The organism is Terrabacter carboxydivorans (genome assembly GCF_039532035.1).
In the GTDB taxonomy this organism is placed as follows: domain Bacteria; phylum Actinomycetota; class Actinomycetes; order Actinomycetales; family Dermatophilaceae; genus Terrabacter; species Terrabacter carboxydivorans.
The window spans coordinates 55,192-112,318 of the sequence record NZ_BAAARE010000001.1 but is presented as its reverse complement, the minus strand read 5'-3'; the positions used below and the strand labels follow the sequence as shown (position 1 = coordinate 112,318).

Sequence of the window (57,127 nt, the reverse complement as noted above, 5' to 3'; positions counted from 1 at the left end):
GGGTCACCCAGCAGGCCGCCTCCCAGGTCGTTGCCGAACGCCTCGGAGTAGCCGAACGCGACCCAGATGACGAGCACCACGGCGGTGGCGCCGAACGTCATCATCATCATGTTGAGCACGCTCTTGCTGCGGACCATGCCGCCGTAGAACAGGGCGAGCCCCGGGGCCATCAGCATGACCAGTGCGCACGAGACCAGCATCCAGGCCGTCGTGCCGGTGTCGGTCGTCGTCGACCCGAGCGCATGCACCATGGTGCACGACCGTACGACGCCCGGGCCGAGTCCGGAGGGGCGTCTTAGCCGTTGGAACCGGGAGGGGCCGCCCGCCACGGACGCCGGTCCCCACCTGGAGGAACGCGTCTCAGTCCACCCGGAACACGCGCATCTGCAGGGCGAGCGTGGAGTAGTAGCCGACGATCGTCGTGAGCTCGAAGACGGTTGCGGCGCCGACGAGCTCGGCGTCCTCGCGCCACATGGCGTCGGAGACGTCTCCCCGGGTCATCGCACGCGCCAGGCGAGCGCAGGCCGCCTCGTGGGCGTCGGCGAGGGACGGGACGTGGCCCGCGCGCAGAGCCGTCAGCTCCTCCTCGACCAGCCCGCTCGCGCGTCCCACCGCCTCGTGCGACTGCTGCTCGAAGGTGCTGTCCCAGGCGGCCGCGACGGTGAGGATCGCGATCTCGCGCGAACGGGCCGACAAGGTGCCGCGGTAGCGCAGGGCCGCGCCCAGCTCCTGGAGCGCGTGCCCGATGCCGGGACTCAGCAGGAACGCGTTGAACGGGCCGTTCAGGCCGCCGTCCTCCCCGGTCAGCGGGAAGTGCTGGGGTCCGGAGGCGCGTGGCCCCGCGGTGATGGCGTCGTAGAGATCTCGCGCCTCGGTGCCCAGCAGGGCGGGCGAGACGGGTTCGAGCCGGCTCATGACGCCTCAGGCGCCGTCGCAGCGTGGGTGCCGAACCCCGACGGCCTGCCGCCGGACGTGCCCGACGCGTCGAACGGGTTCCGCACCGAGGTCAAGGCGAGTGGGCTCACGGTTTCGAGCCTAGGGGAGGGGAGGCGCCCCGGCAGGTGGTGGCCGCCGCGGGCTCCGAAGGTCGTATGCCGCGTCGCGCCCTTCAGCCCATGGTGGAGGTCCGGGCGACCAGCTCGGGCGTGAAGGTGACCTGGGTGTGCGTGTGGTCGGGGTTGTTCGCCTCGTCGACGACGAGCTCCGTGGCCGTGCGGCCGAGCTCCTGCCGGGGCTGGCGCACCGAGGTGAGGGGGACCGCTGCGGCAGCAGCGAACTCGATGTCGTCGTAGCCGACGATGGCGAGGTCGTCCGGCACCCTCCGGCCACTTGCGACGGCCTGTTGCAGCAGCCCGAGGGCGAGCAGGTCGTTGGCGCAGAAGGCTCCCGTCGGCCGGCGGCGCGACGGCAGGCCGACGAGGCGCTCGCCGGCCCCGCGCCCCTCCCCGACGGTCAGGGTGGAGGTGGGGAGCAGGTGGAGCGCCTCGGGTGGCAGCCCGGCCTCCGACCAGGCCTGCTGCGCGCCCTTCCAGCGGTCCTGGACCTGTCCGATGCTGAGCGGGCCGCCGATGAAGGCCACCTGGGTGTGGCCGCGGTCGATGAGGTGCTCGACGGCGAGCCGGCCCCCGAGCACGTCGTCGACCGCGACGGAGCACAGGTCGAGACCCTGCTGCGTCCGGTCGACGACGACGAGGGGGGTGCCGCGTCCGGCGACGTCGCGCAGGTGCTCGGCCTCGGGGTCGACCGGGGTGATGAGGATGCCCTGGACACGCTGCTGCTGGAGGAGGTCGAGGTAGGCCCGCTCGCGCTCGGTGCTGTTGTCGCTGTTGCAGATGAAGAGCCAGAGGTCGGTCTCCGCCGCCTCGAGCTCGACGCCCTGGGCCACGTCGGTGAAGAAGGGGTTGCCGGCGTCGAGCACGACGTAGGCCAGGACCCGGCTCTGCCCGGCCCGGAGCTGGCGCGCCGACTCGTTGCGGACGAAGCCCAGCTCGCGCATGGCGTCCTCGACGCGCACCCGCGTCGAGGCGCTGACGCGGTCGGGGCGGTTGAGCACGTTGGACACGGTGCCGAGGGAGACGCCTGCGCGCGCGGCGACGTCCTTGACGCCGACGGCGCGTGACGACAGCGTCATCGGCGCGCTGGAGACGGCTGATTGAAACGAGACACATCGTGAGTCTAGTCATGGGCAAAGGGTTGACAGCCGATGTGACCCTCTTTACATTGAGCGCAGTTGAAACCTTTCAATGTTGCAAGGGACATCATGACCTCCACCTCTGCGGGGACCCAACCACCCCCGACGCTGACGCTCCGCGACGTCGCCAAGTCCTTCGGGCAGGTGGCCGCCCTGCGGTCCGCGACCCTCGTCGCGAGGCCGGGCTCGATCCACGCCCTCGTCGGCGAGAACGGGGCGGGCAAGTCGACCCTCGTCAAGATCGTCGCCGGAGTCCACCGGCGCGACAGCGGGGAGTTCCTCCTCGGGGGAGAGCCCGCCGACTTCGGCTCCACCGCCGAGTCGAAGGCCGCCGGCGTCGCCGTGATCTACCAGGAGCCGACCCTCTTCCCCGACCTGTCGGTGACCGAGAACATCTTCATGGGCTGCCAGATCGTCCGTCGCGGGCGACGCATCGACAGGGCCGCGATGTATGCGGAGGCCGCCCGCCTCTTCGCCGGGCTCGGCGTGCACATCGACCCGAGGCGACCGGCGCTCGGGCTGTCCATCGCCGACCAGCAGATCATCGAGATCGCCAAGGCCATCTCGCTCGACGCCCGCCTCCTCATCATGGACGAGCCGACCGCGGCCCTGAGCGGCGTCGAGGTCGAGCGTCTCTTCACCGTCGCCCGCCGGCTGCGTGACGAGGGCCGCGCCATCGTCTTCATCTCCCACCGCTTCGACGAGGTCTTCGACCTCTGCGACACGGTCACCGTCATGCGCGACGGGGAGTACGTCGCGACGAAGGCCATCGGTGAGACGAGCGTCGAGGAGATGGTCGGCCTCATGGTCGGCCGCGAGGTGGCCGACCTCTTCCCCAAGACGCCCTGCGACATCGGAGATCCGGTGCTCGAGGTCTCGGGCCTCACGTCGTCGGGCACCTTCCACGACGTGACCTTCGAGGTCCGGGCCGGCGAGATCCTCGGTCTCGCAGGCCTCGTCGGCGCAGGGCGCAGCGAGATCGCTCGTGCCGTCTTCGGCGTCGACGCCTACGAGAGCGGCTCGGTGCGCATGAACGGGCGCCCCGTCCGACGCCACGACCCGGGCGCAGCCATCGACGCCGGCATGGCCTTCGTTCCGGAGGACCGGCGCAAGCAGGGACTCGTCACCGACGCGTCCGTGACCGACAACATCGCCGGCGTCATCCGCGGCGGCCTGGCGCGCTTCGGCCTGCTCACCAAGCGGATGGAGAACGCCGCCGCGGGACCGTGGGCCGGACGCCTCGAGGTCAAGACCGGCGCGCTCGACATGTCGGCGAAGACCATGAGCGGCGGCAACCAGCAGAAGGTCGTCATCGCGAAGTGGCTCGCGACCAACCCGTCGCTCCTCATCATCGACGAGCCCACCCGGGGCATCGACGTCGGCACCAAGGCCGAGGTCCACCGCCTGCTCTCCGAGCTCGCGGGCCGGGGGATGGCCATCCTCATGATCTCGTCCGAGCTGCCCGAGGTCCTCGGCATGGCCGACCGGGTCGTGGTCGTGTGCGAAGGACGACTGACCGCGGACCTTCCCCGTGACCGGGCCACCCCGGAGACCGTGATGCTGGCCGCCACGCGCACCCGGGACGCCACGAGGACCGACCCGTCCCCGGCAACCACCGACCCGACAGCCGCAACCACCGACACGACAGGCCTCGCGTCATGACCGCCGCACCCGCACCGACCGATCACTCCGACGTGACCTCGCACGAGACCACCACCGACGTCCAGCTGCTCGTCGAGCCGAGCAGCCTGTCCCCGCGACGCCGACTCGTCCAGGGACTGCTGCGATCCCGCGAGTTCTCCATCCTGGCAGTCCTGCTCGTCGTCATCGCCGCTGCGACCGCCAGGAACCCGAGCTTCCTGCTCAGTGGCACGGGCTGGCGCGACCTGCTCCTCACGCCCTCGATGCTCATCCTGCTCGCCGTCGGGCAGGCGGCTGTCATCATCACCCGCAACGTCGACCTGTCCGTCGGCTCGGTTCTCGGCCTCACGGCATACCTCACGGGGCGCCTGTTCATCGACCACCCGGGCGTCCCCACCGTCGCCGTGTTCGCGGCGGGCCTGGCCGTCGGGGCCGTGCTCGGGCTCGTCAACGGGCTGCTCGTCGCCGTCGGGCGGGTGCCGGCCCTCGTCATCACCCTCGGCACGCTCTACGTCTACCGGGGCGTCGTGCTCTCCTGGGCGGGCAGCAGCCGCATCAACGCCTCCGACCTGCCGTCGGGCTTCCTCGACCTCGGGACCGCGCAGGTGCTCACCATCCCGCTGCTCTTCGTCGTGTCGGTCCTCGTGCTGGCTGCCGTCGGCTACTACCTCCACACGGCCCGGAGCGGTCGCGAGTTCTATGCCATCGGCTCGGACCCCGAGGCGGCGGTCCTCTACGGCCTCAACGTCCGACGACGCGTCATCGGGGCGTTCGTGCTCTCCGGCGCGCTGGCCGGTCTCGCCGGCGTCGTCTTCGCCGCCCGCTACGGCTCGGTCAGCTCCGACGCCGGCACCGGCATCGAGCTGCAGGCGGTGGCCGCGGCGGTCATCGGCGGGGTCGCCATCTTCGGCGGCAGCGGCACGGTGTGGGGCGCCGCCATCGGAGCGGTCCTGCTCGTCACCATCAACCGCGCGCTGCCGATGCTCGGCATCCCCGACTTCTGGCAGCAGGCGCTCGTCGGGGCCCTGATCCTTAGCGCCATCGTCCTCGACCGGGTGCTGAGTGCCCGCCAGTCACGCCGTCTCGTCGAAGCGAGGGACCAGTCATGAGCCGCACGTATGCCGCCTACGCGCACCGCTGGTGGCGCCGCACGCTCGTCTCCCGCGAGGCCGCCGTGGTCGCGCTCGTCGTCGTGGTCTCGATGTGGGCCTACGGCAACGTCCCGTACTTCGGGGACCAGCTGACGCTCACCTACCTGCTGCTCGACGTCACCCCGATCCTGCTCATCGCACTGCCCATGACGCTCGTCATCATGACCGGCGAGATCGACCTGTCCGTCGCCAGTGTCGTCGGGCTCAGCAGCGTGCTGCTCGGCGTCCTGCACGAGCGAGGGGTCTCGATCCCCGTGGCAGCGCTCGTCGCGCTCGTCGTCGGCGCTGCGTGCGGCGCCCTCAACGGCTACCTCGTGGCCCACGTCGGACTGCCCTCGCTGGCCGTGACCATCGGCACGCTCGCCCTCTACCGCGGGCTGGCCGTGGGCATCCTCGGCACCAAGGCCGTCACCGACTTCCCCTCCGACTGGACGCAGCGCGCCTCCAGCACCCTCGGCGACACCGGCATCCCCACCGTCATGTGGGTCTTCCTGCTGCTCGTCGTCGGCTTCACCCTCGCGCTGCACTTCTCACCGTTCGGGCGGGGCATCTACGACATCGGCCTCGGCAGCGAGGCCGCCGTGTTCACCGGGGTCAAGGTCAAGCGCACCAAGTTCGTGCTCTTCGTCCTCGCCGGCACCGTCTCGGCCCTGGCCGGCATCTTCTACACGCTGCGCTTCGGCAGCGCCCGCGGCGACAACGCCACCGGCCTCGAGCTGCAGGTCATCGCCGCAGTGCTCCTCGGCGGGGTGTCGATCTTCGGCGGCCGCGGGAAGCTCCTCGGCGTCATCGGCGGCGTGCTCCTCATCGGCGTCCTCTCGAGCGCCCTGCGGCTGCAGGGCGTCACGGTCAACGTCATCAACATCATCATCGGGCTGCTCCTCGTGCTCTCGGTGATCTCCACCACTGTCCTGGCGTGGGTCTCCGACGTCGCTGCCAGGCGTAACCGGGGCGCTCGCCCCACCGAGACGCCCTCAGGCGTCGGAACCCACCGAAAGGAACTCTCATGACTGCCATCCCGCGCCGCGCCGCCGTCTTCGGCGTCGCCGCCCTCACTGTCACGCTCGCCCTCACCGGGTGCACCAAGGCCGCGACCGGCACGACCCCGGCAGGCTCCGGCGGGGTCACGGCCGCGGCGAAGCTCAACGTCGTCTTCATCCCGAAGAACCTCGGCAACCCCTACTTCGACACGAGCGACGCCGGCGGCAAGAAGGCCGTCGAGGCCCTCGGCGGCACGTACTCCGAGGTCGGGCCCCAGACCGGTAGCCCGGACGGTCAGGTGCAGTACATCAACACCGCAGCGCAGCAGCACGCCAGCGCGCTCGTCGTGTCGGCCAACGACCCCAAGGCGATCGGCGACGCCCTCAACCAGGCACGCAAGGGCGGCACGAAGGTCGTGACGTTCGACTCCGACACCGACGCGCAGTACCGCGACCTGTTCATCAACCAGGCGTCGCCCGACGGCCTCGCCAAGGTCGAGGTCGACGGCATCACGAAGCAGATCGGCGACTCCGGCGAGATCGCGATCCTCTCCGCCAGCGCCAACGCGACGAACCAGAACGCCTGGATCGACCTCATGAAGAAGGACCTCGCGGCGAACCACAAGAACGTCAAGCTGGTCGACGTGGTCTACGGCAACGACGACGACCAGACGTCGTTCGACAAGACCGCCGCGCTGCTGCAGACCCACCCCAACCTCAAGGGCATCATCTCGCCGACCACCGTCGGCGTCGCCGCGGCCGCCCGCTACCTGTCGACCTCCGACAAGAAGGGCAAGGTCGCGCTGACCGGCCTGGGCACGCCGAACCAGATGCGCGAGTACGTCAAGAACGGCACCGTCAAGGAGTTCTACCTCTGGAACCCCGCCGACCTCGGCGCCCTCGCCGCGTATGCCGCCGACGCCCTCGTCAAGGGCACCATCACCGGCAAGGAGGGCGACTCGTTCACCGCCGGCTCGCTCGGCAGCTTCAAGGTCGGGGCCAACCAGACCGTCCTGCTCGGCGACCCGTTCGCCTTCAACGCCGGCAACATCGACCAGTTCAAGTTCTGAGCGGTCACCGTCCGGCCGACGCGCACCCGTCGTCGGCCGGACGGAACGCCTGCGACCCAGCCCGACGCCAGCCCGACGAGCACGTGAAGCCCGCCACCCGGCATACGTGCTCGACCGCCACCACCCCAGGGGAGTGCCCGTGCGCGCCTGTTTCCAGCTGCAGGTCCGGCCCGACCGGATCGAGGAGTACCGGGCCCGGCACGCCGCGGTCTGGCCCGAGATGCTCCGGGCGCTCGCCGAGACGGGCTGGCACAACTACTCCCTCTTCCTGCGCCCCGACGGGCTGCTCATCGGCTACGTCGAGACCCCCTCGCTCGAGGACGCCGTGGCGGGCATGGCCCGCACCGAGGTGAACGCCCGGTGGCAGGCGCAGATGGCCCCGTTCTTCGAGGAGCTGGACGGCGTGCCGCCCGACCAGGGATTCCTCCTGCTCGACGAGGTCTTCCACCTCGAGGACCAGATCGACCACCTCGACCAGAGCGACCAGCCCGACCCGCTCGACCAGCCCCCGACGGCTGACGCCGGACCCGACGCAACCCAGAAGTGATGAGACATGACGACATTCAGTGAGATCGCACCGCGGCTCGAGGACCAGGCCATCGAGGTCCCGTCCTGGGCCTACGGCAACTCCGGCACCCGCTTCAAGGTGTTCGGCTCGCCCGGCACCCCGCGCACGGTCGAGGAGAAGGTGGCCGACGCCGCCACGGTCCACCGCTTCACGGGCCTCGCGCCGCTCGTCTCGCTCCACATCCCGTGGGACCTCGTGGACGACTTCGGTGCCCTGCGGCGCTACGCCGAGGACCTGGGCATCGGCCTCGGGACGATCAACTCCAACACGTTCCAGGACGACGACTACAAGCTCGGCGCCCTGACCCACACCGACCCGCGGATCCGCCAGAAGGCCATCGACCACCACTTCGCGTGCATCGACGTCATGCACGAGACGGGGTCGCGCGACCTCAAGATCTGGCTGGCCGAGGGCACGAACTACCCGGGGCAGGGCGACATCCGGGGCCGCCAGGATCGCCTGGCCGAGAGCCTGCGCACGATCTACGAGCGGCTCGGCGAGGAGCAGCGGCTCGTGCTCGAGTACAAGTTCTTCGAGCCGGCGTTCTACCACACCGACGTGCCGGACTGGGGCACCTCCTACGCCCACGTGGCCGCGCTGGGGGAGCGGGCGCTCGTCTGCCTCGACACCGGGCACCACGCGCCGGGCACCAACATCGAGTTCATCGTCGCCCAGCTGCTGCGCCTCGGGAAGCTCGGCTCCTTCGACTTCAACAGCCGCTTCTACGCCGACGACGACCTCATCGTCGGGGCGGCCGACCCCTACCAGCTCTTCCGGATCCTCTTCGAGGTCATCCGGGGTGGCGGCTACGGCCCCGGGAGCCAGGTCGCCTTCATGCTCGACCAGTGCCACAACATCGAGGCGAAGATCCCGGGCCAGATCCGCTCGGTGCTCAACGTCCAGGAGATGACGGCACGGGCGCTGCTCGTCGACGCCGAGGCGCTGCGCTCGGCGCAGGAGGCGGGCGACGTCCTCGCCGCCAACGAGATCTTCATGGACGCCTTCTACACCGACGTGCGCGCCGACCTCGCCGCGTGGCGCGAGAGCCGCGGGCTGCCGGCCCGTCCCGTGCAGGCCTACCTGGGCAGCGGCTACCAGCAACAGATCGAGGCGGACCGCGCAGGCGGCACGCAGGCAGGATGGAACTGACCCATGAGCGAGTCCCCGAACCACACGACCCCGGCCCCCGCGGCCGAGCTGATCGCCCGCTCCAACCGGCTCGGAGCCGACCCCAGGAACACCAACTACGCCGGCGGCAACACCTCCGCCAAGGGCACCGTCACCGACCCCGTCACCGGCAGGCCGGTCGAGCTCGTCTGGGTCAAGGGGTCCGGGGGAGACCTCGGCACGCTCACCGAGAGCGGCCTGGCCGTGCTCCGGCTCGACCGCATGCGCGCCCTCGTCGACGTCTACCCCGGCGTCGAGCGTGAGGACGAGATGGTCGCCGCCTTCGACTACTGCCTGCACGGCAAGGGGGGCGCCGCGCCCTCGATCGACACGGCCATGCACGGCCTGGTCGACGCAGCGCACGTCGACCACCTGCACCCCGACAGCGGCATCGCCATCGCCACCGCCGCCGACGGGAAGGCCCTGACCGCAACGATCTTCGGCGGCAAGGTGGCCTGGGTGCCGTGGCGCCGACCGGGCTTCCAGCTGGGTCTGGACATCGCCGCCATCAAGCGGGAGAACCCGCAGGCCGTCGGCTGCATCCTCGGCGGCCACGGCATCACGGCCTGGGGTGAGACGAGCGAGGAGGCCGAGGCGAGCTCGCTGTGGATCATCGAGACCGCCGCCGCCTACATCGCCGAGCACAGCCGGCCCGAGCCCTTCGGACCCGCCCTCGAGGGGTATGCCGCCCTGCCGGAGGAGGAGCGTCGGGCACGCGCGGCCGCCCTCGCGCCCACGGTCCGGGGCATCGCCTCGCGCGACCGTGCCATGGTCGGCCACTTCACCGACTCCGACGTCGTGCTCGACTTCCTCGCCTCGGCCGAGCACCCCCGGCTCGCCGCGCTCGGCACCTCGTGCCCCGACCACTTCCTGCGCACCAAGGTCAAGCCGCTCGTCCTCGACCTGCCCGCGACGGCCACGCTGGAGGAGTCGGTCTCGCGCCTGCAGGAGCTGGCGACCGCCTACCGCGAGGACTACCAGGGCTACTACGACCGCAACGCAGACGCCGACTCCCCGGCGATCCGCGGCGCCGACCCGCTCGTCGTGCTCGTGCCGGGCGTCGGGATGTTCAGCTACGGCAAGGACAAGCAGACGGCCCGCGTGGCGGGCGAGTTCTACGTCAACGCCATCAACGTCATGCGAGGCGCCGAGGGGCTCTCGACCTACGCACCGATCGACGAGGCGGAGAAGTTCCGCATCGAGTACTGGGCGCTCGAGGAGGCCAAGCTGCAGCGCATGCCCAAGCCCAAGGCCCTCGCCACGCGGATCGCTCTCGTGACCGGCGCGGCGAGCGGCATCGGCAGGGCGATCGCCACCAAGCTGGCGTCCGAGGGCGCCTGCGTCGTCGTCGCCGACCTCGACCTGGCCAGGGCCGAGGCGGCCGCGGCCGAGATCGGGGGTCGCGACGTCGCGATCGGGCTGCAGGCCGACGTCTCGGACGAGGCCCAGGTGCAGGCCATGGTCGACGCGGCCGTGCTGGCGTTCGGCGGCCTCGACCTCGTGGTCAACAACGCCGGCCTCTCGCTGTCGAAGTCGCTGCTCGAGACCACGGTCGCCGACTGGGACCTCCAGCACGACGTCATGGCCAAGGGCTCGTTCCTCGTGTCGCGCGCGGCGGCGAAGGTGCTCATCGAGCAGGGTCTCGGCGGCGACATCGTCTACATCTCGTCGAAGAACTCGGTCTTCGCCGGACCCAACAACATCGCGTACTCGGCGGTCAAGGCAGACCAGGCCCACCAGGTGCGCCTGCTCGCGGCCGAGCTCGGTGCCCATGGCATCAAGGTCAACGGCGTCAACCCCGACGGGGTCGTGCGTGGGTCGGGCATCTTCGCGAGCGGGTGGGGAGCCAACCGTGCAGCCGTCTACGGCGTCGAGGAGGACAAGCTGGGGGAGTTCTACGCCCAGCGCACGCTGCTCAAGCGCGAGGTGCTGCCGGAGCACTGCGCCAACGCGGTGTTCGCCCTCTGCGGTCCGGAGATGACCCACACCACCGGACTGCACATCCCCGTCGACGCAGGCGTCGCCGCAGCGTTCCTCCGGTGAGGCGATGACGACCATGGGGACGTCGACGGCGCACGTCGCCGCGATCGACCTCGGGGCCACGAGCGGTCGGGTCGTGCTCGCGGAGGTCGGTCCGGACCGACTGGAGCTGCGCGAGACGGCCCGGTTCGCCAACGGGCCGTTGCGCCTGCCCTCGGGCCTGCACTGGAACCTGCCGAGCCTGTATGCCGGTGCCCTCGACGGCCTGAGGGGTGCGGCCAGGGCGGCCGGGGCGGGAGGGCTCGCGAGCGTCGGGATCGACGCCTGGGCGGTCGACTACGGTCTGGTCAGAGGCGACCGCCTGCTCGGTCTGCCGTTCCACTACCGGGACGAGAAGCGTTGCGACACAGGCCCGCCGACGGTCCACGACCTCGTCGGCGTGACCGAGCTCTATCGCCACAACGGGCTGCAGTTCCTGCCCTTCAACACCCTCTACCAGCTTGCTGCCGACCCCTGGACCGCGCTCGCCGACCGGGTGCTGCTCGTGCCGGACCTCGTCGCCTGGTGGCTCACCGGTCGCATGGTGGCCGAGCGCACCAACGCGTCGACGACCGGGCTGCTCGACCCACGCACGGGCGAGTGGGACCTCGTGCTGCTCGACCGTCTGGGGCTGCCGCCCAGCCTGCTGCCCCAGCTGGTCGAGCCCGGCAGCACCATCGGACCCCTCACCGGCCTCGTCGCGGCGGAGACCGGCCTTCCGGGTGTCCCCGTCGTCGCCGTCGGGTCGCACGACACGGCGTCCGCGGTCGTCGGCGTGCCCCTCGAGGGGGACGACGCGGCATACCTCTCGCTCGGGACGTGGGGACTCGTCGGCGTCGAGGTGGACCGACCGGTCGTCACCGAGGCGGCGCGAGCCGCGAGCTTCACCAACGAGGGCGGGGTCGACGGACTCACCCGGCTGCTCACCAACGTCATGGGCACGTGGATCCTCAGCGAGACCCTGCGGTCGTGGGAGCGCGAGGACCGGGGCCCCTCGACTCGCAACGACCTTTCCGCCCTGCTCGCGGCGGCCGCCGAGGTCGACCCCAGGTCGGTGCCCGTCGTCGACGTGCAGGACCCCCGCTTCCTGCCGCCCGGCGACATGGGCGACCGCATCGCCTCCTGGTGCCTCGCGCACGACCTGCCGGCGCCGTCGACGCGGCCGGCCGTGGTCCGGACGATCCTCGAGAGCCTCGCCGTCGCCTACGCGCGAGCGGTGGACGCCGCCGCGACCCTGACAGGACGGGCCGTGCGGACCATCCACGTCGTCGGAGGCGGGTCGCAGAACGCCCTGCTGTGCCAGTCCGTCGCCGACCGGTCAGGCCGGGTCGTCGTCGCCGGACCCGTCGAGGCGACGGCCCTCGGCAACGTCCTCGTCCAGGCGAGGGCCGCGGGGCTCGTCGGGCCCGACCTCGCCTCGCTGCGCGAGCTCGTCGCGCGCACCCACGCCCTGCCGCGCTACGAGCCGCGGCCCTGACCGTTGGGGACGTCCGACGGGGTGCGGCCGACCGTCGCAGGCGGTGGCCCATCGATCGGCACGTCTCGGTCACGTCTCGGTGGGGCCGACTGCCACACCCTGGAGGGCCGGGCGCGGCACGCTTGCCGGTGTGAGGGGGACTGGAGGACGCCGGTCGTGGGTCCGCCGCGCCGGCGCCGTCGTGGGCGTCGTCGTGACGACCACGGCCCTGTCCGCGGTCACGGCGTGCACGGCCCCGCACCCCTCGTGCGACCCGTGCGCGGGCCCGTCGACGTCCCGACCGCCGGCTCCGCTGACCACGACGATGTCCGTGGACCTCGCGGTCGGTGGCGAGCTGCCCGCGGACGACGCCGCCGCGCTGTCGGCCGGCTCGTCGCGGCCCTGCCCGCTGACGGTCCACCGGCCCGGCAACCGGCTGGGCCTCGGGGTCGGGAGCGTCGTCCGGTTCACCGCGACCGCGCCGCCCTACGGACGTGCTGCCCTCTCCATCCCGGTCGCAGCGACGGTCACGATCGACAGTGCCGTCACGGCCTTCATCTACGCCGGTCCGCACGTGGACGCGGACGGGAACCTCGTGGGGGCGGGTTGCCGGTTCACCGGACGGGGCGTCGTCCCGAACGCGTCCGAGTGGACGGTGCAGCTGCCGGACGGCACGTCGTTCACGCACCGCGGCGAGTCGCGGTCGGCGGAGGGCCTCGGCGCCACCTTCGGCGCGGGCTGACGCCAGACCCTGACCGCCCCTGACGGCAACCGCTGCCGGCGACCGGTCACGGGTTGCGCAGCACCGCTCCGCCGGAGGTCTCCACAGAGGTCGTCGCCGGACGGCGGGTCAGGGTCAGCACGACCCCACCGGAGGCGGTGCCCTTCAAGGTGCCGCTGACGGTGACCGAGCCCACCACGCCGCCGCTGAGGTCGACGGTGGCGTCCGTCGCGTGCAGGTCGCCCAGCTCTGGCAGGGCGCCACCGCTGGCGGTGAGCTCGAGCATGCCGGCAGACCCGGAGAGGGTGGCGCGCGCCCCACCCGACATCCGGACCACCAGCCTCTCGGAGGTGCCGACCGGTCCGGAAGCGCTCGCGCCGCCCGAGAGCTCCACCCCGTCCAGCTTCGGCACGGTGACGGCGACGACGAGGCCCTGTGCGGACACGTAGCCGCTCGTGGTGTCGACGGTGAGGCGCGACCCGGACACCTCGGTGCGGGTGATGTCGCGGATGTTGGGCTGCGCCGTGACGACGACCGTGCGCGGACCGGTGGCGAGGCGCACCTGGATCCCGGCGCCGGCGCTCACCTCGGTGAACGCCGCGACGTCGCGTGCCTGCGACCCCACGTCGCCGGAGCCGACGACCATGCCGCCGGGCGATCCCAGGTTGCACGCAGCCAGCAGCGCGGCGAGCAGCACGCTGAGCAGGGCGCTCGCTCCGACGGTGCGCCGGCTGACGGTCGACCTCATGGTGCCTCCTGCCACCAGCGTGCGGCGGCGGCGTCAGGGGCAGGCAGGGTCGAAGGTCCCGCAGCAGGTGCGGAGGCAGCGGCGCCCGGGCGGGCGGCAGTTGCTCGCCGGCACGATGACGCCCCGGCCCTCGGCGCCCCTCCCCGAGGGCCGAGAACCGGGGCAGTCGTGGCCCGTCCGCAGTGGGACGAGACTGAGCCGGGTGGCGGCATACCCCCCTGTGGCACGCACACCGCCAGGGCTGTTCGAGACCCCGTCTCCCACGATGGGGCCCCGAGCCAGCAGTCGGCCCTGCCATGGTGCCCTCCGGGCCTGCTGAGTCGGCATCCCCCTGAGGCTGACCATGAGGGTCATCCTCAGGGGGAGGTCTCCGGCTGGGAGACGCGGGACGAACCGCCACACGACCCCCGAAGACGTACTAGCGTGGCCCCGCCTGCCCGCACGGGCGGCAGCAGGCCGGCAGCGGTGGAGAGGCGGTGCGATGGTGCTGAGCGACCCGACGATCCGGGCACTGCGGTTCGCCGACCAGGTCATCCACGAGGCAGACCGCGCCGACGTCTTCACGGTCTACGACGCCTGCCGGGCGGCCATCGGCGCGATCACCGTCCTCGACGACTTCTACGTGGCGCTGCTGCGCGAGGACGACCGGCGGATCTCCTACCCCTACCTCTTCAGCAACGGCAGCTACGCCGAGGCGGGCACCATGACCTACGGCCCAGCCGGGGTCGTGGCGTGGGTGGTCGCCTCCAAGCGGCCCTACCGCTACCAGGACGACGACGGGGCGCTGCTCAACCGGGGCGTCCGGTTCGGTGACGGCGAGCCGTCCGCCGACGCCGTCATGGTCCCGATGCTCACCGAGGACGGCGTGGTCGGGGTGCTCGGGGCCCTGTCGGACACTCCGGGGACGATGACCGACGAGGTCGTGGACGCCCTGACGTGGCTCGCCGCCGTCGTCCGGGACCGGATCCATGCGGCGAAGCCGGGCAGGGGGCTCAACCTCGCGGCGGTCTATCCGGAGCTGCAGGACACCGGTCGCGCGGGCACGCTCATGGCGGTCAACCATGCGGCATCGGCCCTCACCGCGATGGCCGCCGACATCCAGAAGGTGGCGGCGATGGACGACGCGGAGGAGCGCTCCGCAGCCCTGAGCAGCCTGAGTCGCCGCTGCTTCGAGGTACAGGCTGCCCTGATGACCCGCCTCGGAGGGCACGCCGACACCGACTCCGAGCCCGATCCCCGCCCGGACCCGCTCGAGCGGCTCTCACCGCACGAGCGGAGCGTCGTCGACGTCGTGACCGGCCCGGACGGCGACCCTGGCAACGCCGCCGTCGCCGAGACCCTCGGGATCGGGACCGCGACGGTCAAGACCCACATGGCCTCGGTGCTGGCCAAGCTCGGGCTCGAGCACCGGAGCGAGCTGCGCTGGCTCGTCGGGCGCGGCGAGGGCGACTCGGCCCCTGACCCCCGGGCCCGCGGGCGCGGCTGACGGGCCGGCGACGTCCCCGGGTGCACGGCCGATGGCGCCGACCGGGGAGGTGGTCGGCGCCATCGGGGTGCCCGGGTGAGATCAGACCCGGGCCGTGCAGCGGGGCTGAGCCCGGGTCAGAGACCGAGCAGGCGGTTCAGCAGACCGGCCAGGCCGGTGACGCCGTTGCCGTCGAGCAGCCCGGCGACGGCACACAGCAGGTTGCCGAGCAGGTTGCCGGCGCCCGTCTGGCCCGTGATGTTGAGGACGACCTGGTTGAGGTCCACGTTGAGGCCCAGCAGGTTGAGGTGCAGCGGCCCGAGCACGAGGTTGAGGATGTCGCACGAGCCCGCCGTCGTGGCGCTCTGGACCGTCGTGGTGACCGTCTGGCTCACCGGGACCGTCTGGCCCGTGAGGGTCTTGAGGGTGCCGGTGACGAGCCCGGTGACGCCGAGCTGGCCGTTCTGGTTGGAGAAGCCGGTCGGCGCGAACGAGCCGGTGAAGGTGCCGACGCCGGCGATCGCCTGGCTGATCGTCGACGAGGCCGTCGTGCGCGGCGTGCTCGCGGCGGCCGGTGCAGCGGTGGGCGCGGCCGAGGGCGCAGCGGACGCGGCGCTTGCAGGCAGCAGGCCGAGCGCAGCGGTGGTGGCGAGGGTGGCTCCGGCGGCGCACAGCTTGGTGGAGAGCTTCATGGGGTGACTCCTTGATCGGTGTACGAGCGGCCTCGTGGGCCGTCGGTCACCGGTGAAGAGGGCGCGGAGGCTCGGACATGACGTGGCGTCGCGGATCGACGAGGCCTGACCGGGCGCCGCCGCAGCGTGCCTGAGCACGCAGGTCCCGGCCCCTGCCGAAATTTCCGCAGGACCTCCCGCGTCATGCATCCCGGCCCAAGGCGTCCGCCGCCGCGTCAGGGTCCGAGCACGCTCCGATGGGTCATGTCGTAGGCGGCGAGGACGTCCAGGAGCAGCTCGCCCGACTTCGTCAGGATGTCCACGTGGTCCTCCGCGACGGCCGAACCGAACACCTCGAGGGTGAGCTCGTGGTGGACACGGCACACGTCGAGCAGGCTGATGCCGGCGACGAACGCGCGTCGGCCGAGCTCGTAGGCGGACTCGCGGGCGGCTTCGTCGCGCCGCGGGAGGAAGCGCAGCAGGGTGGCCCGGTAGTCCTGGGTGAAGTCGTCCAGGGGCGGTCGGCCGCCCGTTCCGGTCACCTCGGGGCGTCGCGTCGCTCGGACCCGGCGCGCGGCGCCTGGTGGGGCTCAGGTGGCGTCTGGGCAGCCAGCAGACCGAGGCCCTCCTCGAGGTCGAGGGCGGTCGGCACGTTCCCGGTGCCCATCCCGAGCCGCACCATGGTGAAGGCGACCTCCGGCTGGATGCCGACGACGACGGTGAGCGCCCCGCGCAGGCGGGCCATCTCGGCGATGCGCCGCAGCGTCAGGGCCGCGAAGGAGTCGATGACATCGAGGGCGGCGACGTCGATGATGACGCCGCGCGACCGGTGCTCACCGATCTGGTGGACGAGGTCGTGCTCGAAGCGGACCAGCTGGGAGTCGTCCAGGGCAGTGTGGACCGATGCGATCAGGGTCGATCCCTGTCGCATGATGGACACCAGTGCCGGTCCGCCGTTCACGAGCTCGTGCTGCCCTCCCTCCGGGTCACGTAGCCGAGCTGCCGCTCGGCCTCTTCGAGGCCACCCTGCAGGTCGCCGATGGTGTTCATCTTGCTCAGGTCGACGCCGATGGTGACGAGAGTCTGGGCGATCTTGGGCGAGAGTCCCGTGATGATGACGCTCGCACCCATGAGGCGTGACGCGTCGACCGTCTGCACGAGGTGGTTCGCGACCGCCTCGTCGACGTCGGGAGACCCCGTGATGTCGATGACGACGACCTTGGCGCGGTGCTTGCGTATGCCGGTCAGCAGCTGCTCGGTCAGCTGGCGGGCCCTCTCGCTGTCGAGCACACCGATGATGGGCAGGATGAGCAGTCGCTCGCGGACGGGCAGGACCGGCGTCGACAGCTCGCGGATCGCGTCCTGCTGCTGACGGATGACGCGTTCGCGCTCGTCGACGAAGCTGACCGCCACGGTGTTGGCGATGCGGTTGGCGGCGGGTTCGTAGGCGTCGAGCACCTCGTTGAGCAGGGCGAAGTCGCGCTGGTACTTCTCGAAGAGCGACCGGGCGAGCACGTCGCGCAGGAGCAGCACGATGCCGACGACCTCGTGGGTCTCGACGCCTCGGGGGATGATGCGCTCGGAGAGGTCGCGGGCGTAGTGCTGCAGGGCCTCGACGCTCCCGGTCTCGAGGACCTCGACGTAGTTGTCGTAGACGGACGTCGTCTCGGCCGCCATCTCCTGGGGGGTCATCGCCGTCAGCAGGTGGGCCTGCTGGATGCGCTCGGCCCAGTCCCGGCGCAGGCGGGTGCGGTGCTCGCGCAGGTGCGAGACGAGCTGGGAGAGCAGGTGCTCCCCGCCCTCGGGTTCGGCGGGCACCCGCTCCTCGCGGGCCGGTCCCGGCCCCACCTCGCGGCGGTCCTCAGGACGGTCCTCGGGACGGTCCTCGGGGCGGCCCTCGGTTCGGTCATCCATCGTTCGTCCTCTCCCACTTCGTCATGGTGACGGTCGTCCCGTGTCCGGGCTCGCTCGCGATGGCGAACTCGTCCATGAGCCGACGCACCCCGGGCAGTCCCAGGCCGAGTCCGCCGTACGTGCTGAAGCCGTCGCCGAGCGCACGCTCGACGTCGGGTATGCCGGGCCCCCCGTCGCGGGCCACGATCTGGATGCCGCGTCGCGGCGTCTCGAGCAGCTCGACCACGACCTCACCGGAGCCCGCGAAACGGACGATGTTGCGGCACACCTCCGAGACGGCCGTCGCGATGACGGTGAGGTCGGTGGGGCCGAACGCCAGACGGGCCGCGACACCGCGCGCAGCGCCGCGGGCGGCGACGATGTCGGGGTCGCCGGTGACGGCGATGCGCAGGGTGTCCTCACGCTGCTGACCCCGCTCGAGCAACGGTTGGCTCAGGCGGGCGCACGGCTCGCACTCGAGGAGGTGCTGCGCCGCCTGCACCTCGCGCTGGCGCCGGTGGTCACCGCCGCTGAGGGCGATGAGCACGGGTCGGCAGCGCTCCGTCGGAGGCTCCACCTGCTCGACGGCCAGGAGGTACTCCACACGGAGGCGGGCGCGGGTCCGGTTCAGCTGAGCGGCCACGGCGCCGGCGGTGCTGCCGTCACGCGCGGCGAGGGTGCGCGTGTCGGTCCCGGTCACCTCGTGGTCGAGCAGGGTGCGCCGCTCCCGGTCGGTCAGCCGCGCGAGAGCGGTGGCCATCGCCGACTGCTCCTCGTCGAGCACCACCCGGGTCTCGGGGGCGTCGGGAGTGCTGAGGTCGAGGGCGCGGTGCTGGTTGCGGCTGCGGCGGTCGGCATCACGCCACATCGAGGCCACGACGTTGCGCGCCGTCACGATGGCATACGGCTCGAGCATGCCCGGCTCGATCGTCGAGGACGCCGCGAGCACCCGGGTCAGCGTCTCCTGCACGAGGTCCTCGGCGGAGGGGTGCGCGCCGACCCTGGCACGGACGATGCGACGGACCATGGGCAGCAGGTCCGCGACGTCGTCCGCGCTGTGGCCGGGCACGGGCCCGGCACGCTCGGCTGCGGTCACGGCCGCAACGTACCCACACCCGGTCCTGCCACGTCATCCCATCGGCGCGGAGGCGTCGTCTCCAACGACCCGCCTCGTCGGCGGGCCACGACGGAAGGACATGCATGACCGTGATGACCCTCGCTGCACTCGGCACGGGGCTGGCCCTGATGCTGTCGCTCGCGCGCCTGGAGTCCTGGCTGGGCGAGGAGGTCGACGACGAGTCGGAGCCGGTGGCCGGCCGCCCCCGGGGCCTCCCTCGCCAGCACCCTCGCCAGCACGCCGGCCAGCATGCCGGCACCGGCCCCCGATCCCTCGCGGGACGGGGTGGCCGAGATCCGCTCGGGGTGAGGCCTTGCGGGGGCGGCGCGACGCCCCGATCCTTGACTCGTGGACCGCGCCGACGAGATGAGGGCCCTGACCGACGTCAGGGCTCGCCTGCAGGAGCACTTCCCGCAGCTGGATGCCGACGTCGTCGAGGCGGCGGTGCGCCTCGCCCACTCCGAGCTCACCGGCCCGGTGCGTGACTTCGTGCCGGTGCTCGTCGAGCACGCGGCCCGCGACCGCCTCGCCTTCGCGCTGCGCGACGACACCGGTGGTGGTGATCCCACGCCGCCTGCGGCGACGCATGGCTGAGGCCCTGGTCGACCTCTGGGTGCGCGACACCGCCGTCGATCCCGACCCGGGGCAGGACGGCTCCGACGCGGGCAGCCTCGACGAGCACGAGCGCGAACGGTGGTCCCGTCTGACCGACGCGTCTGCGGCCCGCGCCTACCTCGCCCTGCACCTGCTGGCGCGGTCCGAGGTCGGGCGGCTCCTCGGCCGACCTCCGGGGTCGCTGCGCTTCGACCGGACCTGTCCCGACTGCGACCGCCAGCACGGACGCCCGCTGCTCGTCGACGACCCCGGGCTCCACCTGTCCCTGAGCCGGGCCGGGACCGTCGTCGCGCTCGCGCTCAGCCGGTCGGGAGCGGTGGGAGTGGACGTGGAGCAGGGCGCCGGGACGCGTTTCGAGGGTTTCGGGCAGGTCGCGCTGCACCCGTCCGAGCGGGAGGGCGGTGTCGACAACGCGCTCGCGTGGGTGCGCAAGGAGGCGTGCCTCAAGGCGCTCGGCGTCGGCCTGCGCGTCGAGCCAGCGTCGTTCGTCACCCCGCGCGCCGGTGTCCTCACCGAGGTCGTGGGCGGTATGCCGTCCCTGACGGTCGTGGACATCGACGCACCTGCTGGGTGCGCCGCCGCGGTCGCCCTCGTGTCCAGGCCGGGCCCGTTCGAGGTCCGCCACCACTGAGCCTGCCGGTCCTGCGGCCTCGGCTGCGGAGCCGCAGGTCCAGGAGGCGTCGGTCCAGGAGCCGCAGGTTCAGGAGGCGCCGGCGGCCGGCTCGAGCCGCGGCAGGTCGGTGCCCCACAGCCACTGCTCGAGCAGGTCGCGGGCCCGCGCGGCCGCGGCGTCGGCCCGGGCGCGCGAGCGGGGGTGGGAGCGACGCACGTGCACGTCGACGAGGTCGACGAGGTCGTCGGTCGACACCGACCCGTGCCGGTGGGTCGCCGTCCAGTCCCGCAGCAGCCCGAAGAAGGCGGTGTCGCCGACCTCGAGGCGCAGGGCGTGCAGCGTCAGGGCCCCGCGCTTGTAGACGCGGTCGTCGAACATCAGGTCGGGACCCGGGTCGCCCAGCACGAGGTCCTGCGGCAGGCGGGAGAGCAGGGCCCAGTGCGTCGAGGCGCTCGTGGCGGCCGGGACGCCGTCGGCGTGCTCGGCCCACAGCCACTCGGCGTAGCAGGCGAAGCCCTCGTTGAGCCAGATGTCGGACCAGGCCTCCGGGGTGAGGCTGTTGCCGAACCACTGGTGAGCCAGCTCGTGGGCGACGAGGCGCTCGTGCCGGCGCCGCCCGTCGAGCCAGTTGGGGCCGAAGGTCGCCAGGGCGTGCGCCTCCAGGGGGATCTCGAGGTCGTCGGCGGTGACGACGACGGTGTAGTCCGCGAAGGGGTAGGGGCCGAAGAGCGTGCCGAAGAGCGAGGTCATCTCGGGCAGGCGCGCGAGGTCGTGCATGACCGGTCGCTCGTGGGTCGCGGGGAGCAGGACCGTGACGGGGACCTCGGCGGACGGGAGCGTGCGCCGGACGTAGCGCCCGACGTGGACCGTCGCGAGGTAGGTCGCCATGGGCACCTGCTGCTCGAAGACGCGTCGGGTGCGGCTGCCGCGCACGCGGGTCTCGACGAGCGTCCCGGAGGCCACGACGTCGTAGGGCGAGTCGGACTCGAAGGCGATGCGGTAGGTGGCCTTGTGCCGTGGGTGGTCGTTGCACGGGAACCACGTGGGGGCGCCGTTGGGCTGCGCCGCGACGAGGGCGCCCTCGGTGAGCTCCTCCCATCCGACCTCCCCCCAGGGCGTGCGGGCGGGACCCGGCGTGCCGGCATACGTGATCGCCACGCTGGTGCGGGTGCCGCGGGGGAGGGGCACGGGCGGGGTGACGACGACGCGGGGGCCGCGGTGCGTCCACTTGGCGGGCGTGCCCCCGACGGCGACCTTGAGCACCCGAAGTCCCACGAGGTCGATGACGAGCCGCCGCACGTCCTCGAGCACGGTGACGTCGAGGACCGCGCGCCCCCCGAGCCGGTTGGTCGACACCTTGTAGTCGAGGTCGAGGTCGTAGTGCGTGACGACGTATGCCGGGTCGCCGCGGTCCGGCGTGTAGGTGTCGGTGAGTGCGTGGACCTGTGGGGCGAGGATGCCGCTCACGGGGCGTCGGCCACGACGGGTCCGGGTCCCGGCGCCGGGGCGGCGACGGGTGGTGTGGCGACCTCGTGGCCGCTCCACGACGCGATCGGGTTGCCGGTCCAGCGGGTGCCTCGGGGCACGCTCTCACCGCGCAGCACGAGCGACCCCGGACCGACCGTCGCCGCGCGCCCGATGCTGGCCGCGGGGAGGATGACGCCGTTGGGGCCGAGCGTGGCTCCGTCCTCCAGGGTCACCGTGTCCATGCTCATGATTCGATCATGGAAGAGATGGGTCTGGAGCACGCAGCCCCGGTTGACGGTCGCGCCGTCGCCCAGGGTCACGAGGTCCGCCTCGGGCAGCCAGTAGGTCTCACACCAGACACCGTGCCCGATTCGGGCCCCGAGGCTTCGCAGCCAGACGTTGATGGCAGGCGTGCCGGTCGCGGTCCAGGCGAACCACGGCCCGGCGACCATCTCGACGAAGGTGTCGACGACCTCGTTGCGCCAGACGAACGAGCTCCAGAGCGGGTGCTCGACGGCGCCGATGCGGCCGACGACGACCCACTTCGCGAGGGTCGTCACGGCGGCGGCAGCGGCGCCCGCGGCGGCGAGCACGACCCCACCAAGGGCCGCGGCGCCCGCGAGGCCGACGAGGACGACGAGCCACTGGAGCGCGACGAGGACGCTGACGGCGATGGCGACCGTCACCATGACGGGCACGACGCGACACAGCTCCACGAGGCCACGGACCACCTTGAGTCGCAGGGGCGGCGCGAAGGTGCGCTCCCCGTCGGAGCCCTGCGGCGGCCGTCGCAGCCGCACGGGTGGGCTGCCGAGCCAGCTCGACCCCGCCTTGGCCTTGTACGGCGCCGCCGAGAGCACGGCGACGAGCCCGTGCTTGGGCACGCGCCGGCCCGGTGCCGTCATCCCGCTGTTGCCGAGGAAGGCCCGCTTGCCCACCTTGGCCGGGGCGATGTGCACCCAGCCGTGTGCCAGCTCGTAGCCGGCGACGAGGGTGTCGTCCGCGAGGAAGGCGCCGTCGGCGACGGAGGTCATCGACGGCAGCAGCAGCACCGTCGAGGCCTCGACGTCGCGCCCGACCGTCGCGCCGAGGGCCCGCAGCCATGACGGCGTGACGAGGCTGGCATAGATCGGGAAGAGCAGGGTGCGGGCCTGGTCGAGCAGGCGCTCGGTGGCCCACACCTGCCAACCGACGCGGCTGCGCACCGGGAAGTAGCCCTCGCGCAGGCCGACGCCGAGGAGCCGGACGAGCACGATGGTGACCGCGGCCAGGGTGAGCATGCCGAGCACCGTCACCGCGGGGACGGCCGCGTATGCCGTGACGACCGCCGCGCGTCCCTCGGCCCGACCGACCGCGCCGCCGACGAGGAGCACCCCGGGCAGCAGCGCGAGGAACGGCAGGACCGACAGGACGACGCCGGAGAGCCCGTAGACGGCCAGCCACGCGGGCGCGGCCGGCGGGCGCTCGGAGGGCCACGCGGAGCGGCCCGGCGAGGTGACGCGCTGCGCCGGCGACCCGGCGACGACCCGACCGGGCCGCACGGACCTCAGCACCGTCGAGCCCGCCTCGACGACGACGTCCCGGCCGATGTGGACGTCGGGGCCGATCGTGCTGCGGGCGCCGACGACCGCCTCCCGGCCGACGTGGACCGGACCGAGGTGCACGAGGTCTCCGTCGATCCAGTAGCCGGAGAGGTCGACCTCGGGCTCGATGCTCGCGCCCGCCCCGATGGTCAGCATGCCCGTGACCGGCGGCACGCTGTGCAGGTCGACACCGGGTCCGATCGAGGCGCCGAGCATCCGGGCGTAGTAGATGATCCACGGGGCGCCCGCCATGGTGATGGCCCCCATCGCGTCGGCGAAGCGCTCGGCTGCCCAGAGGCGCAGCTGCACGCTCCCGCCGCGCGGGTAGGTGCCGGGGCGCACGCCGGCGAGCAGCAGGCGAGCACCCAACGCGGACAGGCCCATCCGCCCGAGCGGGCTGATGAACGCGACCCACCCCACGGCGATCACCCACCAGGAGACCGGCACCGACCACGGCGCGAGCCCGGAGAGTCGCAGCAGCTCGGTCAGCGTGACGAGGCCCACCAGCCACTGCAGGCCCTTGACGGTGAGGAGCACGACGGAGACGACGGTCTGCACGAGCTGGGTCCGGCGGGGGATGCGTCGCACCGTGCGGTCGACCCGCGACGAGCCGCCGGTGTCCATGCTGTCGAGGAGCTCGGCCTGGGCGCCGAGCCGTGGGTGGGCGTGCACGTCGGCCACGGTGACGGTCGGGAAGCGCTCGCGCAGGAGGGACACGAGGCGGGCCGAGGAGAGGCTTCCGCCGCCGAGGTCGAAGAAGTCGGCCCCGGCGGAGCGCGCCGGCGTGCCGAGCACCGCCGTCCACTGGACGGCGAGCCAGGCAGCGGTGCCGGAGAGCTCGCTCGGCTCGTCGTCGGCGGCGCCCGGCAGCGGCCACGGCAGGGCGGCCCGGTCGACCTTGCCCGAGGTGCGGGTCGGGAGCGTGTCGACGACCGCGAGGAGCGGTACGAGGGCGGACGGCAGCTCCTCGTGCAGCCGGGCCAGCGCGTCGGTCTGGTCGAAGGCGTCCGGGGGGTCGGGCACGACGTAGCCGACGAGGACCTGGCCGCCGGCCGTCGTCGTCTTGACGGCGGCGGCCGCGCCCGAGACGTGGGGGAGGGACTGCAGGGCCGCGTCGACCTCGCCGAGCTCGATGCGCCGCCCGCCGAGCTTGACCTGCTCGTCGGCGCGACCGACGAAGACGAGGCCGTCGGGGTCGTTGACGACGAGGTCGCCCGAGCGGTAGGCGCGGTCCCACCCGAGGGTCGGCATGGCGGCATACTTCTCGGCGTCCTTGGCCGGGTCGAGGTAGCGGGCGAGCCCGACGCCGCCGATGATGAGCTGCCCCGTCTCGCCGACACCGACCGGCCGCTCGTCCGGGCCGACGACCGCGAGGTCCCACCCGTCGAGCGGCAGGCCGATCCGGATCGGTCCCGTGCCGTCGAGCCGCGCCCCGCACGCGACGACGGTCGCCTCGGTCGGGCCGTAGGTGTTCCACACCTCACGGTCGGGCGTCACGAGCCGCTCGGCGAGGTCCGGGGGGCACGCCTCCCCGCCGAAGACGAGCAGCCGCACCGGCTCGAGGGCCTCGGCCGGCCACAGCGCCGCGAGCGTCGGCACCGTCGAGACGATGGTGACGTCCTGGGCCACGAGCCACGGGCCGAGGTCCATGCCGGTCCGGACCAGGCTGCGGGGCGCCGGCACGAGGCAGGCCCCGTGGCCCCAGGCCAGCCACATCTCCTCGCACGAGGCGTCGAAGGCCACGGAGAGACCGGCGAGCACCCGGTCGCCTGGTCCGATCGGACTGTCCTGCAAAAACATCCGTGCTTCGGCGTCGACGAAGGCAGCCGCCGAGCGGTGCGACACGGCCACCCCCTTGGGCACGCCCGTCGAGCCCGAGGTGAAGATGACCCAGGCGTCGTCGTCGGGGCCCACCGCCGGGAGGACTCCGCGCGGGGGTCGGGTCGTGGGGCGTCGCGACGACCGGACGCCGGGAGGCACCGTGACCTGTCGACGGGCGCCCACCACCGCCGTCACGGCCGCCTCGGAGAAGACGAGGTCGGCACGCTCCGGCGGGTCGTCGACGTCGACGGGGACGTAGGCCGCGCCGGCGTGCAGGATGCCGAGGACCGAGACGTAGAGGTCGGCCGTCCCCGAGGGGGCCCGCACGCCCACCCGGTCCCCACGGCATACGCCCGCGGCTGCCAGCTCGAGCGCGAGTCGCCGTGCCCGCTCGGTCAGCTCGGCATAGGTCAGGACCGTCCTGGTGTCGTCGAGCGCCGGCGCGTCGGGGTGGCGCGCCGTGACGTCGGCCAGCACGTCGAGCAGCGTCCGCGGCGCCGGGGCACGGTCACCGGCCAGCAGGGGATCCACCACGCGCACTCCTCGTCCGGGCCGCCGCCCGACGCGGCGACCGGCTCCCTGCCGAACCTAGCGCCGTCGGGTGAACGGACGGTGCTGCCCGGCCCGACCGGACCGCGTGCGGACGCAGGGGAGCGTGGGGTGGCTCGGTTCAGCGCGGTTCAGCGCGGGTCGTCGCCGCTCACCCCGAGGCGGACCTTGCCCTTGCTCGGGCAGTCGTCGACATGGGCGAGAGCGTCCTTGCGGGCCTTGTCGCGCGCCCGGCGCGCGGGCCCGGTCCAGTCACAGCTCTTGCAGTAGCCGAGCACGAAGGCGCCGTCCTCGTGCGTGTTGTCCGCGTCGACGGGCTCGAGCACCGCGCGGTGCTTGTGCCCCTCGCCGTCCTTGACCGTCAGGTCGTCGCCGCTGCGCTTGAAGAACCGCGGGCCTCGTCCTGACTTCGCCATGGCGACATCGTCCCCCACCGCTGCCGGCGGCGACCAGCGAGGGCCCAAACCGCGGATGCGAGGGGGCCAGACGGAGATCTGGCGGGCGCGGCGCCTCCTTCGTAGGCTGGGAGGGAGCCCGGTCCCGGACTCGTCGCCCTCGACCCCTGACCGGTCGACCGAGACCACAGGAGTATGCCGTGAACCAGCGCCGTGCATCTGTGTCGCAGTCCCAGCGCGCCCCGGCCGTGCCCGCGGAGCGCTTCCCGCCCGAGACCACCGAGGAGTACCTCCTCGACGCCCTCGAGCGTCTCGACGCCTCCGAGATGCGCGCCGACCAGCTGACCCATGCGCTCGTCCACTCGCGGACCATCGGTGCGGCCATCGGGGTGCTCATGGCCATGCAGAAGGTCACCGAGGCCGAGGCGTTCGACCACCTGCGCGAGGCGAGCATGGCCCAGAACCGCAAGCTGCACGTCATCGCCCAGGAGGTCGTGGACCGCGGATCGCTGTAGACCGGTCGCCGCAGACCGGTCGCCGCAGACCGGTCGCTGTGGACCGGTTGACCCCGTCACCGGGTGGGGTAGGTGCCAGCCATGATCGACACCGTCATCCTCGACGTCGACGGCACCCTCGTCGACAGCAACTACCACCACTGCCTCGCCTGGTCGCGCGCGTTCGCCCGGCGCGACCTGTTCCCGCCGCTGTGGCGCATCCACCGGGCGATCGGGATGGGTGGCGACAAGCTCGTCGCCGAGGTCTGTGGGCAGGAGGTCGAGGACGAGCACGGCGATGCGCTCCGCGAGGAGTGGACGAGGCAGTTCGACCCCCTCATCGGCGAGGTCCGGGCCTTCGAGGGGTCCCGCCGGCTGCTCGAGACGCTCAAGGAGCGCGGCCTGAAGGTCGTCCTCGCGAGCTCGGGCCAGCCCCAGCACGTCGAGGTCTTCCTCGACCTCTTCGACGGGCGTTCCCTGGCCGACGCGTGGACCGCGGCGGAGGACGCCGAGGAGAGCAAGCCGGCAGCGGACCTGCTGCTCGCCGCGCTCGAGCGCGTCCACGGCACGAGCGGCGTCATGGTCGGGGACGCGACCTGGGACGCGCGCGCCGCGGGGAAGGCGCGACTGCCGGCGCTCGGGCTGCGCACCGGCGGGTTCGGCGACGACGAGCTGCGTGACGCCGGGGCGACGGAGGTCCTCGACGGGCCGCAGGCGCTGGCCGACGCGGTGACGCACGGGCTGCTGGACCGCCTCTGAGCGCGGGCGGCCGCGGGTAGCCTGACCTCTGCAGACCTCCCCACCAACCCGACTCGGAGACACCAGAACGTGACGTCGCAGCCCGACTGGAGAAGCGGAACCCCCCACCCCACCGGGGGCTACGACAAGGTCATCGTCGCCCGCGGCGACACGCTCTACTTCACGGCCGCGCGGCTGCACCGACTGGACGGGCCTGCCGTGGAGGCCGAGGACGGCTCGGTGCAGTTCTGGGTGCACGGCCAGCAGCTGACCGAGCAGCAGTTCCGCGACCGCGCTGCGGGTCAGCAAGGCTGACCGGAACGGCGGGCGCTCCTAGTGCTGGGCGGCGTTGTAGGCCTGGACGACCGCCTGCGGGATGCGTCCTCGGGCCGGGGCGTGGTGACCGTGCTCAGCGGCCCAGGCGCGGATGAGCGCGTTGCGGGACTCGCCGACGGCGGGCAGCACGGTCGTGGACCGCGTCAGCGTGCGGGCCTCGGTGGGACGCTCCTCGCCGGCCCTGCGGGCCTCGGCCACCCACCCCTCGAGGGACGCCCTGAGCTCGTCCGCGTGCGCGGCCGACAGGTCGATCTCGTAGGCGATCCCGTCGATGCCGAAGGTCACCGTCTCGGTGGCGTCGGACCCGTCGAGGTCGTCGACGAGGGACACGATGGTCTGACGCATGGCAGGAGCGTAGTGGGCGCCGGTCGCGTGTCGGTGCAGCGGTGTCCGTGTCGCCACGGCCTCGATGGACGCGGTCGGGACCACCCTCCGGCGGCATGTAAGGTAAGCCTTACCTACCGAATCGAGCCGTCACCTGCGCACGGCTCCCTCCCCGGATCACGAAGGCAGCTCACATGACCTCCCGTCCTCATTCCTCCCTCAGCGTCGCCGTCGCGGCGGTCGGCGTGCTGGCCCTCGCGGCCTGCGGCTCCGGCGCCTCGACGAGCGGCGGCTCGACCGGCGGCTCGGGCGGCATCACGCTCTACAACGCCCAGCACGAGAGCCTGACCCAGGAGTGGGTCGACGCGTTCACCAAGCAGACCGGCATCAAGGTCACCGTGCGCAACGGCTCCGACACCGAGCTGTCCAACCAGCTGATGCAGGAGGGCGCGGCCTCGCCGGCCGACGTCTTCCTCACCGAGAACAGCCCGGCCATGACCCAGGTCGAGAACGCCGGCCTCTTCGCCGACGTCGACAAGGCGACGCTCGACCAGGTGCCCGCCGAGTACCGCCCGTCGACGGGCAAGTGGGTGGGCATCGCCGCACGCTCGACCGTGCTCGTCTACGACAAGCGGAAGGTCCAGGCCAACCAGCTCCCCGCCTCGATGCTCGACCTCGCCAAGCCGGAGTGGAAGGGTCGCTGGGCCGCGTCGCCGTCGGGCGCCGACTTCCAGGCCATCGTCTCGGCGCTGCTCGAGCTCAAGGGTGAGTCCGTCACCAACCAGTGGCTGACCGCCATGAAGACCAACGCCAAGGTCTACAAGGGCAACAGCACCGCGATGAAGGCCGTCAACTCGGGCGAGGTCGACACCGCGCTGATCTACCACTACTACTACTACGGCGACCAGGCCAAGACCGGCGAGAACTCGGCCAACCTCGGCACGCACTACTTCAAGAACCAGGACCCGGGCGCGTTCGTCTCGGTGTCCGGTGGCGGCGTGCTCAAGTCGTCGAAGAACGCCGCGGCGGCCCAGTCGCTGCTGAAGTTCATCACCGGCAAGGCCGGCCAGGAGGTTCTCCAGAAGGGCACGTCCTTCGAGTACGCCGTCGGCTCCGGCGTCGCCTCCAACCCGGCGCTCGTGCCCCTCAAGGACCTCCAGGCCCCGACCGTCGACCCCGCCAAGCTCAACTCCGCCACGGTCACCGATCTGATGACCCAGGCTGGTCTGCTGTAGTTCTCCGGTGACCACCGACCTCACCGCACCGGGCGCGCACGGCGCTCCCGACACCGGCACGGCTCCCACGCCGGGCCCGGGCACCCGCCCGGGCCCGGCGTCGGGGCGTCGGCGCCCACCCGTCCTGGCCGTGGTCGCCGTGCTCATCGCGCTCTTCTCGCTGATGCCGCTCGGCTACGTCGTCGTCATGACGGTGGCGACCGGCTGGGACACCGCCGTCAAGCTGATCTTCCGCGCCCGCGTCGGGGAGCTGCTGCTCAACACGATCCTGCTCATGCTCGTCTCGATCCCGCTCTGCCTCGTGCTCGGCGTGGGCGGGGCGTGGCTGGTCGAGCGGACGCGGCTGCGGGGCCACCGGTTCTGGGCGCTGGCGCTCGCGGCGCCCCTGGCGATCCCGGCGTTCGTCAACAGCTACGGCTGGGTGTCGGCGGTCCCGTCGCTCGCCGGCCTGTGGTCGGGCGTGCTCATCTCGGTGCTGTCCTACTTCCCGCTCGTCTACATCCCGGCCGCGGCGACGCTGAGCCGCCTCGACCCCTCGCTCGAGGAGTCGGCCGCCTCGCTCGGCCTCGGCCCGTGGCAGGTCTTCCGCAGGGTCGTGCTCCCGCAGCTCCGCCTCGCCATGACCGGCGGCGCGCTGCTCGTCGGGCTGCACCTGCTGGCCGAGTACGGCGCCTTCGCGATGATCCGCTTCGACACCTTCACGACCGCGATCATGGTGCAGTACCAGTCGACCTTCAACGGCGCCGCGGGCAACATGCTCGCCAGCGTGCTCGTCGTGCTGTGCCTGCTCCTGCTCGTCGCCGAGGTCCGCAGCCGCGGCACCGCGCGCTACGCCCGGGTCGGCTCGGGCGGACAGGCCGCACCGGGGCGTATGCCGCTCGGCCGCCTCCACGTGCCGGCGCAGCTCGCGCTCCTGCTCCTCGTCGTGCTGGCGGTCGGGGTCCCGATGTGGTTCGTCGTGCGCTGGGTCGTGCTCGGCGGTGCGGCGATCTGGTCGCCGGGAGAGCTCGTGCCGGCCCTGGTGCAGACCCTCCTCTACGGCGTCGCGGGCGCGGCGGCGACGACGCTCGTCGCCTTCCCGATGGCCTTCCTCGCGGTGCGCCGGCCGAGCTGGTTCACCCGGTCGCTCGAGCTGTCCAACTACGTCACGAGCTCGATGCCCGGCATCGTCGTCGGTCTCGCCTTCGTCACGGTGAGCATCCGGTTCCTGCCGGGGGTGTACCAGACGGCCTTCGTGCTCGTCGCCGCCTACGTGCTGCTCTTCCTGCCGCGGGCGCTCGTCAGCCTCCGCTCGGGCCTGGCTCAGGCGCCGCGCGAGCTCGAGGAGGCCGCCCAGGCGCTCGGCGTGCACCCGTTCGTGGCCTTCGCCCGGGTGACGCTGCGTCTTGCGGCCCCGGCCGCCGCCGGCGGTGCGGCCCTCGTCTTCCTCGCCATCGTCAACGAGCTGACGGCGACCCTGCTGCTCTCGCCCAACGGCACGCGCACCCTCGCGACCGAGTTCTGGGCCAAGAGCAGCGAGATCGACTACGCCGGCGCCGCCCCCTACGCCCTGCTCATGGTCGTGCTGTCGGCACCGATGACCTACCTGCTCTTCCAGCAGTCGAAGAAAGCGGCCGGACAATGACATCCACTCCGACATCCACCCCCTCGACGCCCGGCGACTACCACGACCCCGCGGCGCACGGCCGTCTCGAGGTCAGCGGCCTCGCCAAGAGCTTCGGGCCGCAGCAGGTCCTGCGCGGGGTCACGCTGTCGGTCGACCCGGGCAGCACGACGGCCATCGTCGGCCCGTCGGGATCGGGCAAGACGACCCTGCTGCGGCTCATCGCCGGCTTCGAGCGGGCCGAGGCGGGGTCGGTGACGCTGAGCGGTCGCACCCTCGCGGGCGGGGACGCCTGGGTGCCGGCGCACCACCGCGGCGTCGGCTACGTCGCCCAGGACGGCGCGCTCTTCCCCCACCTCACGGTCGGGCAGAACATCGCCTTCGGCATCGACACCTCGAGACTGCCCCAGGGCCGCAAGGCCACCCGCGCCCGGGTCGCCGAGCTGCTCGAGATGGTCTCGCTCGCCCCGGCCCTCGCGGCCCGGCGCCCGCACGAGATCTCGGGTGGCCAGCAGCAGCGGGTCGCCCTCGCCCGGGCGCTCGCCCGCGAGCCCGAGCTCATGCTGCTCGACGAGTCCTTCTCCGCGCTCGACGCGGGACTGCGGGTCGCGACGCGGCGCACCGTCGCCAAGGTGCTGGGCGACGCCGGCATCACGACGGTGCTCGTCACCCACGACCAGGCCGAGGCGCTGAGCTTCGCCGACCAGGTCGCCGTCATGCGCGACGGCCTGCTCGCCCAGGTCGACAGCCCGCTCGAGGTCTACACCCGGCCCGTCGACCGGGCCACGGCCGAGTTCCTCGGCGACGCCGTCATGCTCGAGGCCTGGGTCGACGGCGACACGGCCACGTGCTCGCTCGGCGCGGTCCGGCTCGCGCCGACGACCCGCCGCGGTCGCGTCCAGCTCATGCTGCGTCCGGAGCAGATCCGCGTCGACGAGCACGGCCCGATCCGGGGCGTCGTCGTCGACACCGACTACTTCGGCCCGGAGAGCACGGTGCGCCTCGAGCTGACCTCGGGCCGCGAGCCCGGTTGTGAGACGTCGGCGCTCGCGCGCGGAGGCGAGATCATCAGCATCCGTCACTCCAACGCGTTCATCGCTGCCAAGGGCACCGAGCTGAGGCTGCGCATCGAGGGCGAGGCCATCGCCTTCCCGCCCGACGCCTGAGCCGTCAGGGCATCGGCACCGGCACGTCGGTGCCGCCCTGCGGCGTGATGCGTGACCGCACGCGGACGACGCTCGGCATCGGCACGAAGCCGCCGGCCAGCAGCGCCTCGCCCTGCCGGAAGCGGGCCGCCTGCGCCAGCAGGCCCTGCGGCACGAAGCCGAAGACCGACGCGAGCTGCGCAAGGTCGTCGCGCGAGTTCATCCGCATCAGGGTCAGGTTGTCGCACTGGGACACGATGCCGGCGTGCACCTTCGAGGGCCGCTGCGTCGACAGCAGCAGCCACAGCCCGTACTTGCGGCCCTCGGCGGCGATCTGGATGAGCCGGTCGCGGACCGCGACGCCGAGCGGCGTCTCGGGGTCGGGCGGGCAGAGGTTGTGCGCCTCGTCGACGACGATGAGCAGGGGCCGGCGCTCGGCGCGCCGCTCCCACAGGTCGTCGAGGACGGCGAGCGCGACGGTCAGCTGCTCCTCGTGCCGGTCGTAGCCGCCGAGGTCGAGCACGGTGGCGGCCGGGCGGCGGGCGATGACGTCGGTCGCCGACGCCCCGCCGAACGCCCACGTCGTGCGCCACTCCACGACCCCGAGGTTCTCGAGGCGCTGGGCCAGCGCCTCGGCGTCCGGGTCGCCCAGCGAGCGCAGGTACGGCACGATCTTCTCCGCCTCGACGGCGTTGAAGTCGCTGTCGAAGAGGCGCAGCAACGCGTTGTACTCGGCCCGGTCGACGACCGGGTCGAGCCGCAGCACGGCGGCCTTGGCGCGCGCGTTCATGTCGGTGAACCTCACCCGCAGCGGCGAGGCCGGGTCGTTCGGTCGCAGGACGACCACCTCGCGCTCACGCAGCGCCCGGGCCTGGCCCGGCTCGGCCTCGCCGGCCTGCTCGTGGAGGCGCACGAAGTCGCTGTTGGGGTCGAGGACGAGCATCGGCAGTCGCGTCGTGAGCAGGATCCGCTCGAGCAGCACGCCGAGGGCGTAGGTCTTGCCCGACCCGCTCTGCCCGCACCAGAAGGTGTGCCGGTTGAGCCGGTTGGGCACGAGCGCGACGCCGACGTCGTCCTGGCCCGCGAGCTGGCCCAGGTAGAGCTCGGGGTCGCTCCCGGAGAGCAGGCGCTGCACCGCGTCGGGACGCGTCGGCCGGACCACGGCGTCGTGCCACGGCGCGTCCGCGGGACGACTCGAGCGCCCCGCGCCGCCGACCGGCACCAGGGTCCCGGAGGCGGAGAAGCCGGCACCGTCGCCCGTACCGCCGTCGCCCGCGACGTCCTCGACGAAGGCGAGCACCCCGTCCTCGCCCTCGATCTCGAGGTAGTCGCCCGGGACCGGCTGCTCCTGGACCGGCCCCCGCGCGACGAACGACCGGCCGTCCGGCGACTCCAGGTGCGTCAGCCCGGGCGAGGGAGCGGTGGGCGGAGCGGAGGACGGGTCGGCGTCGAGGTTCGCGGCCATGTCCCCATGATCCCCACGTGGTGCGGACGCGGAACCCCTTCGGGGCGGTGCGGTCCCCAGGCGCGCCACATTCACCCCCGGCGGGTGAGCGCGGCTCGCCCCGCGGTGACCATGCTCGAACGTGGAGGCGTCCGCGGCCGAGGGTGTGGACCCGCACGCCGGCGGCCGGAGCGCAGGGAGGGATCGTGGAGCAGTCGGACTTCGTGCAGACCGGGCAGAAGGTCGGCCTCGTCATGGCCTCGGTCGTGGCCCCGTCGACGCTGGCGCCGTGGCTGGCGAGCCGCTCGTGGCAGGACCAGGGCCTCATCACCGGCCTGTCGACCGGCGCGAGCTACCTGCTCGCCCTCACCTCGCAGGACGTCATCGACGTCGTCGCCCGGGCGCTGACCGGTACGGCAGCCGCCTGGGACTGGTTCCCGGACGACTGGACCGACAACCGCCGCAGCTCGGTGACGGCCCTCGGGTGCGAGCTGGCGACGGCGCCGCTGGGACTCGGCCTCGCGGCATACCTCGACCGTCGAGGCGTGGTCACCGCCCGGGAGGGACTCGCCCGACAGGCCGCCTGGCGCCTGGGCTCCACGGCCCTGAGCGGGACGGTTCTCATCGGCGCCACGGCGGGCGTGCGACGCCTCGACCGGACGCTCGGCGCGAACGGGCGGCTCGCCGCCCTGCCGCTGTCGATCCCCGTGGGCCTGGCGACATCGGCGGCCATCGAGCGCGCCCGTCGAACCGGCTCGGAGCGAGACCTCGACACGGTCGACGACACGGCCGACGTCCCGACGCTGCGCGGGCTTGCTGCCGGGGCAGGCGTGCTCGCGGTCCTCTACGGCGCGGCCTGGGGGGAGCGGTGGACCGCCCAGCAGGTGCGCCGCCTCGCGCCGGGAGGCGCGCCCGATGCCGGCCTGGCTTGGCAGCTCGCCTCGCACGCGGCCTTCCTGGCCGGGGGCGGCGTGCTCGTCAGCGCACTGTGGACCCGCGTCATGCAGCGCATCGAGGCCGTCACCACCACGGTCGACCCATGGATGCAGGCCGCGCCCGGCGTCTGGACCAGCCCGATGGTGAGCGGCGACCCCGCGAGCCTCGTGTCGTGGGACTCCCTCGGGCGCGAGGGGCGCCGGCACGCCGTCACCTTCGTGCGACCCGCCCCGATCGTGGTGCGCCAGCCGCTCCCGGACGGGACCGTGCCGTCCGACCTGTCGATCGAGACCGTCATGGGCCAGCCCGCCCGCGCCCACCCCGTGCAGGTCTTCGTCGGCCTCGACAGCGCCCCGACGCCCACCGAGCGCGTCGAGCTCGCGATCGCCGAGATGGACCGCACCGACGCGTGGTCCCGCTCGATGCTCATGCTCGTGTCGCCGACGGGCACCGGCTACGTCAACTACGTCGCCATCGCGGCCGCGCAGTACCTGACGCGCGGCGACGTCGCGAGCGTCACGATGCAGTACTCCAAGCGCCCGTCCCCCCTCTCGCTCGGCAAGGTGCGCGACGCCCGTGAGCAGAACCGCCTGCTCTGGCTGCGCATCCTCCAGCGCGTGCGTGCCATGCCGACCGACCAGCGACCCGAGGTCGTGCTCTTCGGCGAGTCGCTCGGGGCGCACACCAGCCAGGACGTCCTGCTCGGCTGGGGGACCCTGGGGCCACAGGCGCTCGGCATCGACCGCGCGCTGTGGATCGGCACCCCGGGTGGCAGCAAGTGGATGCACGAGATCACCGGACCCGGCCGCCCCGACGTCGACGCCTCCCTCGTCGCCGTCGTCAACGACCACGAGCAGCTCGTGGCCCTCGGCGACGAGGCGCGCTCACGGCTGCGCTACGTCCTGCTCAGCCACGACAACGACGGCGTCACGAAGTTCGGGCTCGACCTGCTCAACCGCAGGCCCGCCTGGCTCGGACCCGACCGGCCGGAGCGCGAGGACGTGCCCGGGCGCTCGCCACGCGGCATACCTCCCGGCCTGCGGTGGCGGCCCGTCACGACGTTCGTCCAGACGCTCGTCGACATGAAGAACGCGCAGGTCCCCGGCCCGTTCACCGCGTGGGCGCACGACTACCGCGCCGACCTGCCCGAGTTCGTCCGGGACGTCTACGACCTGCAGTGCAGCGGCGCGCAGATGGATGCGATCCACGACGCGGTCCGTCGACGCGAGGCCTACCGCGAGGGCGCCTTCGCCTGACGCCCCAGCCGGACACCGAGCACGACACCGAGCACGACCAGCACCCGGCCCACCGGAGAAGGAGGCCTCATGGCCAAGTCACGGCCCACCCCCAGCGCGCGCCTGGCGCCGGCCCGTCCCGTGCGTGCGGCCCGCCCACGCCGGACCCTGCTCGCCGCCGGTGCCAGCACCTTCGCGGCGACAGTCATGCTCGTCGCGGGGCTCTTCCAGTTCGCCGAGGGCCTCGTGACCCTCGTCGACGGACCGACGTTCCTCGTCAGCACCCTGAGCTACGTCTTCACCTTCAACGCCACGGCCTGGGGCTGGTTCCACATGGTCATCGGGCTCGGTGCGGCGGTGGCCGGCGCCTTCATCTTCACCGGCAACCTCGTCGCGCGCTCGGTCGGCATCGCGCTCGCCGTCCTCTCGGCGCTCGCGAACTTCCTGTGGCTGCCGGCCTACCCGATCTGGGCGGTCGTCGTCATCGGCCTCGACGTCGTCGTCATCTGGGCCCTCAGCACCGTGGACCTCGGCGAGCTCTGAGCCGGCGGCCTGCGCACGGCTCAGGTGTGCCGCTCAGGTGCGCAGCAGCATCGACGGGCCGAGCTCGAGCAGCTCGGCCCGCAGCGTCTCGTCGTCGACGTCGGCGAGGAGCGGGTCGATCCCGGCCTGCGCGATGCCGGCCCCGACGACGGAGACGGCGATCCGACGGCGCAGGTCGGGTGCCGGCCCGAGCAGCAGCGCGGTCAGCCTCCCGATGAGGGAGTTGAGGTCGTCGTGGGTCGCCATGATGCGCTCGACCTCCGGGTCGCGCATGAGGGCCGCGACGACCTGGCGGTGGCCGATCATGAGGTCGACGAGCCCGCGCAGCGCCGCCCGGGCCGCCTCGTCGGGGGAGGGCTCCGTCTCGGCCGCGGTGATGAAGGCCCGCAGGTCGACGAGCGCCTCCTCGAGGACCGCGAGGACGATGTCCTCCTTGGCGTGGAACTGGTAGTAGACGGCCGCCTTCGTGACCCCCAGGTGGTCGGCGATCATCTGCAGCGACGTGCCGGTGACGCCGTGCTCGCCGAAGAGCTCGACGGCGGCGTCGATGACGCGTCGCCGGCCGTGGCCGCGCGGCGCCTGTGGTCGAGCCATGCCCTCTCCTCCTCGTCGCCGGTCCTGCCGGATGTCGTATGCCGGTTGCGTCCTCGCAGGGACGACCTTGGCGCTCTCCCTGGGGCTCGTCCTCGGACGCCCCTCCCGGTGCTCGACCGGGTGCTCGTCCTGGCGCTCGTCCGCACGTGGTGGGCGTCACCCTATCCGAGTTAGCCGATCGGCTTGTCTCGGACTTAGCCGATCGTTTAACTTGGTTCCGGGCAGCGCCGCCCGCCGACCCGTCAGCCCGCACCGCACCGCATCGCACCTGGAGTCACCCCGATGGCCACCCTGCTCTACCGGATCGGACGCTTCGCGTTCGGTCGTCGCGGCGTCGTCGCGTCCGCCTGGCTCGTCCTGCTCGCCGTCCTCGCCGGGGTGTTGCTGACCCTCGGCAGCGCGCCGACCTCGAGCGTGACGATCCCCGGCACCGAGTCCCAGCGCGCGCTCGAAGCGCTGGCCAAGGAGTTCCCGCAGGCGAGCGGCGCGTCCGGCACCGTCGTCGTCCGCGCGCCCGAGGGCCAGACCGTCGTCGCCCCGGGCTCCAAGGCGGTCCTCGACGACATCGTCGGTCGCGCCGCGAAGGTCCCGGGTGTCGTCGCAGCCCTGAGTCCGCTCGACACCAAGGCGATCAGCCAGGACGGGCGCTACGGGCTCGTCACGGTGCAGTTCGACAAGACGGCCGACGAGCTGACGCCCGAGCAGCGTTCTGCCTACGAGGCGCTCGGCGACGGGGCGCCGGCCGGCTGGGCCGTGGCGGCCGGAGGTGAGCCGCTGCTCGCCACCCCCGAGATCGGCTCGACCGAGGGCATCGGTGTCCTCGTCGCGCTCGTCGTGCTCGTCATCACCTTCGGCTCGCTCGTCGCAGCCGGCATGACGATGGTCAACGCGCTCGTCGGCGTCGGCGTCGGCATGATCGGCCTGCTCATCGTCGGCCACGCCGCCCTGCTCTCCAGCGTCACGCCGGTGCTCGCCCTCATGCTCGGCCTCGCCGTCGGCATCGACTACTCCCTGTTCATCACCTCGCGCTACCGGCACAACCTCGCGCTCGGACTCGAGCGGCAGGAGGCGGCCGGGCGCGCGGTGGGCACGGCCGGCACTGCTGTCGTCTTCGCCGGGCTGACGGTCATCATCGCGCTCGCCGGCCTGTCCGTCGTCGGCATCCCGTTCCTCACCGCGATGGGGCTCGCCGCCGCCGGGACCGTGCTCGTCGCCGTCCTCGTGGCCGTCACCCTGCTGCCCGCGCTGCTCGGCTTCGCGGGCGACCGGGTGCTCTCGCGCCGCCAGCGCCGTGCCGACCGAGACGAGCCGGGCACCGACCTCGACGAGGCCTCGGGCAACCGCGGGTTCGCCTGGGGCCGCTTCACCGTCCGCCACCGTGTCCCCGTGCTCCTCGCCGGCATCGTCGTCCTCGCCGCGGTCGCGGTGCCGGTGGCCGACATGCGCCTGGCCCTCCCCGACGACGGCACCGCTCCGGTCACGAGCAGCAAGCGCGTGGCCTACGACCTCATCTCGGAGGGTTTCGGCGAGGGCTTCAACGGCCGGCTCGTCATGGTCGTCCACGCCGACACCCCGTCGCAGGTGCAGGCCGCCACGGCAGGCGCCGCCAAGGCTGCCACGGGCCTCGGCGACGTCCTCGCGGTCGCGCCGGGCCAGACGAGCGCCGACGGCCGCACGACCATCCTCGCCGTCATCCCGAAGTCCGGTCCGACCGCCGAGGCGACCTTCGACCTCGTCCGCGACCTGCGCTCGGCCCTCGCCGTGACGGCAGGCGCGACCGGCGCCGAGATCTCGGTCACCGGCGTCACCGCCGTCGGGGTGGACGTGTCCGACAAGCTCGCCGCGGCCCTGCCCGTCTACCTGCTCGTCGTCGTAGGGCTCGGCTTCGTCCTGCTCATGCTGATGTTCCGCTCGCTGCTCGTGCCGCTCAAGGCGACGCTCGGCTTCCTCCTGACGATCGGCGCGGCCTTCGGTGCGACCGTCGCGATCTTCCAGTGGGGCTGGCTGCGCTCGGTCGTCGGTCTCGACACCGCCGGCCCGCTCGTCAGCTTCCTGCCGATCCTGCTCATCGGCATCCTCTTCGGCCTCGCGATGGACTACGAGGTCTTCCTCGTCTCGCGCATGCGCGAGGACTTCGTGCACGGTGACACCGCCCGTGAGGCCGTCGTCGCCGGGGTGGGGCACGGCGCCCGCGTCGTCGTCGCCGCCGCGCTCATCATGATGTCGGTCTTCGCGGGCTTCGTCCTCGTCGACGACCCGATCATCAAGTCGATGGGCTTCGCGCTCGCGTTCGGTGTCGCCGTCGACGCCTTCGTCGTGCGCCTGTCGCTCGTGCCGGCTGTCATGTCGTTCCTCGGGGACCGGGCGTGGTGGCTCCCGCGCTGGCTCGACCGGGCCCTGCCCAACGTCGACATCGAGGGCGAGAACCTCCGTCCCGCAACCGAACCCGTCGAGGCTGCCGCAGCCCGCTGACGACGACGATCCCGTATGCCGTGTGCGAGAGGGGGCGCGGCATCCGGGGTCGCGTCGTCAGCGCCGCGCGACCACGACGAGCGCGACGAGGGCCGTGACGGCGAAGCCGACGGCCGTCAGGGCCGTCCGCGCGACGACCGCGCCTGCCGTCCTCGTGTCCTGCGCCGGCGCGTGCGCGGACGCGTCCGGGGAGGCGTCGGCGGTGTCGGGGGAAAGGCCGGGCCGTCCGGTCCCGTCGCGGCGGCGTCGTGCGGTGAGCGCCAGGTCGAGGCTCCAGAGCAGGCCGAGGGCCGACACGGCATACCCCATGACCCCGAGCTGCGCGGGCAGCACGCGCAGCCCGACGAGCGAGCCGATCGCGACCGACATGGCTGTGCGACGCCACGCCAGCGAGGTCCGCTCGACGTGCAGGCCCGGGAGCTCGGGCACGGTCACAGCACCAGGTCGACGAGGACGGCCAGCGCCACGACGCCGAGCAGCACGGCGACCGGCAGCTTGAGGCCGGAGGAGGGCATGGGCGCGAGGTGACGCATGGCGCGCTCGGTCCGCGTCCACGAGAGCCAGGCCTGCACCGTGGCGGCCAACCCGGCGACGGCGAGCACGACCGAGACCGTGACGCGCAGCCACGGGGTCAGCGACACCTGCAGCGCCTCGAGGGCGAGCCCCGCCGCGACGAACGCCAGGCCGGTGCGGATCCAGGCGAGGAAGGTGCGCTCGTTGGCGAGGCTGAAGCGCGGGTCGGGGTCCTGGCCGCCCTCGTAGACCGAGCGCGGGAAGCGCTGGTGCTCGTCGCTCGTCACTGGTTCCCCTCTCCACCTCAGGGCCGCACCACCGCGCGACGAGACGATCATCCCGCGGCGGCCGTCCTCCCTGCCGGATACCGCACCGGTCCCGTCCGAGTGGGTGGACCGGGGACAGGACCGGTGCGGGGCGGTGCGGGGTCGGAGGGGTCAGAAGCCGGACGGCTCGCGCGGCGTGTAGGGCGCCTCGAGCGCAGTGACCTCGTCGTCGGTGAGGTGCACGTCGAGCGCCGCGACGGCATCGGTCAGGTGGTGCTCCTTGGTCGGCCCCACGATCGGCGCGCTGACGACCGGCTGGCGCAGCACCCAGGCGAGCGCCACCTGTGCCATGGGGATGCCGCGGTCCCCGGCGACCTGCTCGACGGCGTCGGCGATCGGCTTGTCGCGGTCGCTGAAGAGCGTCCGGCCGAACTCGTCGCTGCCCGTGCGCGTGGTCTCGGTGCCCCACGGTCGGGCCAGACGCCCCCGGGCCAGCGGGCTCCACGGCATCGCCCCGACGCCCTGGGACTCGAGCAGGCCGAACATCTCGCGCTCCTCCTCGCGCTGCATGAGGCTGTACTGGTCCTGCATCGAGACGAAGCGCGTCCAGCCGCCGAGGTCGGCGGCGTGCTGCATCGACGCGAACTGCCACGCCCACATCGACGACGCCCCGATGTAGCGCGCCTTGCCGGCCCGGACGACGTCGTGCAGGGCCTCCATCGTCTCCTCGACCGGCGTCTCCGGGTCGAAGCGGTGGATCTGGTAGAGGTCGACGTAGTCGGTGCCGAGACGGGTCAGCGACGCATCGACCTGCTCGAGGATCGCCTTGCGCGACAAGCCTGCTCCGCCCGGACCGTCGTGCATGCGGCCGTGCACCTTGGTGGCCAGCACGACGTCCTCACGGCGGGTGTAGGCCTGGATGGCGCGGCCGACGATCTCCTCGGACGACCCGGCGCTGTAGACGTTGGCGGTGTCCCAGAAGGTGATGCCGAGCTCGACGGCCTGACGGAAGAGCGGCTCCGAGCTGGACTCGTCGAGGGACCAGGCGTGGTTGCCGCGGCCGCTGTCGCCGAAGCTCATGCAGCCGAGCGCGATCCGGCTGACCTGCAGGCCGGACTGGCCGAGGCGGGTGTACTCCATGGTGTGTGTCCTTCCGGGCGCGGCTGCCCGGCGCGGTGCCGGACCCCACGGTCCATACCCCGCAGAGCGGTGGCCGGACGGCCCTCGCGCGCCCGAGCGCTCCCTGCGTAGGGTCGGGGGCATGGCGACGACCCCCACGCGCACGCTCCAGGACGGCACGACCCTGCCCGCCACCGGCTTCGGCACCTACCCGCTCACGGGCGAGGACGGCATACGCGCCATGGTGTCGGCGCTCGAGGCGGGCTACCGCCTGCTCGACACGGCGGTCAACTACGGCAACGAGGCCGAGGTCGGCGAGGCGATCCGTCGGTCCGGCGTGCCGCGCGAGCAGATCGTCGTGCAGACCAAGGTGCCCGGGCGCGACCACGCGTTCGACAAGGCCGTTGCCTCGATCGAGGGATCGCTCGAGCGTCTCGGGGTCGAGCAGGTCGACGTCGCCCTCATCCACTGGCCCAACCCCAGCGTCGGGCTCTACGTCGACGCCTACCGTGCCCTCGTCGAGTGCCGCGAGCGCGGGCTGGTGCGCTCCGTCGGCGTCAGCAACTTCACCGAGCGACACCTCGCCGACGTCATCGACGCGACGGGAGTCACCCCCGTGCTCAACCAGGTCGAGCTGCACCCGCTCTTCCCGCAGGAGCAGCTGCGCGCGACCCACGAGCGCCTGGGCATCCTGACCGAGGCGTGGAGCCCGCTCGGCAAGCGCAACGCCCCCTTCGGGGCCGACCCGGTGGCGGCGGCCGCCGAGGCGCACGGCGTCACGCCCGCCCAGGCGATCCTGCGCTGGCACGTGCAGCTCGGCGTCGTGCCGCTGCCCAAGTCTGCCGACCCCGAGCGGCAGCGCACCAACCTCGACCTCTTCGGCTTCGAGCTGAGCGCCGACGAGGTCGCCGCGATCTCCGCGTTGGCGCGCGAGGACGGACGCCTCTTCGGCGGCGACCCCGACACCCACGAGGAGATGTGAGGGGCCACCCGACGCGCTAGGCCAGGAAGCCGCGCACGGCGGCGAGCCCCTCCACGTCGAGACGGAACCACGCCCAGCTGCCCCGGCGCTGACGGGTGAGCAGGCCGGCGTCGACGAGGGTCTTGAGGTGGTGGCTGACGGTCGGCTGCGAGACCTGCACGGCCTCGGTCATGTCGCACACGCAGGCCTCCTGCCCCGGGGAGGCGCTGATGATGCTGAGCAGCTGGAGGCGCACGGGGTCGGCGAGCGCCTTGAGCAGGGCGGCCCGGCGGTCCGCCTCGGCACGGTCGAGGACGTCGACGGGCTCGGTGCCGCAGGCGGAGACCTCCCGCGCCTGCTGGGGGGTCGTGGTCAGCGTGATCGTGCCCAGCGTGGTCGTGCTCACGGGTCCACCCTCCGTTCACCGGCATCGACGATGGTCCATATTGACACACGCTGATGTGGCTGCCAGCGTTGGAGTATCGACCATCGTCGATGCAGCAGCGACGACGATGCCCAGCGTTCGAAGGACACCGGTGAACCACCCGAGCAGCCCCTCCGTCACGTCCACGCCGCCGGTGCCGTCGGACCACGACCCGGTCGTCGCGAGGCTGTCGACGCTCGACCGCTTCCTGCCGGTGTGGATCGGACTCGCCATGCTCGCGGGCCTGCTCCTCGGACGCCTCGTGCCGGGTCTCGGCGACGGCCTGTCGCGGGTCGAGGTCGACGGGGTCTCGCTGCCCATCGCGCTCGGGCTGCTCGTCATGATGTACCCCGTCCTCGCCAAGGTCCGCTACGACCGGCTCGACTCCGTGACGGGTGACAAGCGCCTGCTCGTCGGCTCGCTCGTGCTCAACTGGCTCGTCGGGCCCGCCCTGATGTTCGCGCTCGCCTGGGTCTTCCTGCCCGACCTGCCGGCCTACCGCACCGGGCTCATCATCGTCGGGCTGGCGCGGTGCATCGCCATGGTCATCATCTGGAACGACCTCGCGTGCGGTGACCGCGAGGCCGCTGCGGTGCTCGTCGCGCTCAACTCCGTCTTCCAGGTCGTCGCCTTCGCCGGCCTCGGCTGGTTCTACCTCTCGGTCCTCCCGGGCTGGCTCGGGCTCGAGCAGACCGGCATCGACGCCTCGACCTGGGACATCGCCCGCTCGGTCCTGATCTTCCTCGGCGTCCCGCTGGTCGCCGGCTACCTCTCCCGGCGCATCGGGGAGAGGCGTCGCGGGCGCGCTTGGTACGAGAGCACGTTCATCCCTCGCGTCGGTCCGTGGGCGCTCTACGGGCTGCTCTTCACCATCGTCATCCTCTTCGCCCTCCAGGGACAGGCCATCACGTCACGGCCCCTCGACGTCGCCCGGATCGCGCTGCCGCTGCTCGTCTACTTCGCCGTGATGTGGGGCGGCGGCTTCGGGCTCGGCGCTGCGACCGGCCTCGGCTACGAGCGCACGACGACCCTCGCCTTCACGGCCGCCGGCAACAACTTCGAGCTCGCGATCGCCGTCGCGATCGCCACCTTCGGTGCTGCCTCGGGGCAGGCGCTCGCGGGCGTCGTGGGTCCCCTCATCGAGGTGCCGGCCCTCGTCGCCCTCGTCTACGTCAGCCTCGCGCTGCGTCGTCGTTTCCGGGTGGCCGAGGGCCCGCGGTGATGCCCGCCCTGCCCTTCCTCGACGACCTGCCGCGGTTCCTCTTCTTCACCGGCAAGGGCGGGGTCGGCAAGACCTCCCTGGCCTGCGCCACGGCCGTCCGTCTCGCCGAGCAGGGCAGACGGATCCTGCTGACGAGCACCGACCCCGCCTCCAACGTCGGGCAGGTCTTCGGAGTCACCATCGGCAACACCGTCACACCGGTGCCGGCCGTCCCGGGCCTCGACGCGCTGGAGATCGACCCCCAGCAGGCTGCCGAGGCCTACCGCGGAGCGATCATCGACCCCGTGCGCGACCTCCTGCCGGCGGCGGAGGTCGCGGCGATGACCGAGCAGCTGTCCGGGGCGTGCACGACGGAGATCGCCTCCTTCAACGAGTTCACGTCGCTGCTGGCCGACGAGTCGACCACCACGGCATACGACCACGTCCTCTTCGACACGGCGCCCACGGGGCACACGATCCGACTGCTGCGGCTGCCGGGGGAGTGGACCTCCTACCTCTCCGACGGCAAGGGCGACGTGTCGTGCCTCGGTCCGGTGGCGGGGCTGGACCGGCTGCGCCACGACTACGCCGGGGCCCTGGGTGCGCTGACAGACCCCGCGCGCACCCGCCTGGTCCTCGTCACCAGGCCGCAACGCTCCTCGCTGCGTGAGGCCGCCAGGACCTTCGAGGAGCTGCGCGATCTCGGCATGACGAACGCCCACCTCGTCGTCAACGGCGTCATGCCGTCGTATGCCGTCACCACCGGGCCCGCGGACGAGCTGGCCCTCGCTGTCGGCTCGCGTGAGCAGGAGGCGCTCGCCGCCGTCCCCGACGCCGTGGCAGCGCTGCCACGGACCACCCTGCCGCTGCTGGCCCACGACACCGTGGGCGTGCCCGCGCTCCGCGAGCTGCTCGATCCCGACGAGACGCCTCATCCGTCCCCACTCCCTGAGATCGTCTCGCCCCCAAGGGGTTTCACCGACCTGCGTCGTCTCGTCGACGACCTCGAGGGCGACGGGCACGGACTCGTGATGTGCATGGGCAAGGGCGGTGTCGGCAAGACCACGGTCGCTGCCGCCATGGCCCTCGAGCTCGCGTCCCGAGGTCACGAGGTGCTGCTGACCACCACCGACCCGGCCGCACACCTCGACGACACGCTCGAGGGAGGGGTCGAGCACCTGACGGTCGAGCGCATCGACCCCCGGGTGGCGATCGGCGCCTACCGCGAGCGCGTCATGGCGAGCAAGGGCAAGGCCCTCGACGACGCCGGCCGTGCCGTCCTCGCCGAGGACCTCAAGTCGCCGTGCACCGACGAGGTCGCCGTCTTCCAGCAGTTCTCCCACGTCGTGTTCCGGGCTCGGAAGCAGTTCGTCGTCCTCGACACCGCGCCCACCGGGCACACCCTGCTGCTGCTCGACGCCACCGGCTCCTACCATCGCGAGATCACCCGTCAGATGAGCGAGGGGGCCACCTTCGTGACGCCGCTCATGCGGCTGCAGGACCCCGCCCGGACGAAGGTCGTCATCGTGACCCTGCCAGAGACCACCCCGGTGCTCGAGGCGCAGGAGCTGCAGGACGACCTGGCGCGCGCCGGCATCTCGCCGTGGGCGTGGGTCGTCAACGCCAGCCTCACCGCGGCGGCGCCGACCTCGCCGTTCCTGCGAGCCCGTGCCCGCACCGAGGCCGCGCCTCTCGCCAGCGTCGCCCGGCTGTGCCGGCGCGTGGCCGTCCTGCCGCTGCTGGCCCACGAGCCCGTCGGCGCCGCAGCCCTGTCCCAGCTCACCCGTCCCATCGCGCAACCACCGCTGCCCCCAGCCAGGAGCCACCCATGACCGTACGGCCCGACCAGCCCTCCGTCCTGTTCGTCTGCATCCACAACGCCGGCCGTTCCCAGATGGCCGCTGCCTACCTCGCGCACCTCTCCGGCGGAGCCGTCGAGGTGCGCTCCGCGGGTTCCGCGCCCGCCGACCAGGTCAACCCATCGGCCGTCGCCGCCATGGCGGAGGAGGGGATCGACATCACGGCCGAGACCCCGAAGGTCCTGACGACCGAGGCGGTCAAGGAGTCCGATGTCGTCATCACGATGGGGTGTGGCGACACCTGTCCGATCTTCCCGGGCAAGCGCTACGAGGACTGGGAGCTCGCGGACCCGGCCGGCAAGGGGGTCGAGGCGGTGCGCCCCATCCGTGACGAGATCAAGCAGCGGATCCTGGGCCTGCTGGAGTCCCTCGACGTCACTCCCGTCACCAGCTGACCGCACGCTCGGCGGTGCCCGGGGGCGTCGTCGTCCCGGCTGCGGGGCAGTGGCGGGCGCGAGGCCCGTGGCGGGGCGCGAAGCGGGAGACTGGTGCATGGCCACCACGGCAGCAGCCGACCGGCAGCGCATCCACGACGAACTCGAGAGAGTCCGCGTCGACCTCCGTCGGATCGTCGCCGCCGCCGGCGCCGACGACCTCCGGCGCCGGTCCCGAGGGACGCGATGGACCAACGAGCAGCTGCTGTGGCACATGGCCTTCGGTTTCCTCATCGTGCGGCGGCTGCTCCCGCTGGTCCGGATCTTCGGTCGCCTGCCTGACGGGGCGAGCAGGGCGTTCGCGGCGGTGCTCGACGCCGCGACTCGACCGTTCCACCACGTCAACTACGTCGGCTCCGTCGGAGGCGCACTCGTCTTCCACGGTCCCCGGCTGACCCGACAGCTCGACCGCACCGTCGCCCGGCTGCACCACCGGCTCGATGCCGAGTCGGCCGAAGCGCTCGGCCGACGGATGCACTTCCCGGTCGGGTGGGACCCGTTCTTCAGCGACACGATGAGCCTCGCTGAGGTGTACGCCTACGGCGTCCGCCACTACGACTTCCATCGGCAGCAGCTCACGCTCGACGTGCCACCGCGGTGAGCGGGGGTTCGGCGCGTCCCAGCTCGCGGCGTCGAGGAGTCGCTCACCATCCGGACGGCCCCACTGGCAAGACGCTGAAAGCATGCCGGGACGACGGGGCGAAGGTACGGTGAAAGTGGGCTGAGCGGCCGACACCGCGGAAGCGCGTGGTGCACGGCGGTCGAGCGTTCGGCCCGCACGTGTCGCAGGCGTACCCCTCCCCGAAAGCAGCCCGTGATGACTCTTGAAGCGGCGTGGTCCCGAACGAGCCGGCAGATCGGCGCAGGTCTGCGGCGAGCGAGAGCCTGCGGGCCCGGCGGCGGGCACTGACCATCGTGGACTCGGGGGCCGTCGGGACGGCCGGCACGCGATCCGGGCGCGCCGAGGGGGCCAGGGCGACCGGGCCCAGGCTGTCGCCGAAGCATCGCGCACCGGGACTGTCCGGACGCACCGTGCGCCGGGCCACGATCTCCGCGCCGGCACCCTTGCCGTCCGCGACCGAGCGGGGCAGCGGGACCACGGTGCTCGTGGCCGGGTCGGTGGGCACCGGGAAGACGACGCTCCTCGCCGACTGGGCGGCCGAGCTCGAGGGGCGTGGCGACCTCGTCGGCTGGGCCTCGCTCGACCGCGAGGACAACGACCCCCAGGTCATGGCCGAGACGCTGCTCGGGGCCGTCCGCACCGGCGGGCTGCCCGACGTGCCCCGGCTCGCGGACGAGACGGTGCCGTCGGTGCTCGGGCCGGCATACGTCACGTGGCTGCTCGAGCTCGCCGGGACCGTGCGCCGCAACCTCTGGCTCGTCCTCGACGACCTGCACCTCGTGCGGGACCCGCGCTGCCTCGACCTCGTCGAGCTGCTCGTCCGGTGGGCACCCTCGCACCTGCACGTCGTCGTCGGGACCCGCTCCGAGCCGGGGCTGCACCTGGCCCGGCTCCGCCTCGAGGAGCGCCTCGTGGAGGTGCGAGAGCACGACCTGCGCTTCCGCCTCGACGACACCCGCGAGCTGCTCGCCCGGCACGACCTGGCGCTCGAGGACGAGCAGGTCCGTCACCTCCAGGAGCTCACGGAGGGCTGGGCCGCGGGCGTCGCGCTCGCCGCCGTGTCGCTGGCCCGCGGCCGCGACGCGGACGCCTTCTTGCGTGAGTTCGCGCGGAGCGACCGGGCCATGTCCGGCTACCTCGTCGAGGAGGTGCTGGCCAGCCTCGACGAGTCGACGCGGGAGTTCCTCCTGTCGACCTCGGTCCTCGAGGACCTGACGGCGGACCTCGCTGCCGCCGTGACCGGGCGCGACGACGCGGGAGCCCTTCTCGACGCCCTCTCCTCCGACAACGCCATGGTGACCGTCGACCGGGTCGGCACCCCGACCTACCGCTACCACGTGCTGCTGCGCAGCTACCTCGGCGCGATGCTCGAGGCGGGCAGCGTCCGTGGCGCGCGTGAGGTCCACGCCCGGGCCGCCCAGTGGTATGCCGCCCACGACGTCCCCGGGAGGGCGTTGCGTCACGCGGAGGCCGCGGGTGACCTCGACCTCATGAGTGACGTCATCCACCAGCACGCCCTGCACCTGCTGCTCGACGGGCGGGCCTCGGACGTCGAGGCTGCCGTGCGCACGGTGCGCGCCGGCGACCCCGTCATGACGGCCGTCGCGGCGCTGGCGAGCCTCGACCTCGCCGACCCCGAGGCCGCGCGTCGCCAGCTGTCGTCCCTCGAGACGCGGCCCGGGACGTGGTTCACCGAGCTGTCGGAAGACGAGGACGAGGCTGAGGACCCGGCGGTGCTGCCTCTGGAGCGACTCCTGGCGGTGGGTCTGCGCTGGCTGTCCTTCGTCGGCAGGGACCCCGGGCGGCAACCCGCCGGCGACGACACGGTCGCGGGGACGGCGGCCGGTGGAGCGGAGCGGCTCGCCGCCGGTCTGGCGGCCGAGCTGAGCTCGACCATGACCGCGTGGTCTGCAGGGCCGGCGACTCGTGGCGCCGCCTCGGGGCGGCCGCTCGCGGACGGCCACGACGACGACCCCCTGGCCGCGGACGAACCCCCTGACCACGGCCTGTCGGCCGGGCGCGTGCCGCACGCCCAGGCCGACCTCACCCTGCTCGACGCGCTGACGAGCGGCGACGTCCTGCTCGGTTCGGGACGCTTCGCCGAGGCTCAGGCGGCCTACCGGTCGGCACTGGGCACCGCGCGGGGCGCCGGTCACCCGCTCCCGGCGCTCCAGGCCATGGTGGGCCTCGCCTCGGCAGCCGCCGGTCTCGAGGACCTCGTCGGCCTCGCGACGTGGTCCGAGCGTGCGCTGGCCGAGGCGCAGGGCACACCGTGGGCGACCTCCCCGCGCCTGCTGCCGGCGCATGTGCTGGCGGGCTGGGCGGCCTTCAACGTCCTCGACGACACGGCCGCGCGCTCCCGCAACCGCACGGCGCTCGAGCTGCTCGGGACCGTCGCCTCGACGGTGCTCAGGCTCGCCGAGGGCCAGGACGTGCCCGACGGGGCGGCCGGGGCGCCGGGCGGCGTGCCGTCGACGGCGGCGCGCGGGCTCGAGCAGCTGGCGCGTCTCGCCCGCCTGCTCGACGCCAACCTCGACCTGCTCGAGGCGGGCGCCCAGCCGGGCACCCGGCAGGACGTCGCCGACCGCGTCATGGCCGGAGCCAGAGAGGTGGCGCACCTGACCATGACCCCGCTGCTCGCGGCCGGGGAGCTGGCCCGCGCCCACCGGGTCGTCCTGCTGGCCGGGTTCCCCCGGCTGGCCCAGGAGGTGGAGGGCCTGACCGAGGGGCTTCCCGGGGCCGGTCCCGAGGTCGCCACCATGGCCGCGGTGCGTCACCTGCGTGGCGGCGACGACGCCGCGGCCCGGGCAGCCGTGGTCCCCGTCCTTGCCGCCGTCCGATCGGCCCGACCGGCCGGCCGGACCGCCGTGGGGGCCGCGGTCCCGGGGGTGGCCGTCCAGCCGGTCGGCACCTTGGGTCTGCGCGTCGTCGTGACGGCGCACCTGGTCGCCGCCGTCGTGGCCCACCGCAACGTCCAGCCCACCGTCGCGCACGAGGAGCTCGTCGCCGCGCTGACCCTCGCCGCGCCCCAGCGCGCCCTGCGGATGGTCCTCGAGGTGGCCCCCGAGGTCGTCGACGTGCTCGCCGCCGGCGTCGGTCGCTTCGGCGAGCTCGAGCCCTTCGTGCTCGAGCTACGCGAGCACGCCGGGACGTTCCGGGAGGGCGCCGTCGAGCCGCTCCTCGACGTCGCCCTCAGCGCCCGCGAGCTGAGCCTGCTGCGTGAGCTGCCCTCCCTGCTCACGGTGGCCGAGATCGCCGAGGCGCGCGCGGTGAGCCGCAACACGGTCAAGACCCAGCTGCGCTCCCTCTTCCAGAAGCTCGGGGTGGGTTCGCGGCGTGACGCCGTGGCTGCCGCCCGACGCCTCGGCCTGCTCTAGGGCGACGCTCACCCGCGCGGGGTGACGCCCCGACCGGGTCAGGCGCGGCACGATCGAGCCAGGAGCTTCGCATCGGACCGACCCATGGAGGGGGCAGCGTGCGCTACGAGTTCATCCTGGTCGAGCACATCCCCGATGTCGCCCGCTCCGCCTTCCCGGAGCTCGAGGAGTCGACGGTCGCGACGGGCACGACCGGGTCGGTCATGTACGGGGACGTCGTCGACGCCCCCCACCTGCACGGCATCCTCGACCGCTTCCAGGACCTCGGCTTCACGCTGCTCGAGCTGCGCCGACTCCCGGACTGACCGCCGTGCCGGACGAGTCGGACGAGCCCGAGCCGCCGGAGCCCCCTGGGCCGACGGCGCTGGTGGGCGCGCCGGAAGCCTTGGCGCGCAACGGCCGTCGCCGTCTGGTCACGGCAGCCCTGAAGCTCCTGCTGGCCGGCCTCGCCCTGTGGTGGTTCAGCCGTGTCGTGCGACGTGTGGACTGGCCGGCCGTCTGGGACGCCGTCACCCAGCTCGGCGCGCTGCAGGTGCTGGCCCTGCTCGCCGTGGTCGCCGTGCGCCAGTGCCTCAACGCCGGCCCCCTGGCCGTCTTCGTCCCGTCGCTGGGCCTGCGCCGAGCCGTCGGCAACGACCTGTCGGCCAACCTCGTCGCGACGGTCGCACCGCCGCCGGGTGACGTCGTGCTGCGCATCGCCATGTTGCGCTCGTGGGGGATCGAGGCGACCGAGGGCATCGCCGGCATCTCGCTCAACACGCTGACCTACTACGTCGCGCGTTTCGGTTCGCCGGTCCTCGGGCTCGCGGTCGCCGTCGCCGCGGGTCAGGCCGAGCCGGCGTATGCGTGGACCGCGCTCACGAGCGGAGCGGTGAGTCTCGCCGTGGTGGCGGCCCTCGTGATCGCCTCGCGCGGTGAGCGACCTGCGGCCCGAGCCGCGGAGTGGGTCGCCGGCCAGGCGGCGCGGTTCTCGTCGCGCATCGACCCGCGTGCCTGGTCCGAGCGGGCCGCCGGCTTCGTCCGTCAGGCCGGGCACGTGCTGCGCCGCGGCTGGTCGCGGGCCATGGCGTGCCAGTTCGGGCTGGTCCTGAGTGAGGCGCTGCTCCTGCTGCTGTCGCTGCGCTTCGCCGGGGTGCCGGCCTCCGCCGCGTCGGCGGTCACCGTCGTGGTCGCGCTGCTCGTCAGCTACCCGCTGACCGCGCTGCCCTTCGGTGGGGTCGGCGTCCTCGACGCCGCGGTCATCGCCATCCTCGGTCTGGAGCAGGGCCCTTGGGAGGCGACGGCCGTCGCGGGCCTCGTCGTCTTCCGGGTGTGCTGGATGCTCGTGCCCCTGGCGCTCGGCGGCGTGACCGTCGCGGTGTGGCGCCGCCGGCACGCGAGCGACGCCGAGGCCGTCAGAAGCGCCACACGAGCGGGATGACGGTGATGGCGACGGCCATCCAGACGATGAGGAGCGGCAGTCCGAGCCGCCAGTAGTCACCGAAGCGGTAGCCGCCGGGACCCATGATCATCATGTTGCCCGGCGTCGCGATCGGGGTGAGCAGCGAGGCGGCGCCGGCGACGGCCACGAGCATCAGCACCGGCTGGACCGAGACGCCCGTCTCCTGCGCCGCCGCGACGGCGATCGGCACGACGATGAGCACGGTCGCGGTGTTGCTGACGACCTGTCCCACGACGGCGGTGAGGGCGAAGAGCGCGACGAGCAGCACGTACGGCCGGCCGCTGCCGACGACGTCGATGAGGCCCCGGGCGACGAGGTCGGCGGCGCCGCTCGTCTCGATCGCGGTCGACAGCGGGATGAGGCCGCCGATGAGCACGACGGTCTGCCACGAGACCGCGCGGTAGGCCTGCTTGACGCTCACGACCCTGGTCAGGACCATGGCGGTCGCGGCGGCAAGTCCCGCGATGGCGGGTGGCACGAGCCCGAGGGCGAGCAGCACCACCATGGCGAGGAGGATGACGATGGCGCGCCCCGACCGAGCTCCGAGCGGAACCGCCTGTCGCCGAACGAGATCCGGCGAGTCCACGAGCAGCACGTCCCGGTCGTGCACGAGCTCCTCGATGGAGGTCCAGGTGCCGTGCAGGAGCAGGCTGTCGCCGGCCGTGAGCTCGAGCGGGGCAGCGCCGACGTCCTTGCCCAGACGGCGGATGCCGAGCACGACGAGGTCGGCCTCGCGCATCTGGCCCGGGAAGGACGTCTCGCCCACGAGGGGGGAGCGGGGCGGCACAACGACCTCCGCGACGCCCACCTCGCGACTCATGATGCCGGCGCTCTCGACGGTGATCGGCTGCATGGCGACCGCGAGACGGAGCTCGGGCACCAGCCGGCTGACGGCGTCGCTGGCACCGCTGACGACGAGGACGTCGTCCTCGGCGACCCCGGTGCCACCGGAGACGGCGTGCCCTCCCGAGCCCTGCACGCCGATGAGGGTGACGCCGGGGTAGGCCGTGAGGTCCAACCGGGCGGCCGGGACGCCGACGACGGGGGAGCCGGTTCGCACGCGCAGGCGGTAGAAGCCGTCGTGGAGCTCGTAGTAGGCCGCGAGGCGGCTCGCGTGGCGACCGAGGTCGCGCACGGGCTGGCTCGAGGACCGGCGCGGGAGGACCGTCGGCCCGAGCAGGACTCCGATGACGACGGTGACGATGACGAGCGGCAGCCCGACGACCGCGAAGTCGAAGAAGCGGAAGGGCTGCGCCCCGGCGTCGACGGACGCGGTCGACACGATGACGTTGACGGGGCTGCCCGTCAGGGCGAGGAGCGAACCGGCGCTGCCGGCGAAGGCCATCGGCATCAGCATCAGCGACGGCGAGCGCCGGATCCGGGTGGCGAGCACGAGGACCATGGGCAGCAGGGCGGCCACGGAGCCGTTGAGGGTGATGACGGCCGTGAGGACGGCGCACAGGGCGAGCACCGCCACGGTGAGCCGCACCGCGCCGTCCCCGACGACCTCGATGAGCCGTTGTCCTGCCCAGGTCGTCACGCCGGCCGAGTCGATGGCCTCGCTGACGACGAACAGCGAGGCGATGAACACGACGACAGGATCACCGAAGCCGGACAGTGCGGTGTCGGCGTCGACGAGACCGGTGGCGTAGAGGGTGAGACAGGACAGCACCGCCACGCCGCCGACGGGGAGGCGGTTCCAGACGAAGAGGGCGACGGTCGCTGCGAGGACGACCAGGCTCGTGGTGGCCGGGCTCACGGTTCCCATCGTCCGGCTCGCGGACCACCGCGCGGTCACCCACGACGGGTGAATCGGGATGAACCGCAGGGCGGACATGCTCGGAGGGACCGAACCCATGCCCCCGGAAGGAGCTCGGCGTGAGCACTCCCGCCATGCGCACCGTGGACCCCGTCCCGTCGACCCGGTCGTATGCCGTCGTCGACGTCGTCACGCAACTGCCCGGCGCCGACGAGGTCGGCGCCGTCGCCGTCCCCGTCGCCGAGGGTGCCGAGCCCCCGGCGGAGCTCGGGCACGACGCTTCGGCCCTCGCAGCGGTCGGCTTCACCGGCCGTCGCGGGCAGACCCACGTCCTGCCCAGCGCCGGGCGCGCCCTCGTCGCGGTGGGGATCGGCGCCGTCGACGCGGTCGACGAGGCGGCGGTGCGGGACCTCGCAGCCACCTTCGCCCGCGCCGTGCCCCAGCACACCCGGCTCGCGGTCGAGCTGCCGGAGCGGGAGATCGGGCTGTCCCCGGGGGCGTTCGCGCGCGCCGTCACCGAGGGGGTCCTGCTCGGCCGGTGGCAGTTCCGGATCAGCGACTCCGACGACGGCAGCGCCCTCGAGCGGCTCGTCGTCGTCGCCCCCGCCGCGCACTCCGACGAGGTCGTCGAGGGGGTGCGCCGCGGCGAGCTCCTCGCGCGCGCTGCCGCCCTCGGCCGGGACCTGTCCAACTGTCCGGCCGCGGTGCTCACCGCGACCCGCATGGGGGAGGTGGCGCAGGAGCTCGGACCCCCGGCCGGTCTCGAGGTCGAGGTCGTCGGCAGGGAGGAGCTCGTCGAGCTCGGTTGCGGTGGCCTCCTGGGGGTCAACCTCGGCAGCGTCGAGGAGCCGCGGATGATCCGTCTGCACTACGTGCCGGAGGGTCCGTCACGTGGCCACCTCGCCCTCGTGGGCAAGGGGATCATGTACGACTCCGGCGGCATCAGCATCAAGCCGAGCGACGAGTCGCACGCGCAGATGAAGAACGACATGACAGGCGCCGCGACGGTGCTCGCCGCCATGACGGCCCTGCGCGACGCCGGGTGCCGCACCGAGGTCACCGGCTACCTCATGTGCACCGACAACATGCCGTCCGGCTCGGCCCTCAAACTCGGTGACGTGCTCCAGATGCGCAACGGCAAGACGGTGGAGGTGCGCAACACCGACGCGGAGGGCCGGCTCGTCATGGCAGACGCGCTGTCGCTGGCGGTGGAGCTCGACGTCGACGCGATCGTCGACATCGCCACCCTGACCGGCGCCTGCCTGCGAGCACTCGGCGTCGACATCGCCGGGGTCATGGGCAACTCCGACGCGCTCGTCGAGCAGGTGCGAGCGGCCGGTGCCGCCGTCGACGAGCCGGTCTGGCCGCTCCCGCTGCACCGGGCCTACCGCAAGCAGCTCGACTCACCCATCGCCGACATGACCAACCTGGGCGGGCCCAACGCAGGACAGATCACCGCCGGCCTCTTCCTCGAGGAGTTCGTGGGCGGCAAGCCGTGGGCGCACATCGACATCGCCGGGACCGCCCAGCTGCCCGAGGCCGTCGGCTGGCGCAACACGGGGGCCACCGGATTCGGCAGCCGCCTGCTCGTCGAGCTCGCGTGCGCCTTCGAGCGGCCGACGGAGAGTGGGGGCGCGTCCGGGACCGGGTCATGAGCACCGCCGCTCGGGCCCACGACTCGTCGGGCCAGGGGTCCGACGAGTCGGGCGGCCAGCTGCAGGGGCAGGGGAAGTCGGGCGGCACCCAGCGCTTCCTCGACGCCATCGAGCGGCTCGGCAACAAGGTGCCCCACCCGGCGCTGATCTTCCTCGCGCTCATCATCGGGGTCATCGTGCTCTCGCACGTGCTGCACCTGACGGGTGCGAGCGTCACGACCGACGTCGGCGAACCGGGCTCGGTCCCGGCCGTTCCCGACTACGAGGGCGGCACCACGGTGCCGGGCTACCCCCACCCGCCGACGGGGGCGGTCCCGGACTACCACCTCGAGCGCGAGACGATCACCGCCAACAGCCTGCTGACCGGTGACGGCATCCGGTTCATCTTCACGACGGCGGTGCAGAACTTCAACGACTTCGGCGTCGTCGCGGTCATCCTCGTCGCCATGATCGGTGTCGGTGTCGCCGAGGAGGCCGGCCTCATCGCCGCCCTGATCCGCACGATGGTCAAGGTCGCCCCGCGCGGCGCGATCACCTTCATCATCGTCCTGCTCGGTGGCATCTCGAGCGTCGCGTCCGACGCCGGCTACCTCGTGCTCATCCCGCTGGGCGCAGCGGCCTTCGTCTCGCTGGGACGCCACCCGCTCGCGGGCATCGCGGCGGCCTACGCCAGCGTCAGTGCGGCGTTCTTCGTCAACGTCCTCATCACGCCGGCGGACGGCATCATCACGGAGGTCACGAACGAGACCATCGGTCTCGTCGCGCCGGGCGTCACGCTCAACGTGACGCAGAACTTCTTCTTCAGCACGGCGTCGCTCGTCTTCTGTGCCCTCGTCATGACGTGGGTGACAGAACGGCTGCTCGAGCCACGCCTCGGCAGGTGGGACTCCTCCGAAGCGGCCGAGGAGGCCCCCGCCGAGACGGTCCAGACCGACGAGGAGGTGGCGCTCCAGTCACGCGGCCTGCGGATGTCGCTCATCTGGACGCTCGTCGCGGTCGTCGTCGTGACGCTGCTGACCGCGCTCCCGGACGCTCCGCTGCGCAACCCCGAGACCGGCGAGATCTTCGGCTCCTCACCGTTCATGAGCAGCCTGCTCTTCATCATCTCAATGCTCTTCCTCGCGGCAGGCCTCGGCTACGGCAGGGGAGCGCAGACGCTGACCGGCAGCACCAACGTCATCAATGCCATCGTCAAGACGTTCAACGGGCTGGGCGGCCTGATCTTCCTCATGCTGCTCATCGCCCAGTTCATCGCGTACTTCAACTACTCGAACATCAGCAAGCTTGCGGCGACCGGGCTCGCCGACCTCCTGGAGAGCGCCAACATCGGAGCACTGGCCCTGCTCGTCGGCTTCATCCTGCTCGTCGCCGTCATCGACCTGATCATGCCCGGCGTCATCCCCAAGTGGGCGATCCTCGCCCCGATCTTCATCCCGCTCTTCTACCGGCTCGGCATCGCGCCGCAGACGGTCATCGCGGCCTACCGCGTCGGCGACGGCCCGATGAACGTCATCACGCCGCTCATGGTCTACCTGCCGTTCATCGTCCTCGTCTGCCAGCGGTACGAGCGCAGGTCGGGTCTCGGCACCGTCGTGTCGATGATGATCCCCTACACCGCCATCGTGCTCGTCACGTGGATCATCTTCTTCGTCGTCTGGTACCTCGTCGGGATCCCGTGGGGACCGGGCGCTCCCGTCCACCTCAACTGACACGGGGCGCTGTGGTGGACGTGGACCCGGACGGGCCCTTCGCGCAGGTGTCGACAGGGCAGCTGCCCGAGGACGCCACGGTCCGTGACCTGGTGCGGGCGGCCTACGACCAGCACCGGCACGTCGCGGACGGCCCGTCGCGACCTACATCCCCCAGCTGGCCACGGCGGACCCCGCGTCGTGTGCCGTCTCGGTGGCGTCGGTGACGGGGCGCGCCTTCGAGGTCGGTGACGTCGGGGTCCGCTTCTCGGTCCAGAGCGTGTCCAAGCCCTTCGTGCTCGCCCTCGTCGTCGAGGCCGTGGGAGCAGACCGGGCCCGAAACCTGTTGGGCGCCAACGCAACCGGGCTGCCCTTCAACTCGGTGATGGCGATCGAGCTGCACGACCACCGCACCATGAACCCGATGGTCAATGCCGGCGCCATCGCGACGACGAGCCTGGCGCCGGAGATCGCGGGCACCGGGCGCCCCGACACGACGACGGATGCCGCGTGGGACGTCGTCGTCGACTGGCTGTCGGCGTTCGCCGGGCGCCGTCTCACCGTCGACGACGAGGTGTACGCCTGCGAGTCGGCCACCAACCTGCGCAACCGGGGCATCGCGCACCTGCTGCACAGCTACGGCCGGCTCCACTGCGACCCCGACGTCGCGACCGACCTCTACACGCGCCAGTGCTCGGTGTCCGTCGACGTGCACGACCTGGCCGTCATGGCGGCGACGCTGGCCGACGGAGGCGTCAACCCCCTGACGGGTCGGCGCGTGGTCTCCGACAGGACCTGCGCGCACGTA

52 protein-coding genes (2 of these 52 running past the window's edge) are annotated in these 57,127 nt (G+C 72.7%); 32 read left to right on the top strand and 20 right to left on the bottom strand.

Features of this window, described 5'->3' with window-relative positions; genetic code table 11:
* The 3 genes from ABD297_RS00545 to ABD297_RS00535 form a co-directional block, all read right to left on the bottom strand.
* Positions 1-251 carry the start of an ammonium transporter gene (locus ABD297_RS00545; protein ID WP_344252160.1) on the bottom strand. Its footprint begins 1,096 nt before the window's first position, so the window shows 251 of its 1,347 coding nt (coding positions 1-251); it begins with the start codon at positions 249-251; its stop codon lies off the left edge, out of view.
* Between the two features lie 109 nt (positions 252-360).
* Positions 361-915 (bottom strand): carboxymuconolactone decarboxylase family protein, encoded by a 555-nt coding sequence (locus ABD297_RS00540; protein WP_344252159.1) that lies wholly within the window; start codon positions 913-915, stop codon positions 361-363.
* 193 nt (positions 916-1,108) lie between these two features.
* Positions 1,109-2,131, bottom strand: a complete 1,023-nt coding sequence (locus ABD297_RS00535; protein WP_344252158.1) for a LacI family DNA-binding transcriptional regulator — start codon at positions 2,129-2,131, stop codon at positions 1,109-1,111.
* Positions 2,132-2,260: 129 nt separating this feature from the next.
* On the opposite strand from ABD297_RS00535, the gene ABD297_RS00530 reads away from it, so the two are divergent.
* From ABD297_RS00530 to ABD297_RS00490, 9 genes are all read left to right on the top strand, one after another.
* Complete coding sequence (locus tag ABD297_RS00530) at positions 2,261-3,853, top strand: sugar ABC transporter ATP-binding protein (RefSeq protein ID WP_344252157.1); 1,593 nt, start codon at positions 2,261-2,263, stop codon at positions 3,851-3,853.
* On the top strand, positions 3,850-4,941 hold the full coding sequence (locus ABD297_RS00525) for an ABC transporter permease (RefSeq protein ID WP_344252155.1): 1,092 nt from the start codon (positions 3,850-3,852) through the stop codon (positions 4,939-4,941). Before ABD297_RS00530 ends, ABD297_RS00525 begins: the two co-directional genes overlap by 4 nt.
* Positions 4,938-5,993, top strand: coding sequence for an ABC transporter permease (locus ABD297_RS00520; RefSeq protein WP_344252153.1), 1,056 nt, complete (start codon positions 4,938-4,940; stop codon positions 5,991-5,993). Before ABD297_RS00525 ends, ABD297_RS00520 begins: the two co-directional genes overlap by 4 nt.
* Positions 5,990-7,033 (top strand): rhamnose ABC transporter substrate-binding protein, encoded by a 1,044-nt coding sequence (gene rhaS, locus ABD297_RS00515; RefSeq protein ID WP_344252152.1) that lies wholly within the window; start codon positions 5,990-5,992, stop codon positions 7,031-7,033. The genes ABD297_RS00520 and rhaS overlap by 4 nt, the downstream gene beginning before the upstream one ends.
* Positions 7,034-7,139: 106 nt before the next feature.
* On the top strand, positions 7,140-7,580 hold the full coding sequence (locus tag ABD297_RS00510; RefSeq protein WP_344252151.1) for an L-rhamnose mutarotase: 441 nt from the start codon (positions 7,140-7,142) through the stop codon (positions 7,578-7,580).
* 6 nt (positions 7,581-7,586) lie between these two features.
* Positions 7,587-8,750 carry an L-rhamnose isomerase gene (rhaI, locus tag ABD297_RS00505; RefSeq protein ID WP_344252150.1) on the top strand — a complete coding sequence of 388 codons (1,164 nt, stop codon included), beginning with the start codon at positions 7,587-7,589 and terminating at the stop codon, positions 8,748-8,750.
* Positions 8,751-8,753: 3 nt separating this feature from the next.
* The gene (locus ABD297_RS00500) at positions 8,754-10,811 is read left to right on the top strand and encodes a bifunctional aldolase/short-chain dehydrogenase (protein ID WP_344252149.1); all 2,058 of its coding nucleotides are present in this window, start codon (positions 8,754-8,756) and stop codon (positions 10,809-10,811) included.
* A gap of 13 nt (positions 10,812-10,824) precedes the next feature.
* Positions 10,825-12,264: a rhamnulokinase gene (locus tag ABD297_RS00495; protein ID WP_344252464.1), complete on the top strand. Its 1,440-nt coding sequence runs from the start codon at positions 10,825-10,827 to the stop codon at positions 12,262-12,264.
* A gap of 130 nt (positions 12,265-12,394) precedes the next feature.
* A complete protein-coding gene (locus ABD297_RS00490; RefSeq protein ID WP_344252148.1) occupies positions 12,395-12,985 on the top strand; it encodes a hypothetical protein in 591 nt (196 codons plus the stop codon).
* A gap of 46 nt (positions 12,986-13,031) precedes the next feature.
* Here ABD297_RS00490 and ABD297_RS00485 read toward each other — a convergent pair whose 3' ends face one another.
* On the bottom strand, positions 13,032-13,712 hold the full coding sequence (locus ABD297_RS00485) for a GIN domain-containing protein (protein WP_344252146.1): 681 nt from the start codon (positions 13,710-13,712) through the stop codon (positions 13,032-13,034).
* Positions 13,713-14,193: 481 nt separating this feature from the next.
* Here ABD297_RS00485 and ABD297_RS00480 point away from each other — a divergent pair, with 481 nt between their 5' ends.
* Positions 14,194-15,198, top strand: coding sequence for a LuxR C-terminal-related transcriptional regulator (locus tag ABD297_RS00480; protein ID WP_344252145.1), 1,005 nt, complete (start codon positions 14,194-14,196; stop codon positions 15,196-15,198).
* 116 nt (positions 15,199-15,314) lie between these two features.
* Here the strand turns inward: ABD297_RS00480 and ABD297_RS00475 are convergent, their stop codons facing one another.
* From ABD297_RS00475 to ABD297_RS00455, 5 genes are all read right to left on the bottom strand, one after another.
* On the bottom strand, positions 15,315-15,869 hold the full coding sequence (locus ABD297_RS00475; RefSeq protein ID WP_344252144.1) for an ABC transporter substrate-binding protein: 555 nt from the start codon (positions 15,867-15,869) through the stop codon (positions 15,315-15,317).
* Positions 15,870-16,084: 215 nt separating this feature from the next.
* Positions 16,085-16,390: a phosphatase RsbU N-terminal domain-containing protein gene (locus ABD297_RS00470; protein ID WP_344252142.1), complete on the bottom strand. Its 306-nt coding sequence runs from the start codon at positions 16,388-16,390 to the stop codon at positions 16,085-16,087.
* Positions 16,387-16,779, bottom strand: a complete 393-nt coding sequence (locus ABD297_RS00465) for an STAS domain-containing protein (RefSeq protein ID WP_344252141.1) — start codon at positions 16,777-16,779, stop codon at positions 16,387-16,389. Before ABD297_RS00465 ends, ABD297_RS00470 begins: the two co-directional genes overlap by 4 nt.
* Positions 16,780-16,805: 26 nt before the next feature.
* Complete coding sequence (locus ABD297_RS00460) at positions 16,806-17,762, bottom strand: STAS domain-containing protein (protein ID WP_344252140.1); 957 nt, start codon at positions 17,760-17,762, stop codon at positions 16,806-16,808.
* Complete coding sequence (locus ABD297_RS00455) at positions 17,755-18,837, bottom strand: sigma-70 family RNA polymerase sigma factor (protein ID WP_344252139.1); 1,083 nt, start codon at positions 18,835-18,837, stop codon at positions 17,755-17,757. The genes ABD297_RS00460 and ABD297_RS00455 overlap by 8 nt, the downstream gene beginning before the upstream one ends.
* A 369-nt stretch (positions 18,838-19,206) precedes the next feature.
* On the opposite strand from ABD297_RS00455, the gene ABD297_RS00450 reads away from it, so the two are divergent.
* Entirely contained in the window at positions 19,207-19,452 is a 246-nt protein-coding gene (locus tag ABD297_RS00450; RefSeq protein WP_344252138.1) for a three-helix bundle dimerization domain-containing protein, read from the top strand.
* Positions 19,445-20,104: a 4'-phosphopantetheinyl transferase family protein gene (locus tag ABD297_RS00445; protein WP_344252137.1), complete on the top strand. Its 660-nt coding sequence runs from the start codon at positions 19,445-19,447 to the stop codon at positions 20,102-20,104. Before ABD297_RS00450 ends, ABD297_RS00445 begins: the two co-directional genes overlap by 8 nt.
* Before the next feature lie 69 nt (positions 20,105-20,173).
* Here ABD297_RS00445 and ABD297_RS00440 read toward each other — a convergent pair whose 3' ends face one another.
* The 3 genes from ABD297_RS00440 to ABD297_RS00430 form a co-directional block, all read right to left on the bottom strand.
* Positions 20,174-21,553, bottom strand: a complete 1,380-nt coding sequence (locus ABD297_RS00440; RefSeq protein ID WP_344252136.1) for a M1 family metallopeptidase — start codon at positions 21,551-21,553, stop codon at positions 20,174-20,176.
* Positions 21,550-25,491, bottom strand: coding sequence for a Pls/PosA family non-ribosomal peptide synthetase (locus tag ABD297_RS00435; protein WP_344252135.1), 3,942 nt, complete (start codon positions 25,489-25,491; stop codon positions 21,550-21,552). Before ABD297_RS00435 ends, ABD297_RS00440 begins: the two co-directional genes overlap by 4 nt.
* A 146-nt stretch (positions 25,492-25,637) precedes the next feature.
* Entirely contained in the window at positions 25,638-25,922 is a 285-nt protein-coding gene (locus ABD297_RS00430; RefSeq protein ID WP_344252134.1) for a hypothetical protein, read from the bottom strand.
* Between the two features lie 179 nt (positions 25,923-26,101).
* Between ABD297_RS00430 and ABD297_RS00425 the strand changes: the two genes are divergently transcribed.
* From ABD297_RS00425 to ABD297_RS00415, 3 genes are all read left to right on the top strand, one after another.
* On the top strand, positions 26,102-26,416 hold the full coding sequence (locus tag ABD297_RS00425) for an ANTAR domain-containing protein (protein WP_344252133.1): 315 nt from the start codon (positions 26,102-26,104) through the stop codon (positions 26,414-26,416).
* Positions 26,417-26,497: 81 nt separating this feature from the next.
* Positions 26,498-27,154: an HAD family hydrolase gene (locus ABD297_RS00420; RefSeq protein WP_344252132.1), complete on the top strand. Its 657-nt coding sequence runs from the start codon at positions 26,498-26,500 to the stop codon at positions 27,152-27,154.
* A gap of 69 nt (positions 27,155-27,223) precedes the next feature.
* A complete protein-coding gene (locus ABD297_RS00415; protein WP_344252131.1) occupies positions 27,224-27,448 on the top strand; it encodes a hypothetical protein in 225 nt (74 codons plus the stop codon).
* An 18-nt stretch (positions 27,449-27,466) separates the two neighbouring features.
* Here the strand turns inward: ABD297_RS00415 and ABD297_RS00410 are convergent, their stop codons facing one another.
* Positions 27,467-27,814, bottom strand: coding sequence for a histone-like nucleoid-structuring protein Lsr2 (locus tag ABD297_RS00410; protein WP_344252129.1), 348 nt, complete (start codon positions 27,812-27,814; stop codon positions 27,467-27,469).
* Between the two features lie 173 nt (positions 27,815-27,987).
* Between ABD297_RS00410 and ABD297_RS00405 the strand changes: the two genes are divergently transcribed.
* From ABD297_RS00405 to ABD297_RS00395, 3 genes are read left to right on the top strand one after another with little or no spacing between them, the layout of a single operon-like run.
* Positions 27,988-29,028 carry an iron ABC transporter substrate-binding protein gene (locus tag ABD297_RS00405; protein WP_344252127.1) on the top strand — a complete coding sequence of 347 codons (1,041 nt, stop codon included), beginning with the start codon at positions 27,988-27,990 and terminating at the stop codon, positions 29,026-29,028.
* Between the two features lie 7 nt (positions 29,029-29,035).
* Complete coding sequence (locus tag ABD297_RS00400; RefSeq protein WP_425581116.1) at positions 29,036-30,652, top strand: ABC transporter permease; 1,617 nt, start codon at positions 29,036-29,038, stop codon at positions 30,650-30,652.
* Positions 30,649-31,797, top strand: coding sequence for an ABC transporter ATP-binding protein (locus ABD297_RS00395; protein ID WP_344252126.1), 1,149 nt, complete (start codon positions 30,649-30,651; stop codon positions 31,795-31,797). The genes ABD297_RS00400 and ABD297_RS00395 overlap by 4 nt, the downstream gene beginning before the upstream one ends.
* Before the next feature lie 4 nt (positions 31,798-31,801).
* On the opposite strand, the gene ABD297_RS00390 is transcribed toward ABD297_RS00395, so the two are convergent.
* Complete coding sequence (locus ABD297_RS00390) at positions 31,802-33,241, bottom strand: ATP-binding protein (RefSeq protein ID WP_344252125.1); 1,440 nt, start codon at positions 33,239-33,241, stop codon at positions 31,802-31,804.
* Positions 33,242-33,426: 185 nt separating this feature from the next.
* Between ABD297_RS00390 and ABD297_RS00385 the strand changes: the two genes are divergently transcribed.
* Both ABD297_RS00385 and ABD297_RS00380 read left to right on the top strand, forming a co-directional pair.
* Positions 33,427-35,412: an alpha/beta-hydrolase family protein gene (locus tag ABD297_RS00385; protein ID WP_344252124.1), complete on the top strand. Its 1,986-nt coding sequence runs from the start codon at positions 33,427-33,429 to the stop codon at positions 35,410-35,412.
* Positions 35,413-35,481: 69 nt separating this feature from the next.
* A complete protein-coding gene (locus ABD297_RS00380) occupies positions 35,482-35,934 on the top strand; it encodes a DUF7144 family membrane protein (protein WP_344252123.1) in 453 nt (150 codons plus the stop codon).
* A 33-nt stretch (positions 35,935-35,967) separates the two neighbouring features.
* Here ABD297_RS00380 and ABD297_RS00375 read toward each other — a convergent pair whose 3' ends face one another.
* Complete coding sequence (locus ABD297_RS00375; RefSeq protein WP_344252122.1) at positions 35,968-36,528, bottom strand: TetR/AcrR family transcriptional regulator; 561 nt, start codon at positions 36,526-36,528, stop codon at positions 35,968-35,970.
* 282 nt (positions 36,529-36,810) lie between these two features.
* On the opposite strand from ABD297_RS00375, the gene ABD297_RS00370 reads away from it, so the two are divergent.
* Positions 36,811-39,000: an MMPL family transporter gene (locus tag ABD297_RS00370; RefSeq protein WP_344252121.1), complete on the top strand. Its 2,190-nt coding sequence runs from the start codon at positions 36,811-36,813 to the stop codon at positions 38,998-39,000.
* A gap of 57 nt (positions 39,001-39,057) precedes the next feature.
* Here ABD297_RS00370 and ABD297_RS00365 read toward each other — a convergent pair whose 3' ends face one another.
* The 3 genes from ABD297_RS00365 to ABD297_RS00355 form a co-directional block, all read right to left on the bottom strand.
* Positions 39,058-39,429 carry a DUF202 domain-containing protein gene (locus ABD297_RS00365; protein ID WP_344252120.1) on the bottom strand — a complete coding sequence of 124 codons (372 nt, stop codon included), beginning with the start codon at positions 39,427-39,429 and terminating at the stop codon, positions 39,058-39,060.
* Between the two features lie 2 nt (positions 39,430-39,431).
* Entirely contained in the window at positions 39,432-39,800 is a 369-nt protein-coding gene (locus ABD297_RS00360; RefSeq protein WP_344252119.1) for a YidH family protein, read from the bottom strand.
* Positions 39,801-39,950: 150 nt separating this feature from the next.
* Positions 39,951-40,919, bottom strand: a complete 969-nt coding sequence (locus ABD297_RS00355; RefSeq protein ID WP_344252118.1) for an aldo/keto reductase — start codon at positions 40,917-40,919, stop codon at positions 39,951-39,953.
* Positions 40,920-41,040: 121 nt separating this feature from the next.
* On the opposite strand from ABD297_RS00355, the gene ABD297_RS00350 reads away from it, so the two are divergent.
* Complete coding sequence (locus ABD297_RS00350; protein ID WP_344252117.1) at positions 41,041-41,880, top strand: aldo/keto reductase; 840 nt, start codon at positions 41,041-41,043, stop codon at positions 41,878-41,880.
* Between the two features lie 16 nt (positions 41,881-41,896).
* Here ABD297_RS00350 and ABD297_RS00345 read toward each other — a convergent pair whose 3' ends face one another.
* Positions 41,897-42,265 carry an ArsR/SmtB family transcription factor gene (locus ABD297_RS00345; RefSeq protein ID WP_344252116.1) on the bottom strand — a complete coding sequence of 123 codons (369 nt, stop codon included), beginning with the start codon at positions 42,263-42,265 and terminating at the stop codon, positions 41,897-41,899.
* Positions 42,266-42,437: 172 nt separating this feature from the next.
* Here ABD297_RS00345 and arsB point away from each other — a divergent pair, with 172 nt between their 5' ends.
* The 7 genes from arsB to ABD297_RS00310 all read left to right on the top strand — a co-directional run bounded on the left by arsB (position 42,438) and on the right by ABD297_RS00310 (position 51,196).
* Positions 42,438-43,505, top strand: coding sequence for an ACR3 family arsenite efflux transporter (gene arsB, locus ABD297_RS00340; RefSeq protein WP_344252460.1), 1,068 nt, complete (start codon positions 42,438-42,440; stop codon positions 43,503-43,505).
* Positions 43,505-45,316, top strand: coding sequence for an arsenical pump-driving ATPase (arsA, locus tag ABD297_RS00335; RefSeq protein ID WP_344252115.1), 1,812 nt, complete (start codon positions 43,505-43,507; stop codon positions 45,314-45,316). The genes arsB and arsA overlap by 1 nt, the downstream gene beginning before the upstream one ends.
* On the top strand, positions 45,313-45,738 hold the full coding sequence (locus ABD297_RS00330; protein WP_344252114.1) for an arsenate reductase ArsC: 426 nt from the start codon (positions 45,313-45,315) through the stop codon (positions 45,736-45,738). Before arsA ends, ABD297_RS00330 begins: the two co-directional genes overlap by 4 nt.
* Positions 45,739-45,835: 97 nt before the next feature.
* Complete coding sequence (locus ABD297_RS00325; protein WP_344252113.1) at positions 45,836-46,378, top strand: DinB family protein; 543 nt, start codon at positions 45,836-45,838, stop codon at positions 46,376-46,378.
* A gap of 464 nt (positions 46,379-46,842) precedes the next feature.
* Positions 46,843-49,776, top strand: a complete 2,934-nt coding sequence (locus tag ABD297_RS00320) for a winged helix-turn-helix domain-containing protein (RefSeq protein ID WP_344252112.1) — start codon at positions 46,843-46,845, stop codon at positions 49,774-49,776.
* A 98-nt stretch (positions 49,777-49,874) separates the two neighbouring features.
* A complete protein-coding gene (locus ABD297_RS00315) occupies positions 49,875-50,081 on the top strand; it encodes a hypothetical protein (protein ID WP_147065972.1) in 207 nt (68 codons plus the stop codon).
* Between the two features lie 5 nt (positions 50,082-50,086).
* Complete coding sequence (locus ABD297_RS00310) at positions 50,087-51,196, top strand: lysylphosphatidylglycerol synthase domain-containing protein (RefSeq protein WP_344252111.1); 1,110 nt, start codon at positions 50,087-50,089, stop codon at positions 51,194-51,196.
* On the opposite strand, the gene ABD297_RS00305 is transcribed toward ABD297_RS00310, so the two are convergent.
* Positions 51,171-52,985, bottom strand: a complete 1,815-nt coding sequence (locus ABD297_RS00305; protein ID WP_344252458.1) for an SLC13 family permease — start codon at positions 52,983-52,985, stop codon at positions 51,171-51,173. The genes ABD297_RS00310 and ABD297_RS00305 overlap by 26 nt on opposite strands.
* A gap of 110 nt (positions 52,986-53,095) precedes the next feature.
* Between ABD297_RS00305 and ABD297_RS00300 the strand changes: the two genes are divergently transcribed.
* The 3 genes from ABD297_RS00300 to glsA form a co-directional block, all read left to right on the top strand.
* Positions 53,096-54,631, top strand: coding sequence for a leucyl aminopeptidase family protein (locus ABD297_RS00300; protein WP_344252110.1), 1,536 nt, complete (start codon positions 53,096-53,098; stop codon positions 54,629-54,631).
* Positions 54,628-56,340, top strand: coding sequence for an AbgT family transporter (locus ABD297_RS00295; RefSeq protein ID WP_344252109.1), 1,713 nt, complete (start codon positions 54,628-54,630; stop codon positions 56,338-56,340). The genes ABD297_RS00300 and ABD297_RS00295 overlap by 4 nt, the downstream gene beginning before the upstream one ends.
* Positions 56,341-56,533: 193 nt before the next feature.
* Positions 56,534-57,127 carry the 5' portion of a glutaminase A gene (gene glsA / locus ABD297_RS00290; RefSeq protein ID WP_344252108.1) on the top strand. Its footprint extends 279 nt past the window's final position, so only the first 594 of its 873 coding nucleotides appear in the window; it begins with the start codon at positions 56,534-56,536; its stop codon lies off the right edge, out of view.

Excerpts from the sequence above, each read along its gene's own strand:
- ABD297_RS00305 (WP_344252458.1), bottom strand. The coding sequence starts at position 52,985 with ATGGGAACCGTGAGCCCGGCCACCACGAGCCTGGTCGTCCTCGCAGCG.
- ABD297_RS00325 (WP_344252113.1), top strand. The coding sequence starts at position 45,836 with ATGGCCACCACGGCAGCAGCCGACCGGCAGCGCATCCACGACGAACTC.
- ABD297_RS00480 (WP_344252145.1), top strand. The coding sequence starts at position 14,194 with ATGGTGCTGAGCGACCCGACGATCCGGGCACTGCGGTTCGCCGACCAG.
- ABD297_RS00380 (WP_344252123.1), top strand. The coding sequence starts at position 35,482 with ATGGCCAAGTCACGGCCCACCCCCAGCGCGCGCCTGGCGCCGGCCCGT.
- ABD297_RS00445 (WP_344252137.1), top strand. The coding sequence starts at position 19,445 with ATGGCTGAGGCCCTGGTCGACCTCTGGGTGCGCGACACCGCCGTCGAT.
- ABD297_RS00495 (WP_344252464.1), top strand. The coding sequence starts at position 10,825 with ATGGGGACGTCGACGGCGCACGTCGCCGCGATCGACCTCGGGGCCACG.
- ABD297_RS00485 (WP_344252146.1), bottom strand. The coding sequence starts at position 13,712 with ATGAGGTCGACCGTCAGCCGGCGCACCGTCGGAGCGAGCGCCCTGCTC.
- ABD297_RS00395 (WP_344252126.1), top strand. The coding sequence starts at position 30,649 with ATGACATCCACTCCGACATCCACCCCCTCGACGCCCGGCGACTACCAC.
- ABD297_RS00520 (WP_344252153.1), top strand. The coding sequence starts at position 4,938 with ATGAGCCGCACGTATGCCGCCTACGCGCACCGCTGGTGGCGCCGCACG.
- rhaI (WP_344252150.1), top strand. The coding sequence starts at position 7,587 with ATGACGACATTCAGTGAGATCGCACCGCGGCTCGAGGACCAGGCCATC.
- ABD297_RS00355 (WP_344252118.1), bottom strand. The coding sequence starts at position 40,919 with ATGGAGTACACCCGCCTCGGCCAGTCCGGCCTGCAGGTCAGCCGGATC.
- ABD297_RS00540 (WP_344252159.1), bottom strand. The coding sequence starts at position 915 with ATGAGCCGGCTCGAACCCGTCTCGCCCGCCCTGCTGGGCACCGAGGCG.
- ABD297_RS00465 (WP_344252141.1), bottom strand. The coding sequence starts at position 16,779 with ATGCGACAGGGATCGACCCTGATCGCATCGGTCCACACTGCCCTGGAC.
- ABD297_RS00535 (WP_344252158.1), bottom strand. The coding sequence starts at position 2,131 with ATGACGCTGTCGTCACGCGCCGTCGGCGTCAAGGACGTCGCCGCGCGC.
- ABD297_RS00295 (WP_344252109.1), top strand. The coding sequence starts at position 54,628 with ATGAGCACCGCCGCTCGGGCCCACGACTCGTCGGGCCAGGGGTCCGAC.
- ABD297_RS00410 (WP_344252129.1), bottom strand. The coding sequence starts at position 27,814 with ATGCGTCAGACCATCGTGTCCCTCGTCGACGACCTCGACGGGTCCGAC.
- ABD297_RS00370 (WP_344252121.1), top strand. The coding sequence starts at position 36,811 with ATGGCCACCCTGCTCTACCGGATCGGACGCTTCGCGTTCGGTCGTCGC.
- ABD297_RS00420 (WP_344252132.1), top strand. The coding sequence starts at position 26,498 with ATGATCGACACCGTCATCCTCGACGTCGACGGCACCCTCGTCGACAGC.
- ABD297_RS00330 (WP_344252114.1), top strand. The coding sequence starts at position 45,313 with ATGACCGTACGGCCCGACCAGCCCTCCGTCCTGTTCGTCTGCATCCAC.
- ABD297_RS00430 (WP_344252134.1), bottom strand. The coding sequence starts at position 25,922 with ATGGCGAAGTCAGGACGAGGCCCGCGGTTCTTCAAGCGCAGCGGCGAC.
- ABD297_RS00530 (WP_344252157.1), top strand. The coding sequence starts at position 2,261 with ATGACCTCCACCTCTGCGGGGACCCAACCACCCCCGACGCTGACGCTC.
- ABD297_RS00375 (WP_344252122.1), bottom strand. The coding sequence starts at position 36,528 with ATGGCTCGACCACAGGCGCCGCGCGGCCACGGCCGGCGACGCGTCATC.
- ABD297_RS00500 (WP_344252149.1), top strand. The coding sequence starts at position 8,754 with ATGAGCGAGTCCCCGAACCACACGACCCCGGCCCCCGCGGCCGAGCTG.
- ABD297_RS00405 (WP_344252127.1), top strand. The coding sequence starts at position 27,988 with ATGACCTCCCGTCCTCATTCCTCCCTCAGCGTCGCCGTCGCGGCGGTC.
- ABD297_RS00525 (WP_344252155.1), top strand. The coding sequence starts at position 3,850 with ATGACCGCCGCACCCGCACCGACCGATCACTCCGACGTGACCTCGCAC.
- ABD297_RS00475 (WP_344252144.1), bottom strand. The coding sequence starts at position 15,869 with ATGAAGCTCTCCACCAAGCTGTGCGCCGCCGGAGCCACCCTCGCCACC.
- rhaS (WP_344252152.1), top strand. The coding sequence starts at position 5,990 with ATGACTGCCATCCCGCGCCGCGCCGCCGTCTTCGGCGTCGCCGCCCTC.
- ABD297_RS00350 (WP_344252117.1), top strand. The coding sequence starts at position 41,041 with ATGGCGACGACCCCCACGCGCACGCTCCAGGACGGCACGACCCTGCCC.
- ABD297_RS00460 (WP_344252140.1), bottom strand. The coding sequence starts at position 17,762 with ATGGATGACCGAACCGAGGGCCGCCCCGAGGACCGTCCCGAGGACCGT.
- ABD297_RS00390 (WP_344252125.1), bottom strand. The coding sequence starts at position 33,241 with ATGGCCGCGAACCTCGACGCCGACCCGTCCTCCGCTCCGCCCACCGCT.
- arsA (WP_344252115.1), top strand. The coding sequence starts at position 43,505 with ATGCCCGCCCTGCCCTTCCTCGACGACCTGCCGCGGTTCCTCTTCTTC.